Genomic DNA, 56656 nt, shown 5'->3' on the forward strand with positions numbered 1-56656 from the left:
TCTTCACCCCGCGCCGGATCGCCCAACTCGAGCCGCAGATAAGGGCGTTCTGCGAGAGGGTCCTGGAACCCGTGACGGGAGCCGAGCGGTTCGACCTCGTCGAGACCGTCGGCGCCGAGATGCCGATGCGCGTCATCGGCATGCTCCTCGGTATCCCGGAGGCCGACCAGCCGACGTTCCGCGACCGTACCGACGCCACGCTCGACACGACGGGCCGTGGCAGGCTCGACCCCGACGAGATGCTGAACACCGACGGGCTCCAGGGGTACATCGACTGGCGCAAGAAGCATCCGTCCGACGACCTGATGACCGAGCTGATGACCGCCGAGTTCGAGGACGAGACGGGCAAGCGCCGTACCCTCACCGACGAGGAGGTCCTCACCTACTGCTCGGTGGTCGCGGGCGCGGGCAACGAGACGACGGGGCGCCTGATCGGCTGGTTCGGCGCGGTCATGGCCCGCTTTCCCGAGGCTCGGCGCGAGTTGGTGGCCGACCCGTCGCTGATCCCGAACGCCATCGAGGAGATCCTGCGCTTCGAGCCGACGGGCCCGTTCACCGCCCGCTATGTCACCAAGGACGTGGAGTTCCACGGCAGTACGGTGCCCGCCGGCAGCGCCATGCTCTTCATCCAGGCCGCCGCCAACCGCGACCCGGAGAAGTTCCCCGACCCGGACCGCTTCGACATCCACCGGGTCACCCAGCACATGTCGTTCGGCGTCGGCGCGCACTACTGCCTCGGCGCCGCCCTCGCCCGCCTGGAGGGAAGGGTGGCGGCGGAGGAGATCCTGCGGCGCTTCCCCGCGTGGGACGTGGACTGGGACGGCGCCGAGCTGGCCCAGACCTCGACCGTACGGGGCTGGAAGACGCTGCCGCTCGTCGTCCAGGGGGCCTGACCGTGGGGGACAGCTGGAAGGTCACGGTCGACCCGCGGTCCTGCGTCCGTACGGGCCTGTGCGCGGCGTCCGCGCCGAAGGAGTTCCGGCTCGACGAGAACGGCCAGGGCCGGGCGACCGCCGACACCCTGCCCGCCTCGGAGGAAGTCCTCGAAGTCGCCGAGTCCTGCCCGATGGAGGCGATCACGGTGGTCGTCGCGGGCACGGACGAGGCGGTCTTTCCACCGGATTCCTGAAGCCGGGCCGAAGCCGGTGCTCGTCGCGAAGACGGAACGCGCGGCGCATTTTCTGCGCCGCGCGTTCCGTGTGCCACGTTCCGCTCACATCAGGCGGGCTTGGCGGCCCACGCCGTCTCCACCGCGTCCGCGAGTGCGTCGCCCTTCGCGAAGCCGTAATAGGCGGCGAACTGCAGCACGATCTCGTCCATCTCCACCTTGGTGACATCCCCGGAGTGGAGCGCCGCGGTGACGTGCGAGCGCAGCGGGGTGGGCGAGTCGTCGAGTGCGACACAGGCGACGGTGACGATGCGGCGGTCCCTGCGGGCGAGGCCGGGGCGCTGCCAGACGTGCCCGAACACGAAGCTCAGAATGCCGGCGTGCCGGTACGGCGAGGTCGCCGGCGGGGCGGGCACCAGGTTGACGTCGACGAACTCCTGCACGCCACGCTCCAGCCGCTTCTCCGCGTCCGTCGGGCCGAGGGTGTCGTTGGCCAACTCCGGCCAGGGTGGGGTCTCTTCACCACGTTCTCGATGGATGCGGTCCCACTGGCGGCCGATGGCACCTTCGAGGTGGGAGGCCTTGGGCCAGCCGCAGTAGACGGCGAAGTGGAGCACGAACTCCAGCATCTCCTCCAGGCTGATGTCCCCGCCGGCGAGCGCCGCGTGGACCTGCTCCTCGATCGGCTCGGGCGCGTCCGCCGCGGCCACGCACGTGAGAGTGACCCAGCGCCGGTCCCGCCTGCTGAGGCCGGGCCGCGACCACACCTGCTCGTTGAGGAAGTGCTGCGATGCGCGGCCGAAGGGCGTGTCCGCGTAGGTGTCCGCATAGCTGTCGGGGCTGTCGTTCACGATGTCCTCCTGGGGCTGGGGACGTAGGGTCGCGGCGCCATCACGCGCGGATGAAGACGTTCTTGGTCTGCAGGAACTCGTACAGCCCCTCCTTGCCGCCCTCCCGCCCGTGACCGCTGTGCTTGTAGCCGCCGAACGGGGCGCCCGGAGGTTGCCCTGAGGCGCCGTTGACGTGCACGGTTCCTGCCTGCAGCTGCGGTACTAGGCGCTGCACCCGGGTCACGTCCCGCGAGTACAGGACGGCGCCCAGGCCGTACGGGGTGGAGTTGGCCAGCTGAACCGCCTGATCCTCCGTGTCGAACGGGATGATCGACAGGACAGGCCCGAACACCTCGTGCCGGGCGACCTCGCTGTCCGGGTCCACGTCGGCGAGGACCGTCGGCTCGATGTAGAAGCCGTCGCGGTTCTGCGGCGGGAGCGTGTCCGCGGCGACGGCGTGACCGCCGAGGACGAGCCGGCTGCTGCCGGCCGCCTTGTCGATCACCGCGAGGATCCGGTCCCGGGCCGCCGCACCGACCACGGGCCCGAGCGCGGTGGCCTGTTCGAAGGGGTCTCCGACGGTGAAGCCCGCCGCAGCCTGCGCGGCGGATTCGACGACGCGTTCGTACACATCGCGGTGGACCAGCAGACGCGTGGTCAGGTTGCAGCCCTGCCCGGTGAGGTTGAAGCAGGAGCGGACCGTTTCGGCGACGGCCGCGTCGAGGTCCGCGTCGGGGAACACCACGCTCGCCGTCTTGCCGCCGAGTTCGAGCAGTACCGGCTTGAGGGTGTGCCGGGCGGAGTCGAGGATCTTCTGCGCGGTCGGTATGCCGCCGGTGAAGGAGATCATGTCGACGTCGGGGTGGCGTACGAGGTGCTCTCCGGCCTCGGGTCCGCCGGGCAGGATGTGCAGCACCCCGGGCGGCAGCCCTGCCTCAAGCGCGATCTCCGCGAACCGCGCCACGGTGAACGGCGCGAGGTCGGGCGACTTGACGACGACACAGTTCCCGGCGGCGAGTGCGGGCGCGATCTTCATGCCGACCGACATGATCGGCCCGTTCCAGGTCAGGATGGCCCCGACGACGCCGTACGGCTCCGGGACGGTGTAGTCCAGCCCCGGCGCCATGATCGGGCTCGGCGGGATCGTCGCGCCCTCGATCTTGTCCGCCCACCCGGCGTAGTACCCGAACCACCCGGCGCACAGGTGGGCGAGCGCCGACGACATCATGATCGGCGCGCCGAGTTCGAGGGTCATGAGACGGCCGAGCTCGGGGACGCGGGCGAGCATCAGCTCTTCGATGCGTTGCAGGATGCGCCGCCGTTTGTCCGGCGACAGGGCCCGCCACTCGGGGTGGGCGGCCTTGGCGGCGGCCACCGCGTCGTCGACCTCGGGCGGACCTGACAGCAGGACGGAGCCGTTGACGCGTGCGGTCGCCGGGTTGATGTGGTCGACCGCGCCGAGGGATGTCTTGTCGAGCCAGGTGCCGTCGACGAGGGGGCCGGTGACGCCGAGTTCGGCAGGTTCACCGGTGGAATCGGGGGAGGAGATGGAGGCAGTTGTGGCCATGTCGATGTGCCGCCTGTTCGCGTCGTCGTTCGCCTACGGGTGAGCGGATACGTGGTGAACCGGGCTGTCTGGGGCCGTCCGGAGCAGTCCGGAGTCGTCCGTGGACGTCCGGAGCAGTCCGGAGCAGTCCTGGGACGGAGTCAGAGTCGGGTGACCCAGCCGCCGTCGACGCTGATCGTCTGCCCGTTGATCCACTCACCGGCCGGTGAGGCGAGCAGCAGGAGGGTACCGAGGAGATCTTCGGCGGGCGCGGACTTCTTGCCCGGGATGGCCGAGGCGAGGGCGGCGCGGGCGGGGTGGTCGGCGGGCAGGCTCTTGAATCCCGGCTCGTTCTCCACGAGGCCGGGAGCGATGGCGTTGACGTTGATGCCCAGCGGCCCCAGTGAACGGGCAAGCCCCACCGTGACGTTGACGAGAGCGAGCTTGCTCACGCCGTAGATACCGCCGCCCATGAAGGCGCCGGCCGACACCTGGTTGATGATCCGACCACCCCCGCGTTCGACCATCGACGCCTTGACCGCGCTCGCGCACACGACGGCGCCGAACACGTTCACGCGCATGACGCGGTCGAACCAGTCGCCCGGCAGGTCGAGGAGGTCGACCTGCGGGATGTCGGCCATCAACGCGGCGTTGTTGACGAGGATGTCGATCCCGCCGAAGGCGTCGGTCACCTGCCGGGCCATGGCGGCGGCCGAGTCCCGATCGGTGATGTCGACCCGCACACCAAGCGCGTGCAGACCGTCGGCGGACAGGGACTTGGCGGCCCGCTCGGCGCCCTCCGCGTCGAGGTCGGCGAGGACGACGCGCGCGCCGGCCTCGGCCAGGGCGCGGCCGTAGATCTGCCCGATGGCCCCGGCGCCGCCCGTGACGACGGCGACCTTGCCGTCCAGACTCATCCGGTCGAGGGCACTGTTCGCGGTGCTGTTCCCTGTGCTCTTCACTGTGCGGCTCATGGCGTGTCCTTGATCAGTCGGGACAGGTAGCGGTCGACGTCGGCTCCGAGCTCACGCAGCTCGTCGGCGGCTTCCGGTGCGGTGAGGATGAGGAATCGGTTCTCGCTGACGCCGTCGGCGACGAGCTCACCGACCGACTCGGCGTCCACCACGGGGAATTTCGGCCCCTTGGGCGGCGCCGGCTCTCCGTAGAACGTGATCTGCTCGACGATGTTGGTGGCCACGCCCGCCGGGCACAGGCACGAGACCCCGATGCCGCGCGGCCGCAGATACAGCGCCAGCGATTCGGAGAGGCCGACGAGGGCGTGCTTCGTCGCCGTGTACGGAAGCCGGTCGAATCCGTAGGGCAACAGGCCTGCTGTGGAAGCGGTGTTGACGACGTGTCCCGAGCCCTGCTCCAGGAGCACGGGCAGGAACACCAGGTTGCTGCGGACCACGCTCAGCAGGTTCACGTCGACCACGCGCTGCCACGCTTCCAGCGGGATGTCCTCGACAGGGCCGACCGCCAGAATGCCGACGTTGTTCATCACCAGGTCGACGCGGCCGAACCGGTCGAGCGCCAGATCACGGGCGGCCAGCAGATCGTCGAGGCTCGTGACGTCGCACGCGGCGGCGGCGCTCCCGTCCCCGAGCTCGTCGGCCACCGCCTTCGCCCGCTCGCCGTCGAGGTCGGTGACCACGACCCGGGCGCCGCGCCGGGCGAAGGAGTGCGCGGCGGCGCGCCCGATACCACTGCCGGCCCCGGTGACCACGGCGACGGCGTTGTGCAGATCGATGCTCATCGAACGACCGCTCCTTTGAGGGGATGTGGCGGCGAGGGTCAGGGACATCCACAGACGAAGGTCAGGACATCTACAGATGGATCGGCACCGCGGGTGGTGCGCCCGACGGGGACCTCCCGAGCGCGTCGAGCGTCGCGGAGGACGCCGGGGCCCGGAGGAATCCGACGATCCCGTCGAGCAGATCCTCCAGGTGCACGGCGAACGGCAACACCAGCTCGTGGCGGGCCCGGCTCTGCTCCCGCTCGGCCCCCGCCTGCACGCTGAACACCATCGCGTGCGCCACCCGGTGGGCGCGCAGTGGCTCGGGCAGGTGCGAGAGCAGCTCGCCGACGCGTTCACGGAACACACGCGTCGGGGCGTTCAACTCCGGCGGGAGGCGCTCCAGGACGTCCCGGCGGCGCTGCTGGTGCAACTTCGCCACGAAGCTCAGGTAGTGACTGCCCTCCCGCTCGCCCTGTTCGAGCACCGGCGCGACATGACACTCCACCCAGGTCCGCAGATCGAGGGGGTTCCGCTCGGCGACGAGCACGCGACGCCGTTCGTTCAGATCCCGCAACCGGTACTCGAAGATCGCCTGCACGAGCTGTTGTTTCGAGCCGAAGTGGTACTGCACCGCTGTGTTGTTGCCGTTCCCGGCGGCCGCGCTGATCTGCCGCAGTGAGGCCCCGTCGAGGCCGCGCTCGGCGAACAGCCGCTCGGCGGCCAGGACGATCTGCTCTTTCATGGACGGCTGCACCACAACACCACACCCCTTGGAGAGGTCGATTGCGCGCTGGCGAGAATGCCACTTCCACCTGACGGGAATCGAAACACGGCGATGAGGTGAAGTCAACTGCCTTAAACGGCAAAGGTGTTGCCCGGCGTCGTCGACCGCCGGTGCGGCTACGCCACGAGCCTGGTGGCGCTGAAGGTCCCGGGCGGGGCGGTCTCCGTGGTGCCGTCCGGGAAGACGACGCGCGCGGTGCTGCCTGGCGGGACCTCGACCGAGATGGTGAACTCGTCGCCTCTTACCCGCCATTCGACGGCGATCGTCCCGTGCGGGCTCTCGTGTGTGCCGCGCGCCCAGGTCACGGAGGGGTGCGGGACCGGCGCCACCTCGAACGACTCCCACGCGACCGATCCCGGCGCTTGGCGCAGGCCCAGTGTGTGGGTGTGCAGGAAGCGGACGACGGCGCCCTTGCTGTAGTGGTTCAGCGAGTCGTGGGCCTCGCCGCGCTCGTCGATGCCCTCCCAGTCCTCCCAGATCGTCGTCGCGCCGCGGTCCAGCATGTACAGCCAGGACGGGGCGGTGCGCTGGTACAGGAGCTCGTGGGCGACGTCCGTGTGGCCGGTGTCGCACAGCACGGGGAGCAGGTCGCCGGTGGCGAGGAACCCGGTGCCGAGGTGCGTGTCGGCGGCCCGGATCAGTTCCACCAGGCGGTCGGCGGCCGCCGAGCGCAGCCTGTCCGGGACGAGGTCCAGGGCCAGTGCCCGTACGTAGCCGGCCTGGGTGTCACCCGTGGTGTGTCCGTCGTGCGTGAGGAACTCGGTGCGCCAGGCATCGCGGACACGCTCGGCCGTCTCCGCGTACCGGGCGGCGTCCTCGGCGCGGCCGAGGACGCGCGCGACGCGGGCGAGGGTCGACGTCGAGCGGTACAGGAATGCCGTGCCGACCTCGCCCTTGTCGGCCATGAACCAGGCGACCGGGTCCGCCTTGACCGGGTCGATGCGGGAGCCGTCGGCGCCCTTCACCTTCGGCTCGGTCCACTCGCCCCAATGGAACGAGCCGTCCCAGAGGTACCGTTCGTGCGGCAGAGGCCGCGCTGAGCGCTCGGTGCGGGACGGGTGGCGTGCGGTGTCGGCGGTCGCCAGGGCCCAGTCGACCCAGCGCACCATCGCCTCCCAGTTCTCCGCGAGCACCTCCCGGTCGCCGTACGCCTCGTACAGCTCCCAGGGGACGGCGACGATCGCGTCGCCCCAGCCCGCCGAGCCGGTCATCATGGCGAACTGGTCGTCGAGATGATGCTTGATGCGGCGGCCGTCGGGCGAGAAGTTGGCGATCCGGCCGTCGGGCAGCTGGTCGTCGCGGACGGAGCGCAGCCATTTGCGGCTGAAGCCGAGGACGTCGTAGAGGCGCGTCGCGGTGGGGGCGAAGACCTGGTAGTCGCCGGTCCAGGCGAGGCGTTCGCGGGTCGGGCAGTCGGTGGGGACGTCGACGGCGTTGCCGCGGAAGCTCCAGTCGGCCACCTCGTGCAGGCGGTTGAGGTCGTCGTCGCCGCACGCGAAGGTGCCGGTGCGGCGCAGGTCGGTGTGGACGACGCGCATGGCGATGCTCGCCGGGTCGAGCGGGACGCCGTTCTCGCGGCTGATGCGTGCGTACTGGAAGCCGTGGACCGTGTGGCGTGGTTCGAATGTCTCGTCGCCGCCCGCGGAGACGACCTCGTCGCGCTGGACGAAGGGGGCCAAGTCGTCGCCGGGCAGGAAGGAGTCGAGGTGGTCGGTCGACAGGTCGCCGTCGGTGCCGAGGTACTCGCCGTAGTCGACGACCGTGCGGGTGCCCGCTGGGCCGAGGTCGCCCAGGGTGATCCAGCCGGAGGCGTTCTGGCCGAAGTCGGCGATCCACAGGCCGTCGTCGAGCTGTGTGACGGAGCGCGGCGGGCGTGTCTCGACGGCGCGTATGGGCGGCGCGGGCGACCAGGTGACCGGGGGTGCCGCGACCTTGTCGACGAGGACCGGCCTTGCGGGGCCGGGGTGGGTCCCGAAGTCGGTCATCTGGCCGTCCATGAGGTCGGCCCGGGTGATCGCCGACGCGGCGCTTGTCCAGGTCTCGTCGGTCCGGACGATCTGGCGTACACCGTCCTCGTACAGGAGGTGCAGTTCGGCGCGCGCGCCGAGGACCGTCCCCCAGTCGGCGGGGCGGCGGAACGCGCCGACCTGACCCCGGTACCAGCCGTCCGAGAGCGTGATCTCAAGGCGGTTGCCGCCCGCGCGGATGGCCGGTGTGACGTCTGTGGCCTGGGCGTGGAGCGTGCGGTCGTAGGAGGTGGAGCCGGGGGAAAGTTCGGCGGTGCCGGCGCGTTCGCCGTTCACCGATGCCTCGTAGACGCCGAGTGCCGTCGCGTAGAGGCGTGCAGAACGCAGGCCGGGCCGCGCCTCGAATCCGGTGGACAGTGTGTGGGCCGGGCGTTGGCCGTAGCCGGGGTCGGTGGCGGGATCTGCCGGGGATATCCAGTGCGCGCGCCAGTCGTCGTCCAGGAGACCGACCTCGAAGGCGCTCCACTGCGACCACGTGGAGCGGTCCTCACGGTTCTCGCGGACCCGCCAGGTCACCTGTTGACCACTGCGCAACGAAGCCCACGGCCAGGGCAGGAACAGGTGTTGACCGAGCGAGGCCGTTGCTGTGGGCTGTGCCTCGCCGTCGACGAGGCACTCCAGGACGTAGTCCGTCGGGTGGTGGGCCTCCAGCGGCGGCTTCCAGGACAGGCGGGGCGCGGATCCCGACACGGTGAACTGGTCGCCGCCACTGTCGATGTGCAGGTCGTACGGTGCGTTGTTCATGGTCTTCCTTGTGGAAAGTGAGGTACTGAACTGCCTTTTCACCGCACCGACTTGACCTTCGTAAAGATGATCAGGCCGCCGGCGAGCGCGAACACCGCCCCGATCAGATACAGCAGTGTGTAGTTCTTCTCGCCGCCCGTGGCACCGACGGTGATGACGAGCGGCGCGATGAGCGGGGCGAGAGCGCTGGGAATCTTCTGCGCGAACGCGACGACCGCGAGGTAGCGTCCTGCCTGGGCGCGGTCCGGGAGGATCGCGAACACGATGGCCTGGTCCACGGCGGCGAACACGGCGATGGCGAGCTGCATCAGGACGGCACCGGCGACGAGTTGGGGCAGCGAATGGGCGAACGCCTCGGTGAAGGCCCCGGCGACGAAGATCGCGGCCCCGATGAGGGTGAACAGCTTGCGGCGGCCGAGCTTGTCGGAGAGGAAGCCGCCCGCGATGGCGCCGCCCGTGGCGGCGAGGACCCCGACGATGCCGATGGACGCCACGACACCCGCGACCTCCTTGATGGGGAGGTCGAGCCGCTGGGCGTAGAAGAAGGTGCCGAACGTGGTGTTGAAGTACAGGCCCATGAAGAAGATGAAGCGGCCGAGCCAGTTCCAGCCGAAGTCCGGGTAGGTGCGTGGATTGAACCCGTAGCTGGCGACCAGGCTCTTGACCGTCACCCCGCCGCTGGTGTGCACGAGCCCACGCGAGTCGCCCTCGGGCCTGAAGACCGGGAACAGGACCAGCAGGATCGTGCCGACGACACCCGGCACCAGGAACACCAACAGGGTGCTGGAGGCCACGGTGTACGCGATCCCGATGCCGACCACCGGCGCGATCTGGGTACTGACACCGGCCAGCGCCGAGACACGGCCGCGCTGCTCCTCGGGTATGCGGTCCGCCTGGACGTTCTGGACGGCCTGCCCGGCGGTGGACCAGCCGACCATTCCGACGACCCACGCGAGGCCCACCAGAAGGACACTCGGCGCGACGGCGATGCCGACGAGCGCGACGAGGCCGAGGGCCGCGCCGAGCAGCATGAACGGAGTCCTGCGGCCCAGGCGGGAGCGTGCGCGGTCGCTCCAGAGTCCGATCAGCGGGCTGAGGACCAGGTAGACGAACTGCGCGGACCCCGTGACGTAGCCGAGCCGTTCCTCGTGTCCGGGGGCGAGGTCGGAGATGCGCAGGGCCAGGGAGTACGACAGCGGGACCATCAGGGCGAGCGAGGCCCCGAAATTGCCGATCGCCATCCAGGCGATGTAGCCGGCGCCGACCTTCTGCAGTGGTGGTGCCTCGATCTCGGGAGCGGCGGTGCCGGCGGGCTCCGCTCCGTCACTCCGTGCCGGGTCGGCCGGCGGTGTGCCTGCCACGGTGGTGTCCCGCTCGTCTTGCGGCATGTGGACTCCTTCGTCACATGATGGCCGGGTGGCTCGGCGGTTGCGGGTGCTGCGGCCAACTGATGCTGGAACGATTCAACGGGGCGTGCGGCAGCGTCAGTTGGCCGTGTCCTGGCCGCCCGGCTTGTGCCCGTCCAGGCCGCGCCAGCGACGTCGGAGGGAGAAGGCGGCCGACTTCGGCTTGCGGTCGCGGGTGAACACGCCCTTCTTGTTGCCGTCCACGCGGTGGATACCGGCCGAGGTCTGGAAGTCGGCGAAGTTCCACACGTGTTCACCGACGAACTCGGGGATGCGGTCGAAGACCCGGTGGTACATGGCGAGGAAGTCGCTCTGGTACTCCTCGCTCCACGGGGCGTCCCAGACGGAGTGCACGCCGGGCTGGGTGTCGGCGCCGTACTCGGACATCATCACCGGCTTGCCGAAGCGCTCGGCCCAGCCCCGGAGGTCCTTCTCCAGGTACTGCTCGGCGGTCGCGAGGTCGCCGGTGAACAGGTACCAGCCGTAGTAGCGGTTGATGCTCAGCACGTCGAACAGGTCGCCGATCTTGTCGTTCTGCGGTGTCGCGAACATGACGGCGGCGTAGGTGAGGGGGCGGGTCGGGTCGAGTTTGCGGGTGAGTTCGACGAGCGGCTCGAAGTACTCGCGGGCGCCTTCCTCATTGGAGGCCGGTTCGTTGGCGAGGCACCACATCACCACGCTGGGATGGTTCTTGTCCCGCTCGATCAACTCCCGCAGATGCTGGGCGTGTACGTCGCGGGTGACGCCGCCGAAGTTCTCCGGCGCGAACGTCGGGGTCGGCGGGATGCCGGTGAGGCCGCCCTGGACACCCAGGTTGAGGCCGACGGCGGCGGTCTCGTCGATGACGACGATGCCGTGGCGGTCGGCGAAGTCGAGGACCTCCTCCGCGTACGGGTAGTGGGAGGTGCGGAAGGAGTTGGCGCCGGTCCATTCCATGAGCTGGAAGTCGTGGACGAGGTAGGCGTCGTCGTGACCCTTGCCGCGCACGGACGTGTCCTCGTGCTTGCCGAAGCCGGTGAAGTAGAACGGTTCGCCGTTGATGAGGAACTGTGTGCCACGGACCTCGACGGTGCGCACGCCGAACGGCTGGGTGCAGCTGTCCGTCGGCCGCCCGTCGTCGGCGACGAGCTCCACCACGAGGTCGTAGAGGTAGGCGGCGCCGGGCTGCCAGAGAGTGACGTCCTCGATGCGGAACGCGCCCTCGGGCCCGTGCGCCTCGGCCACGGTCACGCCTGTTTCGTCGACCGCGCGTACCTGGACGTCGGCCCTCTCGATTGCCTCGCCGGCGACCGAGACGCGGTACTCGACGATCCCGGCCGCGCCGTCCCGGCCGGTGGTGACCGTGACGTCCTCGACGAACGTCTTCGGTGTGCTGCACAGCCGGACCGGGCGTGCGATGCCGGCGTAGTTGTAGAAGTCGTGCAGGTACGACTGGCGTTCCCGGCCGTCCGGGCCGGTGGTGACGGTGCCCGGCGGGACCGTCTCGTTCGTCAGCCGGTTGTCGACGCCGACGGTGAGCCGGAACTCGGCGCCGGGGGCGACGATTCCGGTCAGGTCCGCCTCGAACGGGGTGTAGCCGCCGCTGTGTTCGGCGACGAGCCGGTCGTCCGCATAGACCCGAGCGGCGTGGGTGACGGACCCGAAACGCAGGACCACGCGCTCTCCGGCCCAGCCGCGCGGTATCCGTACATCGCGCTGGTACCAGACGATCCCGACGTGGTCCCGTATCTCCGGATCCACGAACAGGTCGTTGTAACTGGCGGGAACGGGGGCTTCGAGGCGCGAGTCGAGGCGGGTCGTCCACGGGGTGGCGCCGACGCGGGTGTCGAGGGCGAACCGCCAGAGCCCGTCGAGGCCGACGAGGTCGCGGGTGGGGCTGGTGCGGGGCGAAAGCATGGGTCTCCTACGCGTCGGTGGGGCGGAACGGGGCGCGTGGTGTCAGGCCGTTTCGCCGGCGTCGGCGAGGAGCGTGCTGCCGGTCATGAAGGCCGAGAGGTCGCTGGCGCAGAACAGCACCACGCGGGCGACGTCGTCGGGCACGCCGAGCCGGCCGAGGATGGTCGGCTGCATCACGGACATGAGGTGGGAGACCTCGGCGGGATCGCTGACCCCGGCAGCCGCCATGTTCCCCTCGGTCGGTACGAAGGTCGGCGCGACGCCCAGCACGCGAATGCCCATCGGGGCGAATTCCAGGGCGAGTTGGCGTGTTAGGCCGCGTGTCGCGTGCTTGGAGCCGACGTACGCCGCGAGTCCGGGCGCCGTCCCCCGGAAGCCGGCGGTGGAGACGACGTTGACGATGACGCCCCCGTGACCGGCATCGCTCATCCGGCGAGCGGCCTCCTTCGCGCCGAGGAAGACACCGCGCGCGTTCACGGCGAACACCTGGTCCCAGGTCTCGGCGGACATGTCGAGGGCGGGCACGCTGGGGAAGATCCCGGCGTTGTTGACCCAGATGTCGATCCCGCCCAGTTCCCGCACCGCGAGGTCGGCTGTCGCGGCCACGTCGTCGGGATCGGTGACATCCACGCGCACGCCCAGCGCCGCGCCCCTGCGACGGGCGTTGAGGTCCTCGGCAGCGGCGGTGGCACGTTCCTGGTCGAGGTCGGCGACGAGCACGTCCGCACCGGCTTCCACCAGGCGCTCGGCGACGGCCCGGCCGAGGCCCTGTCCTGCGCCGGTCACGACGGCGCGGCGCCCGGACAGCGAGATGAGTTCGGCCAGCGGGCGGGACGAGACATCGGGTACGGCTATGGGAGCGGATTCCTGCACGGGGTGTCCTTCCGGTGGCGATGCCGGTTCGGTGGTGTCGGCTCGGTGATGCCGGTTCGGTGATGCCGGCTCGGCTCGGGCGGTGCGGTCAGCCGCGTGCGCGGCGAGCGGTCTCGCCGAGCCAGGCCAGGCTCGGCTTCGGGCGGCGCTCGAAGGTCTCGCGGTCGACCTCGATCAGGCCGAACGTCGGTTCCCAGTGCCCCCACTCGTAGTTGTCGAGCAGGCTCCAGTGCAGGTAGCCGCGTACATCGGCGCCCTCAGCCATCGCCGCTCCAAGATGTTGGAGTGCCTCGCCGGTGTACGCGATGCGGCGGGTGTCGTCGTGGGTGGCGATGCCGTTCTCGGTGACCAGGATCGGCAGGCCGCCGGTGACCTCGACGGTGTGCCGGACGGCGATGGCGAGGGCGTCGGGCCGGTAGGCGGTGCCGACGAGGGTGTTGTCCGGGTGCTGCGGGTGGGGCTCGGTCCCGTCAGGGCCCACCCACTGGGCGGAGTAGGACTGCACGCCGACGAAGTCGTCTCCGCGCGAACCCTCCAGGTACAGGTCCTCCCAGATGTACTCCAGCTCGCGCTTCTTCTCCTGCGCGCCCGGTCGGGCGACGAAGGCGCGGTTGGCGACGGTCCAGCCGACCTTGGCGCCGGTGCGTTCGCGCAGCACTTCACGGGCGGCGTGGTGGGCTTCGACGAGCCGTTCGCCGATCTTCACGTCGGGCGCGGGGAGTGGAGGCCGTGGGCCCTCGTTGTCGACGGTGGGGCTCTGCCACTCGCCGGTCTCCTGCCGGCTCTGCATGGCCTGGGCCATGCCGACCATGATGGCGAGCATGTTCGGCTCGTTCATGGTGACGACCCATTCGACACCGTCGAGGATCGGGGCGACCGCCTCGACGTACGCCCGGAACCGGTCGATCGCGTTCTCGCCGAGCCAGCCGCCCTCCTGCGCGAACCAGAGCGGGCTGGTGAAGTGGTGCAGTGTCACCACCGGGGTCAGTCCGAGCTCGACGGCCGTCTCGATCATGCGGCGGTAGTGGGCGAGTTCGGCCCGCGAGACATGTCCGGGAACGGGCTCGATCCGGGCCCACTCGATGCCGAAGCGGTAGGCGTCGAGCCCGGCGTCGGCGAGCAGCCGCATGTCCTCGCGGTAGCGGTGATAGCTGTCGCAGGCGTCGCCGCTGCGCTCCATGCCGGGCACGCGTCCCTCGCTCGCCCAGAAGTCGTTGTTGAGGTTGTTGCCCTCGATCTGGTGCGGTGCGGTGGAGGCTCCCCAGAGGAACCCGGCAGGGAATCCGGGCATGCGTTGGGTCATCGTCGACTGCCTTCCGGGGGCGTGGAACCGCGCGACACCAACGGTTACCATGCGGTTGGTTTTCGTTCGGAACGTAGACCGAGATCGCGAACGCCGGGAAGACTGTCGACCGGGTTCGTCATCAGACCGTTACGTGAAGGCATGTGAGCAGAGGGATGAGGGAGCGCACCGTGAGCCAGGTGAAAGCGCGCGGGCCGTACGCCAAGACGGCGGCCCGCCGGGCGGAGATCGTACGGGCGGCGCGGGACAGCTTCGCCGAACACGGCTTCAGCCAGGCCTCCCTGCGGGGCATCGCGGAGCGGGCCGGCATCACGCATGCCGGACTCCTGCACCACTTCCACAACAAGGACGACCTGCTCGCGGCGGTCCTTGCCGAACGCGACACCGAGGAGTGGCAGTACGGTGTGTCGCACGTGGCAGGCATGGACGAGCTCGGCCCGTATCTCGGCGAACTCCTGCGCCGCCACCAGGAGTTGCCGGAGCTGATGCGCCTGTGGATCGAACTCGCAGCGGCCGCCTCGCGCCCGGACCATCCCGCGCATGACTACTTCGCACAGCGCTATGACTTGGTGCGCACGAACTTCGCCCATGGCATGCAGGAGAAGGCGGAGCGCGGTGATCTCCACAGCGGCCTCGCCCCCGAGCACGCGGCGACACTTCTCCAGGCCGTCCTCAACGGCCTTCAGCTGCAATGGCTGTTGGACCAGGACCTCGACATCGTCGGGCCGGCGCGCGCGTTCCTGGACCTGGTCTTCCAGGGGGAGGGGACCGGCGGGCCGGGAGGCGGCGGCAGTCGTCCTGCCGCCGACCGCGACAATGCCCCGGGCTGATCTCGTGCTGTCGAGGAGGATCGGCTCGGATCGTCTACGTCACTTGAGTGCGCCGGCCCCGATGCCCCGCACGATGTGCCGTTGAGCGAGCAGGTGGAACACGACGACCGGGACGATGGAGATCGCGGTCGCCGCGAGCATGATCTGCTGTTGAGGAGTGTCCACCGAGCTGAAGCTCGTCAGCCCTCGCTGGACCGGCATCAGCTTGTTGTCGTGGAAGACCACGAGGGCCATGAGGTATTCGCCCCGACGGGCCTTGACAGTCCGGGTGGGTCGCCTGGTGTTGCGGGCGAGCGGGCTGCTGCCCCGTCTTCCTTGGTACGCCTCGGTCCAGGACGCCTGGGAGGGAGTGCCGTCCCAGCCACGGCCGAAGGGCGGCACATCGGAGGAGCCGGTCTAGTGCGCGGCGGGACCCTGGCCGCGTCTCCGTGAACGCTCCGACGTCGTACGTGGAGTGCTGACGGCAGTAGCCGTGGATTCACGGGACATGGGCGGGAAGAAGGAAGAAGCGGCCTGGACGACTTCGGTTGGGAATCGTGCCGATCGCGGGCGCACGGCCGGATCGCGCCTCCGGCGTTCACTGCCGCCTGGGGGCCAGGTCCGGCCGGCACGCGTAGTCCTTCACCCGAGCGCGAGCATCGCCTCGGTGACCTCGCCGACCGCCGCGTCGGGGACGGCGGTGGCAGCCTCCTCGAGGACGAGCAGCCGTGCCCCGCGGATCTCGCGTGCGATCGCCTCGCCGTTGCCGACGGGGAAGAACGGGTCGCGGCGGCCGTGGACGACGAGCGTCGGCACCTCGATCCCGGGCAGGCGCTCGCGCCAGCGGGGTGTGCAGTCGAGTCTGGAGAAGACCATGCCCAACTGGTTGGCCATCTGGACCTGCGGGCCGGTGCCCGGCGTGCGGTCCCAGATACGCGCAGCGATCGCGTGTGCGGCCACGGGGTCGTTGCCGAGGATCTCCGCGCCGGCGGCGGCGAACTCCGCAACCGCCTCACGGTCGCCCCAATCGGGCATCTGACGCGTGAACAGCCGACTCATCGTCGCCTGGTCATGGTCGGGGAGGTCATCGTCGATCGGGCCAGGGGCAACCGCGCGGGTGCCTACCAGGGTGAGCGCCGAGAACGCGCCCGGATAGTCGAGCACGGCCACCTGGGCGACCATCCCGCCGACTCCGATCCCCGCGAGGTGCGCAGGCCCTCCGCCGAGCATGTCAACAAGGTCGGCCGCGTCGGCGGCGAGGTCGCGCAGGGTGTAGTCGGGCGCCTCCGGGTCCGTCGTCGTCGATTCCCCGCTGTCGCGCAGGTCGTAGCGCACCACCCGGTGCCCGCCGGCGGCGAGGCGCTCGCACAGTGCGTCGGGCCAGGAGAGCATCGTCGTACCACCCGCGAGCAGGACGAGTGGGGCGTCGTCGTCGCCGAACGACTCGATGCCCAAGACGATCTCATTGGCTTTTACGGTGGTCATCGGGTCTCCGGAAGATGTCGTAGGTCAGGCGCGTCGCGGGCGATGTCGAGGGCCTCGTCTCCGCTGCCCAGACCGTGGTCCGGGCAGCGGGCGGGCACGGCGCCGAAGCCGTCGAGCGGTACCGAGACGTCAGCGCGGGTTCGCGTCATGCCAGGGCAGACTCGATCCGCCGCCCAAATTCATCGTGCCCGACTTCTCAGGGCGACCCACTGGCGTCGTCTGCGGGGGCCGGCCCGCGGTTCGGGAGGCCGCCGCCGCCCAGCCGCGTCCGGGATGTTGAGCGGATCCCTCACGTACGGTCTGGTGAACGGGTTCCTCTCTTGTGCCCACTCGCAAGGACCGCCGCGTGCGGGAAGCGGGCAGAGCAGCTGTGTCGGGCACCGCCTGATTGAGGGCAACCGACACGGCTCTCGGGGTCTTTGCACTGCTGCTGTAGCCGCCGGTCGCCGCCAAAGGGGCCTGCCGCTGGGTTCAGCGTGTGCGATCCTCGACAACCTCTCCGCCGCCCGAGTACAGGCCGACTGACTCAGTTCAACTGGCGTCTATTTCGCTGAGGAGACCTCACTGACCACCCGTGCCGAAAGGCGCCGGTACCGGACCGGGCGCCACCTGTTCCCACGTGCCAGAAACTCTCTATGCTCCGAATGGGGATGCTTCACCATTCCACTGTCGTCCTTGGGGCGAGTATCGGCCCGGGACACCACTCCCGCGGTATCCCGGCCGTCAAGGAGGACACTTCCGCGCGAGTTCACGGGAACGGGCCGTCAACCTCGCGCAGACGGCCGTCGCTCGCTCGCCGACGAACCAGCCGGCGGCGGCCGTCTCAGCAACACCGCAGGGTCTGGGCCGTGTTGCGCATCCTGTTCACCCCGACTACCCCCGCATACGCCCCTCATCCCCGCGAACGCCGCTTGACTCCACCCCAGCGTTCCACCAGAACGGATGCATGGGGAACGATGACGTACCCGCGCCCGACGACCGACTCACCATCCACGACAGGGCCGCCGCCGACGGCCGGCACATACTGCTCCATCTCCATGGCGAACTCGACTACGCAACCGTCCCTGCCCTGTGCGACGCCGTCACCGACCTGATGGGCCACGGCCGATGGCGCCAACTCGTCCTGGATCTGTCCGCTGTCACCTGGTGCGACAACGCCAGCCTCTACAGCCTCCTCGGTATCCGCAGTGCACTCCAGCGCGCGGGCGGGAGTCTGACGCTTGCCGAGCCGAGCCCCGCCGTCCTGCGAGCCATCGAGCGCACCGGCCTCGACCCCCGTCTGCACGTCGAACAGCAAACCATCGAGTACCCGCCACCCGCACCAGCCGAGTGAGCCTCCGGGAAAGCAACAAGCCCCACGGTGCGTCACCAACTGCGGGGTATGACACGGCCATTCAGCAATGCACTGAACAGGCGCTTAGAGCCTGTGCCGAGCAGCCCTCACTCCGTGCCCTACCGGCCGGATTGGCTGGTATCCGCTTCGCCTCCACTGCTCTCAACTGAACGCGGCCGAACCGTCTGTCGCGTCGCAGAGGCAGCCACCTCCTGCACCACGGTGCGCTGTTCCCGATCGTCAGAGGCATCTCCACGGCGCAGCGTCGCCGCGCTCCGCTCCAGCCGCGCCTGACTGGCTTCCAGCACCCCGCGGGCCCGGTCGATGGCCTCATAGGAGCGCTGGCGCTCACCAACAGCCGACTCGCCCATGGCGCGGGCCCGTCCGTCGAGCCGGTTTTCCCACGCCGTGAGCCGGGCCTCGTGCTTTTCCGCAGCGGCTTCCCGTCCGTCGGCGATCCGCTCCCGCTCATCGGCGATCCGCTCACGCTCGTCGGCAAACCGTTCCCGCTCGTCGGAGACCCGCTCACGCTCATCGAAACCCGCACCCGACTTCATGTCGTCGTCGGTCACCTGGCGCACCTCCTGGGCCGGGTCGTGCCTGCCACTGTCCCGATGAGAGTTCCTCATGCCTCCAGTCTCCCCCCCCCCAGCCATACATTTGCGTCCAGAGCGCCGGCCTCCGGACGCCCTTTGACCCTGCCCCAGCGTTCCACCAGAACGGATCCATGGGCAACGACGACGTACCCGCCCCCGACGACCGATTCGCCATCCACGACACGGTCCCCGACGGCCAGCACATCTGGCTCCGACTGAATGGCGACCTGGGCCCCGCAGCCAGGTACGGCGCCGCAACCCGGGCCGGCTGAAAGAACCTCCCGGAACGCACTCGCCACACAGCGCGTCACCAACTGCGGGATGTGGCACAGCCGTTCATCTTGGGTTTTAGCCTCAGACGAAGAAGGCATTCATCCCGGGAACGTCGGAGAGATAGGTCTCGATACTCGCGATCTTCCCGTCGCGGAGCCGGCAGACCGTGGCCAGGTATTCGTCCAGCACGGCGTCCTCCCGGTGCGCGGTGTTGTGCAGGGAGAGCGCCATGTTCTCCCTGCTGACCAGGAGATGCAGCAGCTCGAAGTCAAGGCCGTATGAGGCGATCCGCTGAGCGCGCTCCACCACCGCGTCGGCGCCGTCGGCCGTGCCGGAGACGGCGTTGTCGCCGGGCAGGGTCCAGGTGGCGTCGTCGTGCAGCAGGTTCCGGATGCGGTCCCAGTCGCCCGAGACGAGGGCCTGATGGAAGCTGCGCCCGAGGGCGAGGTTGGTTTCGTCGGTGGACATGGCATCCCCTTCGCAGTACTAAAGCGGTGATCTCCGCTTTAGTGTGACCGTAGGTGCCCTGCCTGCTAAAGCGCAACTCTCTGCTTTAGGGTGGAGGTGTGAACGCAGACGCATCGACGAAGCGGCCCGGCGGCCGCAGCACCCGCGTCCGTGCCGCCGTGCACGGCGCCGCGGTCGCGCTGGTGGGCGAGGTCGGCGCCGACCAAGTGACCCTCCCTGCCGTGGCCCAGCGTGCAGGGGTCAACTCCAGCACCCTCTACCGGCGCTGGGGCACTCTCGCCGCGCTCCTGGCCGACGTCGCCAATCACCGTGGCGACACCGGCGCGCCGCCACTCGTCGGCAACCTGCCAACCGACCTGGCGAATCAGGCGGTCTGGACGCTGGCGGAGCTGTCCCGGCCCGGTGGCATCGCGTTCTTCCGCGCCGAGGTCGCGCCCGAGGTCGACGAGCGGCACGACGGGCTGCGTGAGTGCCTGCGCAGGGTCAGCGAGCGCTTCCGCCCCGTCCTCGACGCGGCACGGGAACGCGGCGACGTGCCCCCGCCGCCGTCCCTGGAGCAGGTTCTGGACCGGGTCATCGCGCCACTCTACTTCCGGGTGGTCTTCTCGATTCCCGGTACGGACGACGCGTACGTCCGCGAACTCGTCGCGGGGCTCGTCGGGGAATCCCCGTTCGAGCCCTGACCTTCGGCCGGTTCCTTGCTCCAGCGGAACGGATCCTGCAGACAACTCGAACCCCGAAGGCGAGGGTTACGGAACACCCGTGGGGCGTGCCGGATGACGCACTGCTGTGCCAGAACCCCCTCCCTCCGCCCAGCCCCGTGGGGAATCAGCGACGGCAACTCCGCGTGCGCCATGGGCTTGTGGCCGGCGAACCAGGGGTTCAAGTCCGCCGTCATCGACCACGGGCAGAAGGTGGGCATCGACGCGGAAGTCGTCGAGCGCAACCCGGCGACCAGCGGGTTCGCCCCGCAGCCCAAGAGGTGACGGTGGGTGGTGGAGCAGGTGAACGGGGTCATGATGCTGCACAGCAGGCTGGTACGGGACTACGAGCACCGGCCCGGCGGCCACAGGGCCCTGTCGGCCAGCCGCATCCCGGCAGCGTCACGTCGTTGCCTCGGCAGGCCCCGGCTGCCGCTCGGCCGCGAGCAGCCGGGCCCGGCGGGTGCGGGGGCCGAAGATCGCCAGGACGACGGCGCCGACCATCCACGTACCGGCGATGAAGTAGAAGACACTCTGGTAGCCGTGGCTGGTGTAGAGCGCCGCCACGATCAACGGGCCCGCCGCGTTCGACAGACGGCCGAGGCCGTAGGAGACGCTCGTGCCCAGCGAGCGGCCGCGGGTGTCGAAGAGTTCGGGGGAGTAGGCATAGGCCAGGGCCGTGTAACCGCGCTCGAAGAAGTTCACCAGGAAGCCGAACACGACGATGAACACAGGGCTGAACGTGAGCCCGTGCAGCAGGCCGCACACCGCGATGACGGCCCCGAACACCGTCAGCGACTACTTGCGCTCGAAACGGTCGGTGACCAGCGACGCCAGATACGAGCCGAGCGGGGCGCCCACCGTGGTGAGAGCCACGTAGAAGACGGAGCTCTCGATGCTGAAGCCCTCCTTGGCCAGCAGGGTCGGGGCCCAGCTCGAGTAGCCGAAGAAGCCGATGGTCTGCGTCACCCACAGGACCGTGAGCAGCAGCGTCGGGTACAGGTACCTCTTCTGCAGGAGCAGCTTCAACGGGGCCCTGGTCGTGGAGACTTCGGCCACCGGTGGCGCCGGTTCGGGGAGTGGGCCCTTCTCCGCGGCGACATGTGACTCGATCTCGCGCAGCACCCGGTCGGCGGCGGCAAGGTCACCCCGGCTCTCCAGCCAGCGCGGCGACTCCTTGAGATGCCGGGTGAACAGGACGAGCAGGATGCCCAGCGAGCCCCACAGGTACACGAGACGCCACGACCAGTCGCTGAGCGGGACGACCGCGCTGGAGGCGTGGGTCGCGAACGAGCACCCCTACGAAGTCCCTGAGTGGATCACCCTGCCAGTTGCTGGAGGGTCCGCCGCGTACGTCTCCTGGGTGGTCGAGGAGACTCACCCGCAGTAAGGCCGGGCACGAGCCCCACGCGCCTCCTGGCCGGCAGACCGCGAGGGCTCATGGCGCGAACGCCCGTAAGTGGTGGGTCAGGTCGCGCTCCCCGGCGGGGAGCGCGACAGCGATGCTCCGTGCTCGCTCACGTCCCATCGGATGGGGCTCTCGCTCTACTACTCTGCCTCGACCTTCACGTCTTCCGACTGCACAGCGTCGGCATAGGCGATGGCAAGTCCGGGCACCTCCTGCGCGATCCGCGCGCAGACCGCCCGGTGCCAGCTCGCCGGGTAGGCGGACTCGGGGTGGCCGGCGTGGTATTCGGCGTCGGTTCGGAATGTGACGATTCCCGGGTCCGGGATGTCCATCAGTTGCTCGACCGCCTTGCCGACGAACTCACCGGTCAGGCGCTGCAAGTCCTCCAGTTGCCGCCGGACGGTTTCCGGGATCGGGCGAGTGCCTTGCTCCCAGTGCCGGATGGTCTGGGTGGTCACGGCGAGGTTCTCCGCGAGCCATTCCGGGGGCAGGGCCAGGAATTCGCGGGCGACGCGGAACGCGGCCGGCGTCATGTGTTCGCCCTCCGGTATACCGGTCGGGTCGGGGCGGGTCTCCGTCATGAATGCTCCAGCCGTGCGAGAACCCCGGCCGAAGGCCAGGGCTGGGGGACAGGTGTCACGCTCGATGTCACGTCGCCATGTCCTCGACGTGCCCCGAGGGGTCTTCGCCTGATCCGATCGGACAAAAAGGTAGCTTCCTGGTCCGGGGCCCGGCAAGGATTGCTCGGTCCTCCCGTCCCGGGACCGCCCACGACTCTCGTCGAAGAGCATGCCGGCGCCCTCGCCGGTCGCCCCTTCGTCGAGCGCCGTGTGTTCTGGCCGTCGGCTGTAGGAAGACGTTCTGTGTTTCAGCTGTTCGGCGGCTTGGTGTCTCCGATGGGGCCCTGGCGGAGCCGGGACGCGCGATGTCCCGGGATGCCGAAGTGCACGCGTACGGTGCATTCGTGGGGCCGCGCCGTCGCACGGGTGTCGCTCGCGACGGCCGTGAGTGCGGGCAGTACGGCGGCGGGGGCCGTGTCCGCACGCAGGCGGACCCGCAGGAGGACGTCGAGGCGTCCGCGGCGGGCCCGCACCCGTGCACTGCAGCGGTCGATGCCCTCGGTCGTCCCCGCACGGACCGCGACGGCGTCCTCCAGGGCCCGGGTGCGCAGCGCGCTTCGCGGCACGGGCAGGGGCGTCGAGCGGCGTCGGCCGTCACCGATCTGTCGTACGCACCACGTGGCGAACAGGGCGGTAGCGGCGATGGAGGCGGTCATGGCCGTGGGAGTCCACCAGGCCTTCTCGCGCAGCGCGGTGAGGTGTGTGGGTGTCACCAGGGCATCGGGGGAGTGGGAGGCCCACCGTGTGCGGAGGAGGAGAACGGTCGTCGCGACGGCGATGAGGGCCGTGCCGGCGAGGGCCAGGGCGAGCCGGTTCACGATCGTGCGACTGCGCGCCATCAGTGGGGCGTTCCTTCCGTTTCATGTTCCGCGGTGGTGTCGTCAACGGCGTCCGGTTGCTTGGCGGTTGGCGGGCAGTGGATCCTGATGCGCAGCCGGGGAGCGTGGCGCAGGTGGCAGGCATCCAGCGTTGCGCGTGCCGCTGCTCGTACGGACTCGCGGGTCTCGGCCCGGTCGCCGAAGGCGAGGTCGGCGTGGACGCGGATCCGGCGGCGACGTACCCGCACGCGGACCCGCTCGATGCCGGGGACGAGTGATGCCGCGTCTCTGACCAGGAGTTCCACCGCGGAACGGTCGATCACCGCCCGCAGTCGGTGGGCCGGCGAGGTCAGGGTGAGCAGGTTGCGTCGGCCGGGGGTCAGTGCGAGGACGACCATCAGTACGCCGAGCGCGGCCAAGGCCCCGGCGCCGATGGTGACGGACGGGGCGGCCGGGCCGTGTCGTGACAGCCAGGAAAGTGTCTCGACGCGCCAGGTGGCCGGTGGGTGGTGGGCGACGTGCACCAGGATCAGGTCGAGCGCCAGGGCGCCGCAGGCCAGGGACGCCACCAGGGTCAGCGACGCCATCGGGACTCTGCGCTGCGACCACCAGCGTCGTGGTGAACGCTCGGCCGTCGCCGGTGTGTCCTTCGATGCCGATGCCGATGCCGATGCCGATGTCAGGTCGGGGCGGGCCGGGGCGAGTGACGTGACCTCCACTCGTACGGGGCTCACCTGAAGGCCCGTCAACTCGCGGGTGCGGCTGGTGACATGTTCCTGGAGGCGGCCCACCGTCTCCGACAGCGGCGACGGGTAGGGCAGTGTCACCCGTACCGCGACGTCCGCCCGCCGGCCTCGCACCGCCGCCGAACCCTTCGCGGCGGCCGCGGGCTGCGGCGCGAGTTCGTGAGCCGCCCGTGCGGCGATCGCCCGGACCGCTTTGTCGGACACGGTCGTCGTGCCGCGCCGCGCCGCCGTCGTCATCGGCGGCTCCGCTCGTACGCCTCGCGCAGATCCGTCAGGCGTCCTCCGGTGTCGAACCAGCGCCCCGCCGCCCACCCCAGTCCGCCCAGGGCGGCCACCAGCAGGAACGCCGCGAAACCTCCGAAGTACCCCGCGAAGGCCAGCGCCATCCCGACGACCGCCCCGACGGCCGCCCTGCTCACAGTCATCGTCCCTTCACCCGTCCCGCTCCGTTCGTCTTGGTCCTTGCCGTGTCCGCACGGGGGCCTACATCGCTCACTCCACCCGCGTGGAGGTGCTCGCCGGCTCGTTGTCGTCCTCGGGCAGGTGCACGTCGTTGATCGTGACGTTGACCTCGACCACCTCGAGGCCGGTGACGCGCTCGACGGCCGTGATCACGCTCTCGCGCACCTCACGCGCCACGTCCGCGATCGGCACCCCGTACTCCACGACGAGGTCCACGTCGATGGCGGTCTGCAGCTCGCCGACCTCCACCTTCACGCCGCGCCCGACGTTCGGCCGCCCGCCGGGCACCCGGTCGCGGACGGCGCCGATGGTGCGGGCCAGGCCGCCACCCATGTCGTACACGCCGTAGATCTCCCGGGCCGCCATCCCGGCCACCTTCACCACGACGACATCGGCGATGGAGGTCCGGCCGCGGTTCGCCGCGGGCTGGTCCGCCCCGCTGACACCGCCGGCCAACTCCGTCGTCCGGGGCGCCTGGGCGGTCACCGAAGCTGCGAGGCCCTTGTCGGACGAAGCGGTGCGAGCGGTCGGTGCGGGCTGCGTGCTGGTGCTCATGCGGATCCCTCTTCCTACGGGTCGATCGGTTGCCTTCACCCGGATAGACCCGGCGCCGCCGCACTTGTGACGCACGGATCCGGAATCTTTCGCAATCGCGGTCTTCCGGAATGTCGCGTCACAAACGCACCGCACGCGTGTCTAACTGGCAGGAACGAACGAGAGGAGCTGTCCAGTGGCGGGGGCTCGCAGGGATTTCGCACCGCCGGACAGGCGTACCGCATCGCAGGACGAGAGCTCCGCGCGCGAGGACGCCTTGCTGACGGTGCGCGCGGCGGAGGGCGACGAGGACGCCTTCGCCGCACTCGTCCAGCGCCACGCGCCGACGCTGATCCGGCTGGCCACCCGCCTGCTCGGCACGCGCACCGAGGCGGAGGACGCCGTGCAGGACGCCTTCATCAGCGCCTGGCGCCGGCTGCCCGAGTTCAACGGACAGTCGTCGTTCGGTACCTGGATGTACCGCATCGTCACCAACCGCTGCCTGAACATCCTGCGCGCCTGTAAACCGGTGGCACCCTTGGAGAGCGCGGGCGAGGTGCCCGCCCCGGAGCACGATGTCTCGCCCGCCCGGATCACCGAGGCCAGGGACGCCGTGCGGGACCTGCGCGACGCACTCGGCCAGTTGTCCGCCGAGCAGCGGGCCTGCTGGGTGTTGCGCGAACTGGACGGTCAGTCCTACGAATTCATCGCGGACGCGGTCGGCATAAGCCAGGGCGCCGTCCGTGCCCGCGTCTTCCGTGCACGACGCTGCTTGACTCAAGCATTGGGGGCCTGGCGATGACCGCCCACAACGACCCGCCCACCACGCCCGGCGGCGCCGACGACGAGCTGCTGCCCTGCGGACGCCTGCTGTCCGAGGTGTGGCAGACATGGGAGGACCAGGCCGACGACGAGCACGCGCGCACCTGCCCGTACTGCCGGCAGGCCGTGGCCGACCTGGACCAACTGGAAACCGTGGTCCGCGACCTGCGCGAGGAACCGGACCAGGACCTGGGCCGCCTCGACGCCTCGTCGCTGACCCGGCGCGTCATGGATGTCGTACGACTGGAGCTGCGGCCCGGTCGCCCGCTGCCACTCGGGGAACCCGACGAGGACCTGTGGATCATGGAGGCGGTCGCGGCCCGCGCGCTGCGCACCGCGGCCGAGACCGTGCCCGGGGTCAGGGCGGGGTCCTGCCGACTGAAGCCGTCGCCGCGCGACGACGAGGAGGCCGACGGGGTCGAGATCCACCTCGATGTGCACGCGCCGCTCGACGCCGCGTTGCAGGCCCTCGCCGACGACGTGCGGGCCCGCGTGCAGGAGGCGGCGCAGCAGCGGATCGGCATGGAGACCGCGGCCGTGCACATCCACGTCACGGACGTCACCGAACCCCCCGCCGACGCCGAAGACGGCACGTACGAAGGACAGGAAGGCCGTACGCGATGACCCAGCGCCCCGCCCTCGACAGCCTCACGGAGGACATCGCCCGGGCCGTCGCCGAGCTGCCCGGCGTGGCCTTCCTCAAGCCGGACCTGGCGGGGCGGCTGCGCTCCACCCTCGCCCGCGCCAGGGCCGGCCGGCCGCCGGCCTCGTCGGCGGTGCGGCTGACCCGGCCGAACGGCGGCGCCGACACCTGGCACGTGGAGGTGCATGTCGTCGCGCGCGAGCGGGAGCGGACGGTCGACGTGGCCCGCGCCGCCCGACACACCGCCGCGGAACTCCTCGCCGCAGCGCTGCCGGGTGACGCCTCACGGGCACGCGTCACGGTGACAGTGTCGGGCCTCGTCTGAATGCGGCCCGGTGCCATCGCACGGCCGAGCACACCGTCGACCTGATGACGTTCGTGTACTGGCGCGGGCAGATAGCCCGTGACTTCGCCGTCGCCCTCGCCGAGCGGGCCCGGGCCGGGCTGCGGGTGCGGCTGCTGCTCGACGGCTTCGGAGCCAAGGAGATCGAGAAGGATCTCTTGGCCGACATGGACGCTGCGGGGGTGCAGGTCGCCTGGTTCTGCAAACCGATGTGGCTGTCGCCGCTCAAGCAGGACCACCGCTGCCACCGCAAGGCGCTGATCGTCGACGAGTCCACGGCGTTCACCGGCGGCGTCGGCGTCGCCGAGGAGTGGTGCGGCGACGCCCGCAGTCCGCGCGAGTGGCGCGACACCCACATCAAGCTGCGGGGCCCCGCCGTGGACGGCATCGACGCCGCGTTCGCCCAGAACTGGGCGGAGTGTCACGACGAGCTCTACGACGAGCGGGACCGGTTCACCGAACACCCCCAGCCCGGCGGCTCCATCGTGCGGGTGGTGCGGGGCTCCACCAACTTCAACCGGCGCTCCATGGAACACGACGAAGAGGTCATGCTCGCCGTCCTCGACGCGGAGTTCACCGCCGGTCTCGACCGGGACTTCGACGCCGACCTCGGGCACAGCACCAGGATGACCGAGGCCCGCTGGAAGCGCCGCGCCGCCCTGCAACGCGTGCGCGAGGCGGCGGTGTTGCCGATCCGCCGCTTCCTGTGAGCGGGCTTCGGCGCCGACGGGGTCTCGCGGCAGGAGCGACCACCTGCCGGCGCGGCCGTGTTCATCGCAGAGCCGCACCCTTTTCGATGAGTGATGCAAGTCATGCAACTGCCTGGCGTCAGTGGCGTCATACGACGCCCTGAGAGGTGTCTCAGGTACGGGGTCACTTCTGGATCCTGCAAGCCCGGAAAATCATCGGAGTCACGCCATGCACGTCGTCCTGGAGCTGTCCGCCCGTGCGTTCCTCGTCATCACGGATGACCAGCTTCCCGTCCACGTAGGCCTTCGCTACTCCTCGGCCGAGCCTTTCGCGGTACACCTCGAGTTCCCGCCGCACATCACCCTCGACGGCACATCCGCGACGTGGACGTTCGCCCGTGTCCTGCTGGAGGAGGGGCTCAAGCACCCGGCCGGAATCGGCGAGGTACGCGTCGCGCCCCGCGGCCGCAAGGACACCTCCGTCGAACTGCACTCCGAACTCGGCGTGGCCATGCTCCACTTCGACACCCAGGACCTGCGCCACTTTCTGAGCCGCACCTACATGGTGGTCGAACCCGGCACGGAAACCATGGCGCCCGAGCTGGACTTCGACCTCGCGGCCATTTACGGGGGACAGGCGTGACCCCCGACCCTGCGAAGCCACAGGGCACCTCCGACGCCGACAGGCGGTCCGAAGGCGTATAGGCGAGAGCGAGTCGGGCTCAGGGCTGGGACTCCGAGGACACGGCGCGGTGAGGACTTCGGCCCGTAGCCGACATGTTTGCGGTACGTGCCGGAAACAGGGCCTTCCTAATTTCTGTCGGACGACAGGAACCATGCGGAGACCCGCCTCGCGACAGGGGATCGCCATGCCCGTGACCACCGACACGACACCGCCGGCGCCGCTCTCGAACGGCGCTGTGGACGACGGCTCGCTCGCCGACTTCGGCTACCCCCAGCAGCTCCGGCGGCAGATGGGGCGGTACGCCTCCTTCGCCGCCGGGTTCTCCTTCATCTCCGTGCTGACCACGGTCTTCCAGTTCTTCTCCCTCGGCTACTCCTTCGGCGGGCCGCTGTTCTTCTGGACGTGGCCGGCCGTGCTCGCGGGGCAGCTGCTCGTCGCGGCCTGCTTCGCCGAACTCGCCGCCCGCTACCCGATCTCCGGCGCCATCTACCAGTGGTCGACCCGGCTGAGCAGTCCGGCCTTCGGCTGGTTCACGGGCTGGATCATGGTGATCGGCCAGGTGGTCGTGGTCACCGCCGCGGCGCTCGCGCTCCAGGTCGTCCTGCCCGCGATCTGGTCCGGATTCCAGCTCATCGGTGGTGATCCCGCGCCCACCACCGCGACCGGGGCAGCCAATGCCGCCCTGCTCGCCTTCGTCCTGCTGGCTCTGACCACGGTCGTGAACGTCCTGGACAACCGCGTCATGTCGGCCGTCAACCGGGTCGGTGTCACCGCCGAGATCGTCGGCGCGCTCCTCATCGTCGTGCTGCTGTTCACCCACGTCGAACGCGGTGCGGGCGTCACGCTGGAGACAGGGGGCCAGGGCGGCCCGGTGGCCGCGCTGCTGGTCGGCTCGTTCACCGCGGCGTACGTCCTCATCGGCTTCGACAGCGCGGGCGAGATGAGCGAGGAGACCCGCAACCCGCGCCGTACCGCCCCGCGCACCATCCTCGGCGCCCTCGCCTCGGCGGGTGTGCTCGGTGGCCTGCTGCTGCTCGGGGGCCTGCTCGCCGCCCCGAGCCTCTCCGACGGCCGCCTCGCGAGCGAGGGGCTGAGCTACGTGCTCACCAGCAGCCTCGGCGCCGGTGTCGGCAAGGCGCTCCTGGCGGACGTGGCCGTGGCCATCGCCGTGGCCACACTCGCCATCCAGACCGCCGGGACCAGGATGCTGTTCTCCATGGCACGCGACGGTGTACTGCCCTTCTCCGCACGGCTCGCGAAGGTCTCGCCGCGCACGGGCATGCCCTTCGCCCCGGCTCTGGTGGTCGGCACGCTGGCCGCGGCTCTCGCGCTGCTCAACCTCGCTTCCCCGGAGGCCTTCCTGGCCATCGGCACCACGTGCATCGCGATGCTGTATCTCGCGTACGCGATGGTGACCGGGCCGATGCTCATCCAGCGGTTGCGGGGCCGGTGGGCGCCGTCGGCCGGCGACGGCCGCGACGAGCTCGGCAAGCCCCTGTTCTCCCTCGGCCGTTGGGGGCTCCCCGTCAACGTGCTCGCTGTCGGCTACGGGCTGTTCATGGTGGTCAACCTCGCCTGGCCGCGCGCCGGGGTGTACGACCCGGAGGGCGGCCACTGGTACTTCCAGTGGTTCACCGTGCTGTTCCTCGGCGCCACGGTCGCGGCGGGTGCGGCGTACCGGTGGTACCGCCGGCGCGGGGACGCCGCGACGGGTGGGGGCCGGCCGGTCCCGGCCGAGGTCGAGGCCGTACGGGCCTGAGGTCACGCCCCCTTCGCCGCGCGCCTCTTTCAAGGGGCGGTCAGGAGGCGGAGGGGCCGGAAGGCATCGCCGCGAGGAGCCGTCGGGCCTCGCGGCGCAGGCGTGTCAGGGAGCGCTGCGGGACGCCCGTGACGCGCAGCGCCGCGTCGGCGGTCGCCTCCGCCTGGGTCTGCGGATCGCGGTGGGGGGCGGAACGCCGGATGAGGATCACGCTTTCGCTGAGACCGAAGACCAGGTCCGTACGGAGCTCCAGGTCCTCCGCGCCGAGCGCCGAGCCGGGTTCCGTGCCCGCCAGCAACTCCCCATAGGCCGCCTTGAGTTCGGCTCGGACCTGATGGAAGCCGGCGAAGCGCTCCGTCTGTACCTCGGGCAGGAGGTAGAGCGCACCGAGGTTGTGCGGGCCCCGGCACAGCAGCATGACGTCGCAGTGGCACAGCGCCCACAACCGCGCCTCCGCGTCCGCCTCGGCACGCGCCACCAGCTCCCGCGCGACGTCCAGCGAGGGGCGGACGGTCCCTTCCAGCAGTGCGGCGAGGATCGCTTCCTTGCCGTCGAAGTAGTGGTACAGGGAGGCCTGGCGCAGACCGGCCTGCTCGGCCACCGCGCGGGTTGAGGTCGCGGTGTAGCCGCGCGTGATGAACAACTCGGCCGCGGCGCCCAGGACTTCGTCGCGCGGGGCAAGGCCGCTGGCGGGGCGCTCCTGGGCGCGCGGCCGGCCGACTCTTCTGCTGGGTGGCGGACTCACACCGCGATCTTCGCACAGGCACGGAAGGAGGCTCGGGGGCCACGGCTCAGGTGAGTTGGCGGTAACTGAGCCGAAACGCACGGGCAATGGCCGCGACTCGGCTCTCTCCTAATTTCTGTCGAGTGACAGAAAGTCAGTCCCGAGCCGGAGGTTGAGCCGTGTCGACAGTGTCAGCGGCAGCGTCAAAGACCGCGTCCGCCCATGGCGCCCGCGACCACGCACGCGCCCAGCAGGGCGCGAAGGCCGACGCCATGCCCGTACTGCCCGCGAGCAGTTGGCCGGCGCCCGTCGAGGGTGTCGCCGCCGAGGACATGGTGTGGGCCGAGACCGTGGCGGGCGGCAACTACACCCACAAGACCCTCGCCCGTGGCACCGAGCTGCGGCTGACCGACCCGACCGGTGACGCGTGCGCGCACGTCGTCCTCCACAGCGCCGACCGGCCCTGGGAGCGGCTGAACGTGGCCGACACCGTCAAGGTGCTCTGGAACGCCTACCTCGGCGCGGGACACCTTCTCCTGTCCGACCAGGGGCGGGTCCTCGCCTCGATCACCCAGGACACCTCCGGCCGGCACGACGCCCTCACCGGCACCTCCACGCTCGCGCGCAACACCGAGCGGTACGGCGACGGAAGCCCGCAGTCCGCCTCCCCGGCCGGCCGCGAGCTGCTCAAACTCGCCGCGCTCAAGAACGGACTCGCCCCACGGGACGTCCCGCCGTCCGTCTCGTTCTTCCAGGGCGTGCGGATCGCCGGGGACGGCAGCACCGAGTTCACCGGCTCCGCGGGCGCCGGCGTCTCCGTCACGCTGCGCGCCGAGCAGCCCCTGACCGTCCTCGTCGCCAACGTCCCGCACCCGCTGGACCCGCGCCCCGCGTACACCTGCGGACACCTGGAGGTCCTGGCGTACCGGGCCGCGCCGACCGCCCCCGGCGACGCGCTGTGGGACGCCACACCGGAGGGCCGGCGCGCCTTCCTCAACACCGCCGAACTCCTCACCGCCAGGGGGATCGCATGAGCGTGACCGCCACCGCCACCGCCACCGCCACCGCCACCGCAACCACCGGCACGGGCCGCGTCGTCTGCGACGAGACCGTGCCCGCCCGCGCCGCCTGGTCCCGCACCGTCCGCAAGGGGCAGCTGCTGACCATCACCGACCTGCACGGCAACCAGGCCGCTGACTTCCTCCTCTACGACGCGCACGACACCTCCGTGCGCTACAGCGCCCCCGACACCATCCAGGCCCAGGGCAACATCTTCCTGAGCACCGGCTCGGTGTTGCTGTCCAACGAGCACACCCCGCTGATGACCGTCGTCGAGGACACCTGCGGGCGGCACGACACCGTCGGCGGTGCCTGTTCCAAGGAGTCCAACACCCTCCGCTACGGCCACCACACCTGGTCGCAGCACGCCTGCGTGGAGAACTTCCTCGCCGAGGGTGCCAAGCACGGCCTCGGCAAACGCGACCTGGTCTCCAACATCAACTGGTACATGAACGTGCCGGTCGAGCAGGACGGCACCCTCGGCATCGTCGACGGCATCTCGGCCCCGGGCCTGAAGGTCGTACTGCGGGCAGAGACCGACGTCATCGCGCTGCTGTCCAACTGCCCGCAGATCAACAACCCCTGCAACGGATTCGACCCGACCGCCGTGCAGTTGACCATCACCGAGCCGGACGAGGACTGAGCACCATGACGTTCGACACCCTGCTGGTTGCCAACCGCGGCGAGATCGCGGCCCGCATCATCCGTACCGCCCGCCGGCTCGGACTGCGCACCGTCGCGGTGTTCTCCGACCCGGACCGCGGCGCCGAACACGTCCGGCTGGCCGATCAGGCTGTCCGGCTCGGCCCCGCGCCCGCCAAGGAGTCCTACCTCGACGCCGACCTGGTCCTGAAGGCCGCAAAGGACACCGGCGCCGGCGCCATCCACCCCGGCTACGGATTCCTGTCCGAGGACGCCGAGTTCGCCCGCCGCTGCGCCGAGGCGGGCCTGGTCTTCGTCGGACCCACCCCCGAACAGCTGGAACTGTTCGGCGCCAAGCACACCGCGCGCGCCGCCGCCGAGGCGGCCGGGGTGCCGCTCGCCCCCGGCACCGGCCTCCTGCCGGACCTGGACGCAGCCCTCGCGGCGGCCGAGGAGATCGGCTACCCGGCGATGCTCAAGGCGACCGGCGGCGGTGGCGGCATCGGCATGCAGGCCTGCCACGACGCCGCCGAACTCGCCGACGCGTGGGAGCGGGTGCAGCGCGTCGCCGCCGCATCCTTCTCGACCTCCGGCGTCTTCCTGGAACGGCTCGTGGAGCGGGCCCGCCACGTCGAGGTGCAGGTCTTCGGCGACGGGCAGGGCAGGGTCGTCACCTTCGGAGACCGCGACTGCTCACTCCAGCGCCGCAACCAGAAGGTCGTGGAGGAGGCCCCGGCGCCCGGCCTGCCCGGCGCCGTACGCGAACAACTGGCCACCAGCGCACGGGAATTGTGTGCATCGGTGGGCTACCGCTCCGCCGGCACGGTCGAGTTCGTGTACGACGCCGCCCGCCAGGAGGCGTACTTCCTTGAGGTCAACACCCGTCTCCAGGTGGAACATCCGGTCACCGAGGAGATCTACGGCGTCGACCTCGTCGAGTGGATGCTGCGCCTCGCACAGGGCGACACCGCGGTCGTCACCGAGCCACCGGCGGCCAGTGGCCATGCCGTCGAGGCGCGCGTCTACGCCGAGGACCCCTCCCGCGACCACCGCCCGAGCGCGGGCCTGCTGACCCGTGTCGCCTTCCCCGAGGGCGTACGCGTGGACACCTGGGTGGAGACCGGCACGGAGGTCACCACCTCCTACGACCCGATGCTCGCGAAGGTCATCGCGTACGGCGCCGACCGCGCCCAGGCGCTGGACAGGCTTGACGCCGCGCTCGCCGCGACCCGCGTCGACGGCATCGAGACCAACCTCGGCCTGGTACGCGCCGCGCTCAAGGCCGAGGACGTGCTCGCCGCGGTCCACTCCACCGCCTCGCTCGCCTCGCTCACCGACCCGACACCGCGCGTCGAGGTCGTCGCACCGGGCACCCTGACCACCGTGCAGGACTGGCCCGGACGCACCGGCCACTGGCAGGTCGGCGTGCCCCCGAGCGGTCCGATGGACGACCTGTCCTTCCGGCTCGGCAACACCGCGCTCGGCAACGACGAGGGCGAGCCCGGCCTCGAATGCACCCTTCAGGGCCCCTCCCTCCGCTTCACCCACCCGACCACGATCTGCGTCACCGGCGCGCCCGCACAGGTGACGGTCGACGGCACCCTCGTACCGCAGTGGGAGCCGATCACCGTCGAGGCCGGAGGGACCCTCGCCGTCGCGGCGCCCGACGAGCAAGGCCTGCGCACGTACGTGCTGTTCGCCGGTGGCCTGGACGTACCGGAGTTCCTGGGCAGCGCGGCCACCTTCACGCTCGGCCGGTTCGGCGGCCACGGTGGCCGCGCCCTGCGCGCGGGCGATGTCCTGCACGGCGGCGAACAGCGCATGCAAACCGCCGTCGTCCCCCTCGACGAGCGCCCGCGCTTCGGCGGTGAATGGCAAGTCGGTGTGGTCGAAGGCCCGCACGCGGCGCCCGAGTTCTTCACCGGGGACGACATCCGCGACTTCTACGCCGCCGACTGGAAGGTGCACTTCAACTCGGCGCGCACCGGCGTCCGCCTGGTCGGACCCAAGCCCCGCTGGGCGCGCACCGACGGCGGCGAGGCGGGCCTGCACCCGTCCAACATCCACGACACGCCGTACTCGGTCGGCGCCGTCGACTACACCGGCGACATGCCCGTCCTCCTCGGCCCCGACGGTCCCTCCCTCGGCGGCTTCGTCTGCCCGGCGACGATCGTCACCGGACAGCGCTGGAAGCTCGGCCAGTTCAGGCCCGGCGACACCGTCCGCTTCATCCCTGTCACCACCCAGGCCGCCGGCGAACTGCGACGGAACCCGGCCGCGGCCCCGCGCGCCGACCGCGAGGTCATCGTCGACGGAGGCATCCTCGCCCGCCTGGAGGAGACCGCAGCCCGCCCCTCGGTCACCTACCGGCGCAGCGGCGACGACAACCTCCTCATCGAGTACGGGCCGATGCAGCTCGACCTGGCCCTGCGCATGCGCATCCACGCCCTCGCGGGGGCGCTGGCCGCGCGGGAGCTGAGCGGCATCGTCGACCTGACACCGGGCATCCGCTCGCTCCAGATCCAGACGAACCCCGACACGCTGCCACAGGACGAGCTCCTCGAGATCGTGCTGCGCATCGAGGGCGAACTCCCGGCCACCGACCAGCTGGTGGTGCCCAGCCGGACCGTGCACCTGCCGCTCTCCTGGGACGACCCGGCGACCCGCGAGGCCATCGCCCGCTACATGGCGGGCGTGCGCGACGACGCCCCTTGGTGCCCGTGGAACATCGAGTTCATCCGCCGCGCCAATGGCCTGGAGACGGTCGAAGAGGTGTACCGGACCGTCTTCGACGCCGAGTACCTGGTCATGGGCCTGGGGGACGTGTACCTGGGCGCGCCGGTCGCCACCCCGCTCGACCCGCGGCACCGCCTTGTCACCACCAAGTACAACCCGGCCCGTACCTGGACCGCGGAGAACTCCGTCGGCATCGGCGGCGCCTACCTGTGCATCTACGGCATGGAGGGCCCCGGCGGATACCAGTTCGTCGGCCGCACCACACAGGTGTGGTCTCCGTGGCAGCAGCGCGGCGCCTTCGAACCCGGCAAGCCCTGGCTGCTGCGCTTCTTCGACCGCATCAAGTGGTACCCGGTCGAGGCGGACGAACTCCTGGAGCTCCGCGCGGACATCGCCTCCGGCCGGTTCGTTCCGAAGACCGAGGAAGGCACCTTCGCGCTCGCCGAGTACCAGGGGTTCCTCACCGAGAACGCGGAGTCGATCGCCGTGTTCCGGGACCGCCAGGGTGCCGCGTTCCGCGCCGAGCGCGACGCCTGGGAGGCGGCGGGGGAGTTCGCCCGCGCCGACGCGGCGGCCGAGATCACCCCGCCGGCCGGCGACATCGAGGTCCCCGAGGGCGGCCATCTGATCGAGTCCGAGTTCGCGGCCTCCGTCTGGCAGGTCAACGTCGAGGTCGGCGACCGTGTCTCGGCCGGACAGCAACTCCTCGCTCTCGAAGCGATGAAGATGGAGTCCCGGGTCCCGGCCCCCGCCGACGGCATCGTCGCGGAGATCCTCACCAAACCGGGCAGCCAGGTCGAGGCGGGCACCGCGCTCGTCGTCCTCGCGCCCGTCGAGACCGCGGAGGTGGCGGCGTGATCAGCGCAGTGGAGCGGGTACGGGCCGCGTACGCCCGCATCGAGCAGACGGACCGGCCCGAGGTGTGGATCGGCCTGCGCCCGCGGGCCGACGCGGAGGCGGACGCCGCCGCGGTCGACGCGAGGGCCGCCGCCGGTGAGCGGCTCCCGCTGGCCGGCACGGTGTTCTCGGTCAAGGGCAACATCGACGTGGCCGGGCTGCCGACGACGGCCGGCTGCCTCTCGTACGCGTACGAGCCGGAGGCCGACGCCCCGGTGGTGGCGCGGCTCAAAGCGGCGGGCGCCGTGGTCCTCGGCACCACGAACCTCGACCAGTTCGCGACCGGCCTGGTCGGCACGCGCAGCCCGCACGGCGCGGTCCGTAACGCCGTCGACCCGGAGTACGTGTCGGGCGGCTCGTCGTCCGGTTCCGCGGTCTCGGTCGCGCTGGGCATCGCCGACTTCGCCCTCGGCACGGACACGGCGGGCTCCGGCCGGGTCCCGGCGGCCTTCAACGGCATCGTCGGCCTCAAGCCGACCATCGGCCTCGTCCCGGCCGACGGCGTCGTCCCGGCCTGCGCGTCGCTCGACTGCGTGACGGTGTTCACCCGCACGCTCCCGGAGGCCGAGCGGGCACTGTCCTTCATGACGGCGCCGCCGGGGCGAGAACTCCCGGCGCTCGAACAGCGCCGCCCGGGCCCGTGGCGGATCGCCGTCCCCGAACTCGAACAGCTCGGCGACCTTGACAAGGGCTGGGCCGAGGCGTTCGAAGCGGCCGCGGCCCGGCTCGCCGAGGCGGGCGCCGAACTCCTGCCCGTCGACCTGACGCCGTTCACCGAGGCGGCGGCGATGCTCTACGAGGGCGCGTTCGTCGCCGAGCGCTACACCGCCGTCGGCGCGTTCATCGACGCGCACGCGGGCTCGCAGGACCTCGACCCGACGGTGGCCGGGATCATCACCCGCGCCAGGGACATCCCGGCCCACCGGCTCTACGCCGACCAGGAGAGGCTGGCGTCGCTGCGCGCCCGCGCCCTGGCCGCGCTGGGCGACGCGGACGCGCTGCTCCTCCCGACGACGCCGGGCCACCCGACCATCGCCGAGGTCACGGCCGACCCCGTCGGCGCCAACGCACGCCTCGGCCGGTTCACCAACTCGACGAACCTGTTCGACCTGGCGGCGGTCGCAGTCCCGGCGGGCGAGGTGAACGGGCTGCCGTTCGGCGTCATGCTCATCGGCCCCGCGTTCACGGACGAGCGGCTCGCCCGCATCGCCGGACTGCTCACCGCGCCGCCGCTGCTGCTCGCAGTCGTCGGCGCCCACCTGTCCGGGCAGCCGCTGAACGGTCAACTCCTCGCCCTCGGCGGCCGGTTGACGCTTACGACCACCACCGCCCCCGCCTACCGGCTGTACGCGCTGAACACGCCACAGCCGAAACCGGGCCTGGTCCGGGTCGGCGACGAGGGCGCCGCGATCGAGGCCGAGGTGTGGCAGCTGCCAGCCGAAGGCCTCGGCGTGTTCCTCGCGGCACTGCCCCGCCCGATGACGCTCGGCAGCGTGGAACTCGCGGACGGCACCTTCGTGACCGGCTTCCTCTGCGAGCCCGAGGCCCTCACCGGCGCCCGCGAGATCACCACCTTCGGCGGCTGGCGCGCATACCTGGCCAGTCTCGACGCCGACGAGGGCCCACGCTGACTCCCGTCAGAGGCGCCCGGATGGCGCACAACAGCGCGGTGGTTGCGGGCTCCGGCCCATAGCGTCGGGGTATGTCGCCTCCGTCCTTCGACGCCCCTGGGGAACGTGCCGCGCCCCTCCCCGGCCCGGCCACGGGCAGGTCCAGTGCGGCAGGCACGCCGGAACTCCGGAGCACCGGAGCAGGGCGCAACCCACACGGAGGAGAGTGCGATGTCCCAGACGTCCGAGCGTGAGTCGGCAGTGGGGTCGGGCAGCGAGGCGCCGTCGTCGCCCCTGGTGCGCCAGGTCAACGACGGCAACTGGCTGCCCCGCGAGGAAGCGGAGTCGCTGCGCTCGGAGTTGTTCTACCAGCGGGCCGTGCACGCGTACATGACGATGCTCCCCGCCCTCAACGTCATCGGCATGCGGGACGGTTCGGAGGCGGAGTTCGGCAAGGGCTACCACGTGTTGCCCGTCTGGAAGGACCGGATGGACAGCCGGACCTGGGTCCCGACGCCGAACGCGGACGTCATCTACGCGATGAGCTACCTGGACCTGAAGGAGACCGGACCGCTGGTCGTCAACGCGCCGGCGAACGTCATCGGCATGTTCACCGACTTCTTCCAGCGGACGATCACCGACGTCGGCGCGGTAGGGCCCGACCGCGGCCGCGGCGGCCTGTTCCTGCTGCTGCCGCCGCATTACACCGGCCACGTGCCGGACGGGTACTTCACCTTCGAGTCGTCGACGTACAACGTCTTCCTGTTCTTCCGCACCGTCATGGGGCGGGGAGACAGCGGGCCGGACCCGTCCGTCGCGGCCGAGCTCGCGGAGCAGACGCGCATCTACCCGCTGTGGGCCACGTCCAAGGACGTTCCCCCGATGGAGTTCCCCAACGCGAGCGGTGTCCGCGTCTCGATGATGTACCCCACGGACTTCTCGTACTGGACCAAGCTCAAGGAGTTCGTCGACTACGAGCCCGTGGCAGCCATCACGCCCGAGCTGCGCGGCGTCCTGGCCGCTCTCGGGATCATCAAGGACCGCTCCTTCGCCCCCGCCGACTGGCAGCGCGCCGCCCTCGACCGGGCCGTCGTGGACGCGCCGAAGATGATCCTCGCCTCCGTCCAGCTGGGCCGCGCCGACGAGCGCAACTACTACTACACCGACCGTCAGTGGGAGGAGCCGTGGGTGGGCGGCACCGCCGAGTGGATGCAGGAGACCTACCTGGACATCGAGGCCAGGTCCCGGTTCTTCCAGTACGCGTACTCGTCGGCGCCCGCGATGAACATCCACAGCACCGGCGCGGGGTCGAAGTACCCGTACGCGATCCGGGACGCGGACGGCGACTTCCTCGACGGCTCCCGCACCTACCGGCTGCGTCTGCCGCCGTCCCCGCCCGCCCGGCTGTTCTGGGCCGTGACCGCCTACAACATCACCGACGGCACGATGCCGGAGACGGAGCAGCTGCTGCCCTCCACCAACAGCTACTACGACATCCCGGAGAACGAGGACGGCTCGATCGACGTGTGGTTCGGGCCCCGCAGGCCCGAGGGCGCCGCGGAGTCCGCGTTCATCCAGACGATCCCCGGGCGGAACTTCGTCGTGTGCCTGCGGCTGTACGGCACCGAGTCCGCGTTCTACGACCAGACCTGGCGGCCGGACGACCTCGTGCGCGCGGACTGACCCGCGAGCAGCACCTGGAACAGCAAGGGGCGTCCGAAGAACCGCCGTTCTTCGGACGCCCCTCGCTGTTCGGCTCAGGCTCAGAACAGCGAAGCCGCCAGGCCGCCGTCGAGCAGCAGCGGCGTGCCGTTGCAGAACGAGGACCGCTCGTCGGCGAGGAACAGGACGGCCTCGGCGACCTCGTCCTCCGTGCCCAGGCGGCCCTGCTTCTGGTCCATGAGGGCACCGAATCCCCCGGCCGGCACACCGAGCATGCTCTCGAAGTTCTCGACCTCGTCGAGCACCATGTGCGTGCCGACGAAGCCCGGAAGGACCGCGTTGACGCGGACGTTGTGCGGGCGCAGCTCGGTGGCCGCCGTTTTCGTCAGGTTGACCACGGCCGCCTTGGACGCCGCGTAGTGGCCGATGAGCGGGGTGCCGGCGGTGGCCGTGACCGAGCCGAGCGTCACGATGCTGCCGCCGCCCGCCGCGATGATCGCGGGGGCCGCGTAGCGGATCGCCAGGAAGGTGCCGTCCAGGTTGACGGACATGACATTGCGCCAGGCCGCCAGGTCCATGGACGTCAGCGGGCTCGCCTTCGCCACACCGGCGTTGGGGACCATGATGTGCAGGGCGCCGGTGGCGGCGACGGTCTGCTCGACGAGCGACTTGACCTGCTCCTCGTCGCGGACGTCACAGGGGATGCCGTGGGCGCCGGGGATCTTCGCCGCGGCCTCCTTGGTGGCCGCCGCGTCGAGGTCGGAGACGACGACCGTGGCGCCGGCCTCGGCGAGCTTGCTCGCGATGGCGAAACCGATGCCGCGGGCGGATCCGGTGACGACGGCCGTCTTGCCGGTCAGGGTCTGGGGCTGGGGCTGGGACATGGGGGCTCCATCTCAGTGGGGGCTACGGATCGCTGGTGACTGGTGACTGGTGACTGGTGACTGGTGACTGGTGACTGGTGACTGGTGACTGGGTGGCAGGTGTCAGTGCCGCTCGATCGCCGGAGGCGGCCACTCGCCGGTGTGCAGGGCGGCGTCGGTGGGCTGGTAGGCGCGCAGGATCAGTTGGAACGGTCCGGCCGGGCAGGCCAGCCAGTTGGCCTTGCGGTCCGGGTCGGGTTCCTCGTGCTGGATGAGGATCTCGACGGAGCCGTCGTCGCCGCGCACGAGTGCCGGGTCCAGGCTGCTGACGGTGACGCGCCCGGAGGGGTGGTCGGGCAGTCGCCGGTCGGGCAGCGAGTAGATCGTGACCGACCAGTACGCGGCGACCGGCGGCAGCGCGTCCGCCTCGAAGCGCACGGTGTAGCCGTGGTCGCCGTCGAGCATCCGGCCGGCCGAGTCCATGAGGGCGGGCAGCGCCGCGTACTCGGCCTCGGTGTTGGCGTACAGGCCGCGGTGGGCGACGCCCGCACGCTGCAGGTGGTCGTGTCCGTAACTGCCGGTCTGCGCGCCGGTCTGGGAGAGGATCCAGCCGTTGCGGAGCACGGTGCGGGCGGTCATCGAGCGGGCCTGGACCAGCTTCCAGCCGTCGGCGACGGCGCGGGTCAGGCCCTCGCGGGTGGCGGAGTCGAGGCCGTCCGGGTCGAAGTCGCGGCCGGGACCGACGCCGATGCGGGCGAACAGGTGCAGCAGGCCCGCCTCGTCGGCGTGCCGGGTACCGGCTTCGGTCAGGGCCCGGTTGAGTACCGTGAAGAAGCCGAGCGAGGCGGAGAGTTCGTCCTGCGCGGCCGGGACCGCGCGGCGCGGGTCGTCGGCCGGTACGGTCCCGGACTCCGTGGTCGACCCGGCGCCGTGGACGGACAGCGGGGTGAGCGTGAACTGCCGCTGCACCGTGCGCGTGTGCTCCAGCTCCTCCGGCGACTCGAACAGGGTGCGCAGCAGGATGAAACCGGTGCGGGTCGGGACGTGGACCCGGGTGACGCCCTCGGGAAGGTCGCCGGTCCACTCCGGGCCGGTCAGCGCGTAGTCGCCGGGGCCCGAACCGACCGAGCGGTTCGAGATGTTGGCGCAGGTGTCGGTGTACGCGTCGAGGATCTGGGCGGCCCAGTAGCGCATGTCGCCGGTGTCCGGGACGTGCAGGATCAGCGGCTCGTCCGTCAGGTCGACGAACGTCTCGGAGTAGAGCAGGTCCGCGTTGGGCGTGACGAACAGCTCGAAGCTGTGATCGGCCGGGTCCGTCTCGTGGCGGAACGTGTTCAGCCGGCCGTGCTGCGCGCACGCCGGGTCCAAATACCGTGAGCGGACCCGGTAGTTCTCCACCAGTGGCCATCCGTACACGTACGCCTGGACTCCGATGGTGTACGCGTCGAGGACCCGGGACTCGTACAGCGTGTCGCTGAGCGGGGAGTCGTCGCGCTCGACGCGGTCGGCGCGGATGAGGGAGGACGGCGGGGTGGCGATGAAGCCGTCGGGCGCGTCGTTGCGCATGGGTGTTCAGCCCTTCTTCACGGGGGTGCTGTTCGTCGGGTGCGTGTCCAGCCAACTCAGCGCCTGCTCTGCCGCGTTGGCGCCTCCCATGCCGTGCACTCCGGCGCCGGGCGGGGTGGCGGCCGAGCACAGGTAGAGGCCGGGGGCCCCGAGCGAGTAGGGGTTCAGGCCGGCCCGGGGGCGCAGGACGAGCTGGCGGAGGGTGTTGGCGCCGGAGCAGATGTCGCCGCCGACGTAGTTCGGGTTGTAGGCGGCCATCTGCTGGGCCGTCCTCGTGTGGGTGGCGAGGATGCGGTCGCGAAAGCCGGGGGCGAAGCGTTCGATCTGGGCGGTGACCGCCTCGGTGGCGTCGCCGGTGTACCCGTGCGGGACGTGTGCGTACGCGTACAGGGGGTTGGCCTCGGCCGTGGAGCGGCTCGGGTCGGCGAGGTACTGCTGGCCGACCAGGACGAACGGCCGCTCCGGCATCTCACCGCGCGCGGTGGCGGCTTCGGCCGAGGCGATCTCGGCGGCGCTGCCGCCCAGGTGGAGGCTGCCGGCGCGGCGGCAGACCTCGTTGGTCCACGGCACGTCGCCGTCGATGGCGAAGTCGACCTTGTGGACGGCGGGGCCGAACCGGTAGCTGCCCAGCGCCTTGCGCACCCGCGCGGGCAGCCGGTCGCCGGCGATGCGGGCGGCGGCGTCGGGCGCCGTGTTCATCATGACGATGTCCGGTGCGGCGCCGGTGAGCTCGCGCAGCTGGTCGAGGCCGGTGACGGTGACGCCGGTTTCGACGCGGCCGCCGAGGCTCTCCAGGAGCCGGGTCATCGCCAGGGTGATGGACTGCGTGCCGCCGGCCGCGACCGGCCAGCCCACCGCGTGCCCCGCGGTCATCATCAGCGCTCCGATGGCGCTGCTGAGCGGGGTGTCGAGCCGTCCGAAGGCGTGCGCGGCGTTGCCCATGTAGAGGGCGCGGGCCGGCTCGTCCTTGAAGCGGCGCACCGCCCAGGTCGCCGGAAGGCCGGCGGTGAGCCCGAACCGGGCCATCGCCAGCGGATGCCGCGGCACCCCCACCACCGGCTGGAACACGTCTTCCACGAGCCGGTCGAAGCGGGCGGCGAGCGGCCCGAACAGGCGCCGCCAGGACGGCCCGTCGGCGCCGAGACTGCGCACGGTGCGGTCCATGTCGCGGTCGAGGACCCCGGCGCGCCCGTCGTCCAACGGGTGCGCCAGGTCCACCTCGGGCCACAGCCACCGCAGCCCGTGCCGTTCCAGGCCGAGCGAGGCGAGGAACGGTGAGGCCACGCCCGTCGGGTGGATGCCCGCGCAGTCGTCGTGCAGGACACCCGGCAGCGTCAGTTCCGAGGTGCGGGTGCCGCCGCCGACCCGGTCGCTGCCTTCCAGGACGGTGACGTCGACCCCTGCCTGGGCGAGCCGGATCGCGGCGGCCAGGCCGTTCGGGCCGCTGCCGACGACGACTGCGGTGGCGGACATGGGATCAGGCCTCCACGGGCGCGGGCTGCGCGGTGTGCTCGTTGTGCTCGGGGTGGGTCCAGGTGACGTTCAGCGGGATCGGGCCGTTCGGCAGCCACGGCTGCTCCTCGACGGCGTCCGCGACCTTCCACGTACCGCGCTCGATGACACCGAGGGCGGCGTCGATGACCCGGTAGGCCTGGGTGTCCTTGTGGATGGGCTGCGACTCGCAGTAGACGACGACCAGTTCACCCGGTGCGAAGTTCAGCCGCTTCTGCACGGCCTCGATGAGGCGCTCGTCGTGCAGGTGGCCGTCGCCGAAGTTCCAGCCGGTGAGCGAGTTGCAGATGAACTCGGCCTCGCGGACGGTGCGTTGGTCGATGTCGGGCAGGCGCTCGATCAGCAGCGAGTACAGGCCGCGGCCCTGGCTGTGCATGCCGCGCCACGCGATGGTCTTCTGGAGCAGCATCTCGGAGTCGCCGGGGGAGTACCCCAGGAGCCCGAAGCCCATGGTCTGGAGCTGCTCGACGTGGTTCTTCGCCGCGCCCTTGATCTCGTTGAGACGCTCTTCGCATCCGGGCTTGAACGCCCAGGTGGCGGAGGCCCAGTTGCCCGCGTACTGGCGCAGCGACGGGAGGAACGAGACCAGGTCGGGGCGGAAGTTGCCGAGCACGGGGAAGAAGGCGAGCGCGATGACGACCACCGGCAGTATCCAGCCCTGCGAGAAGTCGAGGACCGAGTAGCCGTCCTGGGCCGGGTGGCCGACGAACAGGAAGACCGCGGTGAAGCCGAACAGGATGTTCCACTCCAGCGGCACGGCGAGCGGGAACGTCGTGACGATGAACACGTGGAAGATCACCATCGCGGCGGCCGCGAGGAGGGTGATGGTGCGGTTCGGGGAGAACAAGAGGATCAGCGGGATCGCCAACTCGACCAGCGTGCCCATGATGTGACCCATGAACCAGCCCAGGCCGGACGGGCGCAGGTCCTCGGTGCCGCCCTTGTAGTGGGCGCGGCGCAGCCACTTGGAGAACGGCACCGGCATGTTGGAGACCATGGGCGGCACGACCATCGAGAAGTGCTTGCCGAACTTCGAGGTTCCGGCGCCGATCCAGACGATGACGATGAGCAGCTTCAGCGCGATGAGCATGTCGTGCACGTCGAAGACGGTCATGAACACGATCGCGGGCAGGTACTGCTCGCTGCGCGCCCCGAGGAAGATCAACCGGTCGCGCAGTCCGCAGACGACGAGCAGCACGGCGATGGCGGCGAGGACGTCCTTGCGGACCATCCCGTCGGAGTTCCCGGCCATGACCAGGGACGCGACCAGCGAGCCGATCAGTGCCACGTACAGCACGACGTCGATGACCTTGCGGGTGTCACCGGCGGTGCCGGGGACCTTGCCGGGCCACGGGGGCAGCCGGATCGTTCCGGGACGCAGCCAGTGCAGGGCGCCGCCCATCATCGGGTCGAAGTGGCCGGCCAGCGGGCCCCAGGAACCGGCCAGGCCGATCACCTCGAGCAGGACCGTCCACAGGAGCAGCTTCTCGTAGACGACGGGCTGGTCCCACCACTGCCCGATGTCGCTGAGCGAGCCCACGCCGTCGGTCGTCGCCGAGACGACGAGCAGGCCGCCGAACGCGTAGAGCACGACCAGTTTGAGGATGTACAGGCAGTGCACCATCCAGGGGCTGCCGAAGCCGTGCTCCACCCAGTGCTTGGACAGGACGCGGATCCGGTCCAGGAACGGTCGGGCGGCGAACGTCTGCGGATCTTCCTGCGGGAGATCCGGCTTCATGAATCCCATGGCGGGGTGTCGCCTCCTCGGGCGTGGGGGTGTCAGGGGTGTGGGGAGTCGGGGTGTGGGGGAGTCAGGGGCGCTGGGCGGGCACCGCGCGCCGCGCGGCAGCACGCAGCACCGGTTTGTCGATCTTTCCTACGGGGTTCCGGGGCAGGGCGTCCATGACGTGGACGGCCATCGGGATCTTCACCTTGGTGAGCAACTCGGCGCAGTGCGACCGGAGTTGGTCCGATGTTGGCTCGGCACCGGGGGCGGCCGTGACGTAGGCGACGGGCACTTCGCCGTACGTCTCGTGCGGCTCCCCGACGACGGCGGCCTCCAGGACCTGCGGGTGGGTGTGCAGCGCGGCCTCGATCTCCTTGGGGTACAGGTTCTCGCCGCCGCGGATGATCATGTCCTTGATGCGGTCGACGATGCTGAGGTGACCGTCCTCGTCGAGCACGCCGACGTCGCCGGTGTGCAACCAGCCGCCGGCCAGGGTGCGTTCGGTCTCTTCGGGCCGGTTCAGGTACCCGCGCATCACGGTCGGGCCCTGGATGACGATCTCGCCGCGTTCACCGGCCGGCACCAGCTCCCCGCCGGGACCCATGATCGCGATGCGCTGGCCCGGCATGGCGACACCCACGGTGCCGGGCTTGCGCGGGCCGTCCAGCGGGGTGGTCGCGGAGGCGCAGGTGCCCTCGGTCAGCCCGTACCCCTCGATGACATCGACACCGAACCGGTCCCGTACGGCGGCAAGGAGCTGTTCGGAGGCGGGCGCCGCGCCGCAGATCGCGAGGCGCAGCGACGATGTGTCGTACGCGACCTCCTTCGGCAGTGACACGAGGTGTGTGTAGATCGTGGGGACGGCGGAGAAGTACGTGGGCCGCAACTCGGCGACCGCCTTCAGGAACGGCTCGGGCTGGAAGCGGGCCAGCACCGAGAGCCGGGCGCCGACGCTCAGCGGGGCGAGGAAGCTGACGCAGATCGCGTTGACGTGGAACAGCGGCAGCACAAGGAGACAGTGGTCGTCGCCGGTCAGGCGCACCGTGGTGACCATGGACGCGGCCATCGCGTCGATGTTGGCGTGGCTGAGCATCACCCCCTTGGGGCGCCCTGTGGATCCGCTGGTGTAGACGAGCAGGGCGAGGGCGTCGACGTCGGCGGGAACCGGAGGCAGTTCGGCGCCCTCCGGCGTGCGCCGCAGCTCGTCCACCGCGATGGCGCGCCGGCCGCCGTCCGGCGCGTCCGGTCCTGAGTTGATGACGAGGACGGCGCCCGAGTCGGCGATCTGGTAGTCGGCCTCGTTCGCGGTGAACACCGGGTTCACCGGGGTGGCCACGGCCCCCAGACGCCAGGCGGCGACCAGGCTGATCAGCAGCTCCACCCGGTTGGGCAGCATGACCGCCACGACCGAGGCGGCCCGCACACCGCACTCGGCGAAGTGCTCCGCCACCGCCGTCACGCGCTCCTCGAACTGCGCGTACGTCAGCTGCTCGTGCTCGTCGCTCACGCACGGCCGGTCGTCGTACGACCGCGGCCGCAGCCACGGAAGGTACTCGCGTGACATGGGTGACTCCTGGTCTGTCGTGTCGTGGTCTGTCGTGTCGTGGTCTGTCGTCTCGGGGAGGCGCATACCGGCCGGCGCGCTGCGCAGCAGTCGGTGCATGTGGCAGACGGTAGAAGTCCGGGGGGCCCGCGTACTTGTGCTCGCGCACCAAAACATCGCAACGGCTTCGTGACGCGAGAGCCAATGCTTCGCAGGTCAGCGGTCTGTCATGCTGCCGTGCGGGCACACCGTTCGTATGCGGTCGACAAGCCGCGCATTCCGGATGTGTCGCAGATGAACCGCCCTGTCCGCCACCGCACCGTCCGGGACACAGATGAAGTCGCACACCACGTCCCCAGAGGAGATCGAGCGGCGGGCCGAAGCCGTCGTCGTCTCGGTCGCCACCGAAATGAGCGGCCAGCTCGACGAGTTGGTCGGCGCCTTGCAGACCGTGCTGTCGGACGAGATCACGGAATTGCGCGGGGACCCGGCGCTGCGCGAGATGCTCGCCGCGAGCAACGCCGCCAACCTGGAGGCGTTCACCGACGTCGCCCGGTACGGCATCGACACGAGCGGGCTGACGGCCCCGGCCGCCGCCGAGGAGTACGCGCGCTGGCTGGCCCGGCGCTCCATCGCCTCCAGCGCCCTCATCCGCGCCTACCGCATCGGACAGCAGCTCGTCCTGCGCTGGTTCCTGACGCGGACAGCGGAGCGCGAACCCGACGCACGGGTGGCGTACGCGGCCGGGCGGCTCGCCATGGAGGTGGCGTTCTCCTACGTCGACACCGTCTCGGAGCGGGTCGTCGCCGTCTACGAGACCGAGCGGGAACGCTGGCTGACCAACCGCAGCACCGAGCGCGCCGCCGCCCTGAGGTCCCTGGTCAGCGGTGACGTCACGAACCCGGCAGCCGCCGAGCGCTCCCTCGGCTACCGGCTGAGCCGGACACATCTGGGCGTGGTCGCCTGGACCGACGAACGCCGCCAGGCCGAGGGCGATCTGCACCGCTTCGAGACCCTGCTCACCTCGCTCGCCACGCTCGTCGACGCACAGCATGCGCCGCTGTTCGTGCCCCAGGACCGCTCGGTGGCCTGGGCCTGGATCCCGCTCCGCGCCGGCGCCTGCGCCCCGGCCGCGGAACAGCTCGCCGAGCTCACGGCCCGCGCAGGATCCGACATCCGGCTCGCGCTCGGTACCCCGGCGACGGGCGCGGCCGGTTTCCGGGCCACGCACACCGAGGCCCTGCGCGCGCAGACCGTGGCGATGATCGCCGGAGACCGCGCCGACGCCGTCACCTCTTTCGGCGACGCCGACGTCCGCACCGCGGCGCTGCTCGCCGCCGACCTGGAGGCCACCCGGCACCTGGTGGCGGACTCGCTCGGGGCGCTCGGCGAGGACAGCGCGTCGACGTCCCGGCTGCGCGAGACACTGCTCGCGTTCCTCAGCGAGAACGGCAGCTATGTCGCCACGGCCCGCCGCATCCACCTGCACAAGAACACGGTCAAGTACCGCGTGGACAAGGCGGTCCAGGCCCGCGGCCGGCCGCTCGACGAGGACCGGCTCGAACTGGAGCTGGCCCTCATCGCCGGCCGCAGGCTCGGCGGGGCGGTGCTGCGCACCGCGCCCGCCCGCGCCGCCTCCCGGTAGCGCTGCTCAGAACAGGCTTCGGGGTGCGCCGCTCAGAACAGGCTGCCGGTGAGCCCGCCGTCGATCGCGTAGTGCGCGCCGGTGATGAACCGGGCGTCGTCGGAGCCGAGGAACGCGATCAGCGCCGCGATCTCCTCGGGCTTGCCCTCCCGGCCCTGCTTCGCCGCGATCAGGTGGTCGAACGGCACGGGGGAGACCGCGTTGATGGGCTCCACCAGGCGGCGGGCCATGTCCGTGGAGACGATGCCGGGGCACACCGCGTTGACGGTGATGTCGGCTCCGCGCAGCTCCGCGGCGGCGGTCTCGGTGAACCGCAGGATGGCGCCCTTGGAGGCACAGTACGCGGCGAGCGTCGGGCCGCCGCCCATGCCGGCGATGGAGCCGAGGTTGACGATGGCGGCCTTGTCGGAGGCGGCGAGCGCGGGCACGACGGCCTTGGTGACACGGAAGGTGCCGCCGGCGTTCACGTCGAGGACGGTCATGAAGTCCTCGTCGGTCAGCTCCGTGATCGGCTTGGCGATCTCGATGCCGGCGTTGTTGACGACCAGGTCCAGGCCGCCGAGGGCCTCGACGGCGGCGTCGACCGCGGTCTGCACCTCGTCGCTGGAGCGCACGTCGCAGCGCAGGCCGACGGTGTCGTTGCCCAGCTCCTTGGCGGTGGCCTCGGCCCCGGCCAGGTCGAGGTCGGCGATGACGACGCGGGCGCCCGACGCGATGAGCTTCTCGGCGATGGCGCGGCCGATGCCCTTCGCGCCGCCGGTGACGAACGCGCGGCGGCCGGTGAGGTCGGTCATGGGGGGGATCCTCCTGGAACGCAAGGGTTGCTGGGCTGACGGGACGCGGCCTTGAACGGCCGCGCTGGTGGAGGCGGTGGCGGTGTCGCCCGCCGGGCGGGTGTGTCCGGTGAGGGGCGGGCTGTCTGTTGAGCGGGCCGCCCGGGGCAGGCGGGCTGCCTACGGATCGGGCCGGCCGCCCAGTAACGGCCGCCGGGCTTAAGCACGGGGTCCTGACCGCCTCGGGCTTCAGGCTAGGAACGCGGCGCCCGGCTCCGCTTGGCACGCGACCACGACTGATCACCGGCCTTTCGTTCCCCCGCACCAATCCCGTGGGCCGGGGCGGCGACCTACCGTGCACCTGGCGGTCCCGCTTTCTCGTTGGCGGGGACGTCCGCCGACGTCCGTCCGGTCGCAAGACCTGTCTCCCGGAGCCCGCCCATGAACTCCGTCATCACCCAGACCCTGTTGCCCGTCGCGCTGGCCGTCGTCATGGCCGGGCTCGGCCTGTCCCTGACCGTCACCGACTTCCGGCGCGTCGCCAGGCACCCGAAGGTCGTCACGGTGGCCCTGCTGCTGCAACTGGTGGCGCTGCCCGCCGTCTGCTTCGGCATCACCTACGCCCTGGACCTCTCGCCGGTCCTCGGCACCGGCATGATGCTGCTCGCCGCGTCGCCCGGCGGCACCGTCGCCAACGTCTTCAGCCACCTCTTCCACGGCGATGTGGCTCTCAACGTCACACTCACCGCGGTCAATTCGGTCCTCGCGGTGGTCACGGTGCCACTCGTGGTGAACTTCAGCCTCTGGTACTTCGCCCCGGACCTCGGCGCCGACGGCGTCACGCTGCAGTTCGGCAAGGTCCTCGAAGTGTTCGCCATCGTCCTGATCCCGGTCGCCCTCGGCATGTTGCTGCGCCGTGCGAAGCCCGTGCTCGCCGAACGCCTCGACCGCCCCGTACGACTCGTGTCGACCGTCGTCCTGGCCCTGGTCGTCCTGGGCGCCGTGTTCAGCGAACGCGCCCACCTGGGCGGCTACTTCGCCTCCGTCGGCCTCGCCTCGCTGCTGTTCTGCCTGGTCAGCCTGAGCGTGGGTTTCTGGGTCCCGCGGGCGGTCGGGGTACGGCACCGGCAGGCGGTGGCGGCCGCCTTCGAGATCGGCGCGCACAACGCGACCCTGGCGATGACGCTGGCCATGACCACACTGGGCAGCGTGCGCCTCGCGATCCCGGCCGCCGTCTACGCCATGATCATGATTCCGGTGACGGCGCTGTTCGGCTGGGTGCTGACGACCCGCAGGGGCGCCCTCGCCGCGCCCCCGGCACCGGCGGAAAACCCCAACTGAACCCGCCCGACCGAAGAACAGGTGTCCAAGCGCACGCCCTACCAGCACTTCCATGGCAAGGACGAACTCGTCGCCGAGTACCTGCGCCGGTTCGGTCCCTCCGTTCTGTCCGGCGTGTTCGACCGCACCGACCTCACGCCCCGCGAACGGCTCCTCGCCGCCTTCGACGTCGCCCCCGCCACCCCGCGTCCCAGTACGCGCGCGACTACAAGAAGGCGGTCGCCGCGCGGCTCGCCGACACCGCCCGCGAGGCCGGCGCCGACGACCCTGAACAGCTCGGCGAGCAGCTCGCGCTGCTCATCGACGGCGCCGCGGCCCGCGCCCGGTTCCTCGACGCCGACGCCTTCCCCGCCGCCGCCATCGCCGCCGTCCTCATCGACAACGCTGCCCCCGCCACGTCCGGCCACGGCCCGCCACGGCCGGCGTTGCTCCCGGCCGGCGGCCCGTGCGGAGGTGGCCGCTAGGCGGTGAGGCCCGGAGGCTGACCGGTCGTCCATACGGCCTCCACGTCCTGCCGCTTGAACCGCCAGCCGTCAGGAGTGCGCAGCAGGTCGGCGTCGAAGATGCCGCCCACAGTGAACAGCGGGTCGGCCCACTGCGTCTCCGGTCGGTGGACGTGCGTCATGTGCGCGTGCCAGACCGCCGTGGCCCGGTCGCCGTCCAGCGTTACTACCAGGTCGCTTGCCAGATGCAGGGTGCGGGCGAACCGTTCGACCGCCGTCCGGGTGTGCCGGGCGACCTCTTCCCGCGTGGTGATCCGTCCCACCGGCGTGTCGGCCGAGGCGTCCTCGGTGAAGAAGCCGGCGGCCCAGCCGTCCGGGAACTGGCGCTCGTCCAGGAAGTGGAAGAAGCGGCTGACCAGGTCGGAGATCTCGAAGTGAGCCGTGTGCGATGTCATGTCGCAAGGGTCATGCGTCAAGTGTGGTTGAGGTCAAGGAGGTTGAGGGGCGAAGGTGTGTGCGCCGGCGGACGACCCGGTGGAGACGACGCCCAGCGTGCCCAGGACGCCCAGCACCCCTCCAGACCCGCCTCAAGGAGCTGATACCCACGGCGCGGACCACGTCGGCGTCGGCGTCGGTGGCAGCCATCACGTAATCGGTCACGGGTCCCGCCCCCATCCAAGCCGCAGAGCGGTGTGCAGGTCATCTGCACACCGCCGGCCGGGTGCGACCGACCACCCGGAGGTCGACGGGGTCCGACCGGGGGCAACGCGGGGCGCATGAGCGGGAGTTGGCGAAGAGCCGGGTGGGCCCGCCCCGCCTGCTCCCTGCCAGGGCCGGACCCGTGTCACGTCGTCAGCGCCGCAGCGTCAGCAGACCCGGACGGTAGGGCAGGAGGCCGTAGTCGCCGCCGGAGTTGGGGCTGCGTCCCTGGTAGAGCAACTGCAGATTGCAGGGGTCGACGGTCATGGTCTGATCCGCGCTGGTGCGGAGCAGTTCGCCATGGCTGATGTCGTTGGTCCAGGTGGCGCCGCTGTTCGCCTTGCCGGCGAAGGGGTTGCTCTCGGTCGCCGCCTGGGGTGTCCACGAACCGTTCAGGCTGGTGGCGGTGAACGAGCGGAAGTAGCGGCCCTGTGAGCCGATCGCCTCGACCATCATGAGGTAGCGGTTCTGGCCTTGGAGCTTGTAGACCTGCGGGGCTTCGAACAGGTTGTTCGTCGTATCGCTCATGACCACGGTCGAGTTCGCGCCGAAGCTGCCCGGGAAGTTCCCGATCGGCATGCCGGCCCGGTAGATCTTGCCGTTGTCACCGGCGAAGAACAGGTACATGTTCGTCCCGTCTCCGATGAGCGTCTGGTCGATGGGGCCCGTTCCGGAGCCGGAGATGCTTCCGGAGAACAGTGTCCGCGGGGATGACCAGCCGTTCGGGTTGGTGGGGTCGCTCGACGTCCGGTAGGAGAAGGCGGTCCCGCCCCACTGGTAGGTGAGCACCCAGATGTTCTTCGGCGCGAAGTAGAAGAGTGTGGGCGCGACCGTGGCGGAAGACATCGTGTTCTGGCGGGCCGAAGCCATCTCCGACCAGTTGGTGAACAGGTCGAAGTTCATCGAACCCCAACTCGTGCCCGTGTCGTGTGTCGTCGCATAGACGAGCTGCTTGCCGTTGTGGGGGACGACGGTGAAGTCCTTGAGCGAGGCCCAGCCCGGCTTGGGCTGCGCCAGCGCGCCCGTGGAGGACCAGCGGTACGTCGACGGGAGATCACAGGCGTCGGGAGCGTTGCCCTCCGTCGCCGCGCCGGCGGGATGGGCGCCGAGGAAGGTGGCCACGAGCAAGAAGGGCGCAAGGACGGTGAGTAAGCGTCTCAGGCGGAACGGGGACGCATGGCGGAACGGGGACGCATGGCGGAACCACATCAGAGGGACTCCTTGAGGGGGCGGAGCGGTTCCGAAAACGTTTCGGAAAGTTCCCGGAATCATTGACGCCACAAGCTAGGAATGTGAGGACCTCCGGTCAAGGAGTGAAGCCGATCTGTCTAAAAACGGCGCCTACGCCCTGGGGCTCGACAAGGTGTCTCGCCGACCGGCAAACGCGCTGCACAACGTCTCGAATCGGCCTTACGGCGTCCGTCGGCAGTGACGTCAGGGGTTCGTCGCTGACTCACTGGGATTCCGGAAAGTTTCGGGCGAGGAACGGAAACTACTTCTACGAGAAGGCTTGACGGGCCCTCGTCAAGCCTCAATCATCCCGTCTGGGAAACCGGCCAACGTTCAAGATCTCGAACCATGCCGGCCGGGTTCCGGCTCGCCTTCCGTGATCTCTACCTTGGAGGCACCGTCATGGGCTCGTACGCCCTTTCCAGACCCGATACCCGCCGGAAGACCCGAAGTCTGCTGTTGGCGCTGGTCGTCGGCGTCTTGGTCGCCGCCGGCGCGCTGACCGCCGCACCGAGAGCACACGCCGCCGAAAGCACGCTCGGTGCCGCGGCGGCGCAGAGCGGCCGCTACTTCGGTACCGCCATCGCCTCGGGCAAGCTGGGCGACTCGGCGTACACGTCGATCGCGGCCCGTGAGTTCAACATGGTGACGCCCGAGAACGAGATGAAGATCGACGCCACCGAACCGCAGCGGGGCCAGTTCAACTTCACCGCCGGCGACCGCGTCTACAACTGGGCGGTACAGAACGGCAAGAAGGTCCGCGGACACACCCTGGCCTGGCATTCCCAGCAGCCGGGCTGGATGCAGAGCCTCAGCGGCAGCACCCTGCGCCAGGCGATGATCGACCACATCAACGGCGTAATGAGCCACTACAAGGGCAAGATCGCCCAGTGGGACGTCGTGAACGAGGCCTTCGCCGACGGAAGTTCGGGCGCCCGGCGCGACTCCAACCTGCAGCGCACCGGCAACGACTGGATCGAGGCCGCCTTCCGCGCCGCGCGCGCCGCCGACCCGGCCGCCAAGCTCTGCTACAACGACTACAACGTCGAGAACTGGACCTGGGCCAAGACCCAGGCCATGTACGCCATGGTCAAGGACTTCAAGCAGCGCGGCGTACCCATCGACTGCGTCGGCTTCCAGTCGCACTTCAACAGCGGCAGCCCCTACAACAGCAACTTCCGCACCACGTTGCAGAACTTCGCCGCGCTCGGCGTCGACGTGGCCATCACCGAACTCGACATCCAGGGTGCCTCGGCCACGACCTACGCCAACGTGACCAACGACTGCCTGGCCGTCGCGCGCTGCCTCGGCATCACCGCCTGGGGTGTGCGCGACACTGACTCCTGGCGTTCGGGGGACACACCACTGCTCTTCAACGGTGACGGCAGCAAGAAGCCCGCCTACACCGGGGTCCTCAACGCACTCAACGGCGGTTCCACCACGCCCCCTTCGGGATCCGGACAGATCAAGGGCGTCGCGTCGGGGCGCTGTGTGGACATGCCCAGCACCACCGACGGCACGCAGCTCCAACTCTGGGACTGCAGCAACGGCACCAACCAGCAGTGGACGTACACCGACGCCGGTGAGATCAAGGGCTCCGGCAACAAGTGCCTGGACGCCGGCGGCTCAGGCAACGGCGCCAAAGTCCAGATCTACAGCTGCTGGGGCGCCGACAACCAGAAATGGCGTCTCAACTCCGACGGCTCCATCGTCGGCGTCCAGTCCGGCCTCTGCCTCGACGCCGTCTCGGCAGGCACCGCCAACGGCACCCTGATCCAGCTCTACACCTGCTCGAACGGCAGCAACCAGCGCTGGACCCGCACCTGAGGGCACCCGCCCCCGACGACAGAACCAATCGCCGATGGTCCCGGGGCGCCGCCATGACGGTGGCGGCCCGGGCAACGCAGGCCGAGGGGAGCCGAGCACCCACCAAGCTCTGTCCGACCCTGCACGCAGCCCCTGATGTCGTAGACCGTCCCCTCGGGCAGGTTCATGTTGCGGCGCGTGCGGTCGCCCGGCATCAGGCCGCCACCCGTCGCGAACCCGCCGAAACGGAGTTAAATCTTCCTCCCCAATTCCCCCTCCGGACTATCGGGGGACCCTCACTCACAGCTGTGTACGCTGCTCCCGCAGACCGGTGAAGTGCCGTGAAACGGGGGCTACTTCGCGACGACAGGGAACTTTCCACACGTGGGAGGCACCATGTACAGACGCGTCACGATTCCACTCAGCGCCGTGTTATTCCTGCTCGGGACCGCAGCACCGTCCGCCATCGCCGACGGCGGCGGCTCACCTCCCGGGCAAACGCTCTACCGCGACACCGAAGTCAAGATCTCTTATCGGAAGCTCAACGCCGGCGACCCGCAACAGAGCAAGGTGCCGGCGGCGATCCGCGAGAAGACCCCCGAGGGCTCCTATCTCGCACAGTTCCAGGTCGAGAACATCTCCCAGCACGAGATCAACGACTGGTCCCTGACCTTCGAGCTCCCCGACCGGATCACCGCCACCGACGCGGTACGACTGGACTCCGGGCAGGGCGACCGTGCCACCTTCCAGAGCACCTCGGCGAACAGGGTGATCGAGCCGGGCGAGACCTCCACGCTCTGGTACAGCGCTCGGCCCGATGGCAGCGCGCACACCCCGACCTGGGCGAACTTCGCCAAGGACGGCGCGAGCCCGACCAAGGACACCGACGGCGACGGCCTCACGGACGACATCGAGCAGCGCGCCAAGCTCGACCCGAAGGCCAAGGACACCGACGGCGACGGCCTTACCGACTTCGTCGAACTCGGTAACCGCAGCGACGCGCTCCAGCGCGACACCGACGGGGATGGTGTCTCCGACGGCCAGGAGGATCCCGACGGGGACAGCATCACCAACCTGCGTGAGTTGCAGCTCAAGACTGCCGCAGGCAACGCGGACACCGACGCGGACGGTCTGGCGGACGGCAAGGAGCTCGCCCGGCACACCAACCCGGTCAAGGCCGACACCGACGGCGACGGTGTGGAGGACGGCCAGGAGGGCCGTATCGGCTCCGACCCGCGCACCGCCGAGTCCGCCTTCGACGTGAAGCGCACAGCGGACGGCGGCGTCACCGAGGCCTCCGCCGCCGTCAAGGACCTGCGTCCCGATCAGGTGCAGGCCTTCGACATCACCGAACTCCCGGCCGACCAGAAGCAGTTCCCGAAGTCCACGCCGGGCTATCTGGGCAACGGCTACCAGCTCTCGGCCGACAAGACATCAGGCCGGGCGAAGGTCTCCTTCGCGATCGACCCGGAGCGGACCGGCCGCGGTGTCGAGCCGGCCGTCTACCGCTACGACGAGAAGTCCCAGCGGCTGGTCAAGGTGGCGGCCCAGCGGCTCGACGGACACACCATCACGGCCACGGCCGACGACCCGGCCAAGTACATCGTGCTCGACAGCCGGGCCTTCGACAAGGCGATCGAGCGGAGCTCCCGCACCGATGCCGCCGATGCCACCCAGGACTCCCAGGACACCCAGGGCGCCCGGCAGTCGAAGGACTCCGACAGCGACGGGATCAGCGACCACGACGAGCGGCAGATCCGGGACGGAAAGCTCCTGACGGGCAACGGGCTGCCCGTCGGAAAGCTGGACCCGGACAACGCGGACTCGGACGGCGACTCGGTCGTGGACGGCAAGGAGATCCAGGTCGTCACCGGAAAGCTGAACGGGTCGGCGAACCAGATGAACCAGACGAGCCAGGCGGACCAGGTGGATCAGGTCTACGCGAAGCTCACCTCGAACCCCCTGAAGCGGGACACGGACGGCGACGGGAAGCGCGACGACGCCGACAAGCAGCCCATGGTGGCCGTGCCGACGGACATGCTGATCCACCAGTCCGCGAACCGGGAGGGGCACCGCAAGGAGCCCGATCCGAACGACGTCAAGGTGCCGCTGAACCCGCTGGTGGCGGACGACCTGACGTTCAACGACTACAGCTACGGCGAACTGACGGATCTCAGCTGGCAGTTCTACGTCGCCTCGTTCACCCCGGAGTCCTGGATGTGGGGCGAGTTCAACAGCATCATGAACGTCGGGAAGGAGGGGGCGGACTACGACCACCAGCAGGCAGTCGTCGATCTGTACAACGGGTTCCGCTACGGCCGCGGCGGCCAGAGCGCGGGCACCGTCACGGTGGACGACAACTTCGACCCGGCCCGCTTCCAGACGGTCGGCTCCGGCACCGCCCTGTCCCGGGCGGTCGCGTCATCACCACAAGAGCAGCAGTACATCGAGAAGGCCGAGGGGATCATCACCCGGATCCTCCAGGACAACCGGGGTGACACGGCGCCGCTCACGGTCGCGGACAAGCTCGACCAGAACCTGCTGTACCAGGAGTTCAACCGCACGGGCCTGAAGTACCCGGTGTACGACTTCTCCGCCACCAACGACAATCAGCGGGCGCTGTCCATCGCCATCCACCAGTTCCACGGGCACACCATCGAGCTGAAGGACTACACGGTCAGCGGGAACACGTTCTCCGGGACACTGCGCTTCCACTCCTACGACCACTTC

General features: G+C 70.3%; 50 protein-coding genes and 4 pseudogenes (2 of these 54 running past the window's edge). 23 read left to right on the plus strand and 31 right to left on the minus strand.

The window, feature by feature from the left end:
- Positions 1-893, plus strand: the 3' portion of a protein-coding gene (locus ACIRHA_RS04905) for a cytochrome P450 (protein ID WP_403839874.1). It extends 298 nt beyond the left edge of the window; the window shows 893 of its 1191 coding nt (coding positions 299-1191); its start codon lies off the left edge, out of view; its stop codon occupies positions 891-893.
- Positions 894-895: 2 nt separating this feature from the next.
- Positions 896-1129, plus strand: a complete 234-nt coding sequence (locus ACIRHA_RS04910) for a ferredoxin (protein ID WP_403839876.1) — start codon at positions 896-898, stop codon at positions 1127-1129.
- 89 nt (positions 1130-1218) lie between these two features.
- On the opposite strand, the gene ACIRHA_RS04915 is transcribed toward ACIRHA_RS04910, so the two are convergent.
- From ACIRHA_RS04915 to ACIRHA_RS04960, 10 genes are all read right to left on the minus strand, one after another.
- Positions 1219-1959: a carboxymuconolactone decarboxylase family protein gene (locus ACIRHA_RS04915; RefSeq protein WP_403839878.1), complete on the minus strand. Its 741-nt coding sequence runs from the start codon at positions 1957-1959 to the stop codon at positions 1219-1221.
- Positions 1960-1999: 40 nt separating this feature from the next.
- The gene (locus ACIRHA_RS04920; protein WP_403839880.1) at positions 2000-3505 is read right to left on the minus strand and encodes an aldehyde dehydrogenase family protein; all 1506 of its coding nucleotides are present in this window, start codon (positions 3503-3505) and stop codon (positions 2000-2002) included.
- A gap of 140 nt (positions 3506-3645) precedes the next feature.
- Entirely contained in the window at positions 3646-4458 is an 813-nt protein-coding gene (locus ACIRHA_RS04925) for an SDR family oxidoreductase (RefSeq protein ID WP_403839882.1), read from the minus strand.
- On the minus strand, positions 4455-5240 hold the full coding sequence (locus ACIRHA_RS04930) for an SDR family oxidoreductase (protein ID WP_403839884.1): 786 nt from the start codon (positions 5238-5240) through the stop codon (positions 4455-4457). Before ACIRHA_RS04930 ends, ACIRHA_RS04925 begins: the two co-directional genes overlap by 4 nt.
- 70 nt (positions 5241-5310) lie before the next feature.
- The gene (locus ACIRHA_RS04935; RefSeq protein ID WP_403839886.1) at positions 5311-5964 is read right to left on the minus strand and encodes a TetR/AcrR family transcriptional regulator; all 654 of its coding nucleotides are present in this window, start codon (positions 5962-5964) and stop codon (positions 5311-5313) included.
- 158 nt (positions 5965-6122) lie between these two features.
- Positions 6123-8777, minus strand: a complete 2655-nt coding sequence (locus tag ACIRHA_RS04940) for a family 78 glycoside hydrolase catalytic domain (protein WP_403839888.1) — start codon at positions 8775-8777, stop codon at positions 6123-6125.
- A gap of 38 nt (positions 8778-8815) precedes the next feature.
- A complete protein-coding gene (locus ACIRHA_RS04945; protein ID WP_403839890.1) occupies positions 8816-10165 on the minus strand; it encodes an MFS transporter in 1350 nt (449 codons plus the stop codon).
- A 96-nt stretch (positions 10166-10261) separates the two neighbouring features.
- Positions 10262-12079, minus strand: a complete 1818-nt coding sequence (gene uidA, locus ACIRHA_RS04950; protein WP_403839893.1) for a beta-glucuronidase — start codon at positions 12077-12079, stop codon at positions 10262-10264.
- Between the two features lie 42 nt (positions 12080-12121).
- Positions 12122-12952, minus strand: a complete 831-nt coding sequence (locus tag ACIRHA_RS04955) for an SDR family NAD(P)-dependent oxidoreductase (RefSeq protein ID WP_403839896.1) — start codon at positions 12950-12952, stop codon at positions 12122-12124.
- An 88-nt stretch (positions 12953-13040) separates the two neighbouring features.
- A complete protein-coding gene (locus ACIRHA_RS04960) occupies positions 13041-14243 on the minus strand; it encodes a glycoside hydrolase family 1 protein (RefSeq protein ID WP_403839898.1) in 1203 nt (400 codons plus the stop codon).
- A gap of 182 nt (positions 14244-14425) precedes the next feature.
- Between ACIRHA_RS04960 and ACIRHA_RS04965 the strand changes: the two genes are divergently transcribed.
- On the plus strand, positions 14426-15085 hold the full coding sequence (locus ACIRHA_RS04965; RefSeq protein WP_403839900.1) for a TetR/AcrR family transcriptional regulator: 660 nt from the start codon (positions 14426-14428) through the stop codon (positions 15083-15085).
- Positions 15086-15124: 39 nt separating this feature from the next.
- Here ACIRHA_RS04965 and ACIRHA_RS04970 read toward each other — a convergent pair whose 3' ends face one another.
- From ACIRHA_RS04970 to ACIRHA_RS04980, 3 genes are all read right to left on the minus strand, one after another.
- A complete protein-coding gene (locus ACIRHA_RS04970; protein WP_403839901.1) occupies positions 15125-15319 on the minus strand; it encodes a hypothetical protein in 195 nt (64 codons plus the stop codon).
- A 387-nt stretch (positions 15320-15706) separates the two neighbouring features.
- Complete coding sequence (locus tag ACIRHA_RS04975) at positions 15707-16549, minus strand: alpha/beta fold hydrolase (protein ID WP_403839904.1); 843 nt, start codon at positions 16547-16549, stop codon at positions 15707-15709.
- A complete protein-coding gene (locus ACIRHA_RS04980; protein ID WP_403839906.1) occupies positions 16546-16698 on the minus strand; it encodes a hypothetical protein in 153 nt (50 codons plus the stop codon). The genes ACIRHA_RS04975 and ACIRHA_RS04980 overlap by 4 nt, the downstream gene beginning before the upstream one ends.
- 797 nt (positions 16699-17495) lie before the next feature.
- On the opposite strand from ACIRHA_RS04980, the gene ACIRHA_RS04985 reads away from it, so the two are divergent.
- Entirely contained in the window at positions 17496-17882 is a 387-nt protein-coding gene (locus ACIRHA_RS04985; RefSeq protein WP_403839908.1) for an STAS domain-containing protein, read from the plus strand.
- Positions 17883-18001: 119 nt separating this feature from the next.
- Here the strand turns inward: ACIRHA_RS04985 and ACIRHA_RS04990 are convergent, their stop codons facing one another.
- Positions 18002-18454, minus strand: a complete 453-nt coding sequence (locus tag ACIRHA_RS04990; protein WP_403839910.1) for a hypothetical protein — start codon at positions 18452-18454, stop codon at positions 18002-18004.
- Between the two features lie 155 nt (positions 18455-18609).
- On the opposite strand from ACIRHA_RS04990, the gene ACIRHA_RS04995 reads away from it, so the two are divergent.
- The gene (locus ACIRHA_RS04995) at positions 18610-18750 is read left to right on the plus strand and encodes a hypothetical protein (RefSeq protein WP_403839912.1); all 141 of its coding nucleotides are present in this window, start codon (positions 18610-18612) and stop codon (positions 18748-18750) included.
- A gap of 82 nt (positions 18751-18832) precedes the next feature.
- On the opposite strand, the gene ACIRHA_RS05000 is transcribed toward ACIRHA_RS04995, so the two are convergent.
- Complete coding sequence (locus tag ACIRHA_RS05000; RefSeq protein ID WP_403839914.1) at positions 18833-19219, minus strand: nuclear transport factor 2 family protein; 387 nt, start codon at positions 19217-19219, stop codon at positions 18833-18835.
- A 98-nt stretch (positions 19220-19317) separates the two neighbouring features.
- Between ACIRHA_RS05000 and ACIRHA_RS05005 the strand changes: the two genes are divergently transcribed.
- The gene (locus ACIRHA_RS05005) at positions 19318-19902 is read left to right on the plus strand and encodes a TetR/AcrR family transcriptional regulator (RefSeq protein WP_403839917.1); all 585 of its coding nucleotides are present in this window, start codon (positions 19318-19320) and stop codon (positions 19900-19902) included.
- 171 nt (positions 19903-20073) lie between these two features.
- Entirely contained in the window at positions 20074-20205 is a 132-nt protein-coding gene (locus ACIRHA_RS05010; protein ID WP_403839918.1) for a hypothetical protein, read from the plus strand.
- A 117-nt stretch (positions 20206-20322) separates the two neighbouring features.
- Here the strand turns inward: ACIRHA_RS05010 and ACIRHA_RS05015 are convergent.
- Positions 20323-21195 (minus strand): annotated as a pseudogene (locus ACIRHA_RS05015) (MFS transporter); the annotation flags it as partial.
- On the opposite strand from ACIRHA_RS05015, the pseudogene cutA reads away from it, so the two are divergent.
- Positions 21188-21310: pseudogene (cutA, locus tag ACIRHA_RS05020) on the plus strand (divalent cation tolerance protein CutA); the annotation flags it as partial. The pseudogenes ACIRHA_RS05015 and cutA overlap by 8 nt on opposite strands.
- A 158-nt stretch (positions 21311-21468) precedes the next feature.
- Here cutA and ACIRHA_RS05025 read toward each other — a convergent pair.
- The 5 genes from ACIRHA_RS05025 to ACIRHA_RS05045 form a co-directional block, all read right to left on the minus strand.
- Positions 21469-21909 carry a helix-turn-helix domain-containing protein gene (locus ACIRHA_RS05025; RefSeq protein ID WP_403839920.1) on the minus strand — a complete coding sequence of 147 codons (441 nt, stop codon included), beginning with the start codon at positions 21907-21909 and terminating at the stop codon, positions 21469-21471.
- A gap of 287 nt (positions 21910-22196) precedes the next feature.
- A complete protein-coding gene (locus ACIRHA_RS05030; RefSeq protein ID WP_403839923.1) occupies positions 22197-22787 on the minus strand; it encodes a hypothetical protein in 591 nt (196 codons plus the stop codon).
- A complete protein-coding gene (locus ACIRHA_RS05035) occupies positions 22787-23749 on the minus strand; it encodes a DUF6286 domain-containing protein (protein ID WP_403839925.1) in 963 nt (320 codons plus the stop codon). Before ACIRHA_RS05035 ends, ACIRHA_RS05030 begins: the two co-directional genes overlap by 1 nt.
- Complete coding sequence (locus tag ACIRHA_RS05040) at positions 23746-23937, minus strand: hypothetical protein (RefSeq protein ID WP_403839928.1); 192 nt, start codon at positions 23935-23937, stop codon at positions 23746-23748. Before ACIRHA_RS05040 ends, ACIRHA_RS05035 begins: the two co-directional genes overlap by 4 nt.
- 67 nt (positions 23938-24004) lie before the next feature.
- A complete protein-coding gene (locus tag ACIRHA_RS05045) occupies positions 24005-24529 on the minus strand; it encodes an Asp23/Gls24 family envelope stress response protein (RefSeq protein ID WP_403839931.1) in 525 nt (174 codons plus the stop codon).
- Between the two features lie 175 nt (positions 24530-24704).
- On the opposite strand from ACIRHA_RS05045, the gene ACIRHA_RS05050 reads away from it, so the two are divergent.
- The 6 genes and pseudogenes from ACIRHA_RS05050 (at position 24705) to ACIRHA_RS05075 (ending at position 29449) form a co-directional block, all read left to right on the plus strand.
- Complete coding sequence (locus tag ACIRHA_RS05050) at positions 24705-25310, plus strand: RNA polymerase sigma factor (RefSeq protein WP_403839934.1); 606 nt, start codon at positions 24705-24707, stop codon at positions 25308-25310.
- Entirely contained in the window at positions 25307-25954 is a 648-nt protein-coding gene (locus ACIRHA_RS05055; protein ID WP_403839936.1) for an Asp23/Gls24 family envelope stress response protein, read from the plus strand. Before ACIRHA_RS05050 ends, ACIRHA_RS05055 begins: the two co-directional genes overlap by 4 nt.
- Positions 25951-26298 carry a hypothetical protein gene (locus ACIRHA_RS05060; RefSeq protein WP_403839939.1) on the plus strand — a complete coding sequence of 116 codons (348 nt, stop codon included), beginning with the start codon at positions 25951-25953 and terminating at the stop codon, positions 26296-26298. The genes ACIRHA_RS05055 and ACIRHA_RS05060 overlap by 4 nt, the downstream gene beginning before the upstream one ends.
- Positions 26256-27026: pseudogene (locus ACIRHA_RS05065) on the plus strand (phospholipase D-like domain-containing protein); the annotation flags it as partial. The gene ACIRHA_RS05060 and the pseudogene ACIRHA_RS05065, both read left to right, overlap by 43 nt.
- A 208-nt stretch (positions 27027-27234) precedes the next feature.
- Positions 27235-27648 (plus strand): SsgA family sporulation/cell division regulator, encoded by a 414-nt coding sequence (locus ACIRHA_RS05070; RefSeq protein ID WP_403839942.1) that lies wholly within the window; start codon positions 27235-27237, stop codon positions 27646-27648.
- A gap of 226 nt (positions 27649-27874) precedes the next feature.
- Entirely contained in the window at positions 27875-29449 is a 1575-nt protein-coding gene (locus tag ACIRHA_RS05075) for an amino acid permease (protein ID WP_403839944.1), read from the plus strand.
- A 40-nt stretch (positions 29450-29489) separates the two neighbouring features.
- Here the strand turns inward: ACIRHA_RS05075 and ACIRHA_RS05080 are convergent, their stop codons facing one another.
- A complete protein-coding gene (locus ACIRHA_RS05080; RefSeq protein ID WP_403839947.1) occupies positions 29490-30194 on the minus strand; it encodes a TetR/AcrR family transcriptional regulator in 705 nt (234 codons plus the stop codon).
- Between the two features lie 158 nt (positions 30195-30352).
- Here ACIRHA_RS05080 and ACIRHA_RS05085 point away from each other — a divergent pair, with 158 nt between their 5' ends.
- The 5 genes from ACIRHA_RS05085 (at position 30353) to ACIRHA_RS05105 (ending at position 38800) form a co-directional block, all read left to right on the plus strand.
- Positions 30353-31207, plus strand: a complete 855-nt coding sequence (locus tag ACIRHA_RS05085) for an urea amidolyase associated protein UAAP1 (protein ID WP_403839950.1) — start codon at positions 30353-30355, stop codon at positions 31205-31207.
- A complete protein-coding gene (locus tag ACIRHA_RS05090) occupies positions 31204-31875 on the plus strand; it encodes an urea amidolyase associated protein UAAP2 (RefSeq protein WP_403839952.1) in 672 nt (223 codons plus the stop codon). Before ACIRHA_RS05085 ends, ACIRHA_RS05090 begins: the two co-directional genes overlap by 4 nt.
- A gap of 5 nt (positions 31876-31880) precedes the next feature.
- The gene (gene uca, locus ACIRHA_RS05095; protein WP_403839954.1) at positions 31881-35468 is read left to right on the plus strand and encodes an urea carboxylase; all 3588 of its coding nucleotides are present in this window, start codon (positions 31881-31883) and stop codon (positions 35466-35468) included.
- Entirely contained in the window at positions 35465-37138 is a 1674-nt protein-coding gene (gene atzF / locus ACIRHA_RS05100) for an allophanate hydrolase (RefSeq protein ID WP_403839957.1), read from the plus strand. The genes uca and atzF overlap by 4 nt, the downstream gene beginning before the upstream one ends.
- Before the next feature lie 210 nt (positions 37139-37348).
- Positions 37349-38800, plus strand: coding sequence for a DUF1254 domain-containing protein (locus tag ACIRHA_RS05105; protein WP_403839960.1), 1452 nt, complete (start codon positions 37349-37351; stop codon positions 38798-38800).
- Between the two features lie 80 nt (positions 38801-38880).
- On the opposite strand, the gene ACIRHA_RS05110 is transcribed toward ACIRHA_RS05105, so the two are convergent.
- The 5 genes from ACIRHA_RS05110 to ACIRHA_RS05130 all read right to left on the minus strand — a co-directional run bounded on the left by ACIRHA_RS05110 (position 38881) and on the right by ACIRHA_RS05130 (position 46010).
- Positions 38881-39663: an SDR family NAD(P)-dependent oxidoreductase gene (locus tag ACIRHA_RS05110; protein ID WP_403839962.1), complete on the minus strand. Its 783-nt coding sequence runs from the start codon at positions 39661-39663 to the stop codon at positions 38881-38883.
- Between the two features lie 102 nt (positions 39664-39765).
- Positions 39766-41208, minus strand: a complete 1443-nt coding sequence (locus tag ACIRHA_RS05115) for a DUF1254 domain-containing protein (protein WP_403839965.1) — start codon at positions 41206-41208, stop codon at positions 39766-39768.
- A gap of 6 nt (positions 41209-41214) precedes the next feature.
- Positions 41215-42681, minus strand: a complete 1467-nt coding sequence (locus tag ACIRHA_RS05120) for a phytoene desaturase family protein (RefSeq protein ID WP_403839968.1) — start codon at positions 42679-42681, stop codon at positions 41215-41217.
- A gap of 4 nt (positions 42682-42685) precedes the next feature.
- Positions 42686-44467, minus strand: a complete 1782-nt coding sequence (locus tag ACIRHA_RS05125; RefSeq protein WP_403839971.1) for a DUF3556 domain-containing protein — start codon at positions 44465-44467, stop codon at positions 42686-42688.
- Between the two features lie 64 nt (positions 44468-44531).
- Positions 44532-46010, minus strand: a complete 1479-nt coding sequence (locus ACIRHA_RS05130; RefSeq protein ID WP_403839973.1) for a class I adenylate-forming enzyme family protein — start codon at positions 46008-46010, stop codon at positions 44532-44534.
- A 313-nt stretch (positions 46011-46323) separates the two neighbouring features.
- Here ACIRHA_RS05130 and ACIRHA_RS05135 point away from each other — a divergent pair, with 313 nt between their 5' ends.
- Positions 46324-47634: a PucR family transcriptional regulator gene (locus ACIRHA_RS05135; RefSeq protein ID WP_403839976.1), complete on the plus strand. Its 1311-nt coding sequence runs from the start codon at positions 46324-46326 to the stop codon at positions 47632-47634.
- 32 nt (positions 47635-47666) lie between these two features.
- Here ACIRHA_RS05135 and ACIRHA_RS05140 read toward each other — a convergent pair whose 3' ends face one another.
- A complete protein-coding gene (locus ACIRHA_RS05140) occupies positions 47667-48428 on the minus strand; it encodes an SDR family NAD(P)-dependent oxidoreductase (protein ID WP_403839979.1) in 762 nt (253 codons plus the stop codon).
- A 420-nt stretch (positions 48429-48848) separates the two neighbouring features.
- Here ACIRHA_RS05140 and ACIRHA_RS05145 point away from each other — a divergent pair, with 420 nt between their 5' ends.
- Positions 48849-49748: a bile acid:sodium symporter family protein gene (locus ACIRHA_RS05145; protein WP_403839981.1), complete on the plus strand. Its 900-nt coding sequence runs from the start codon at positions 48849-48851 to the stop codon at positions 49746-49748.
- 38 nt (positions 49749-49786) lie between these two features.
- Here the strand turns inward: ACIRHA_RS05145 and ACIRHA_RS05150 are convergent, their stop codons facing one another.
- The 3 genes and pseudogenes from ACIRHA_RS05150 to ACIRHA_RS05160 all read right to left on the minus strand — a co-directional run.
- Positions 49787-50155 (minus strand): hypothetical protein, encoded by a 369-nt coding sequence (locus ACIRHA_RS05150; protein ID WP_403839984.1) that lies wholly within the window; start codon positions 50153-50155, stop codon positions 49787-49789.
- Positions 50156-50208: 53 nt separating this feature from the next.
- Entirely contained in the window at positions 50209-50646 is a 438-nt protein-coding gene (locus ACIRHA_RS05155; protein WP_403839986.1) for a nuclear transport factor 2 family protein, read from the minus strand.
- A gap of 397 nt (positions 50647-51043) precedes the next feature.
- Positions 51044-51958 (minus strand): annotated as a pseudogene (locus ACIRHA_RS05160) (non-reducing end alpha-L-arabinofuranosidase family hydrolase); the annotation flags it as partial.
- 564 nt (positions 51959-52522) lie between these two features.
- Between ACIRHA_RS05160 and ACIRHA_RS05165 the strand changes: the two are divergent.
- The gene (locus ACIRHA_RS05165) at positions 52523-53947 is read left to right on the plus strand and encodes an endo-1,4-beta-xylanase (RefSeq protein ID WP_403842108.1); all 1425 of its coding nucleotides are present in this window, start codon (positions 52523-52525) and stop codon (positions 53945-53947) included.
- 375 nt (positions 53948-54322) lie between these two features.
- Positions 54323-56656 carry the 5' portion of a DUF3289 family protein gene (locus ACIRHA_RS05170; RefSeq protein ID WP_403839989.1) on the plus strand. Its footprint extends 141 nt past the window's final position, so 2334 of the gene's 2475 nt are visible here — the first part of the coding sequence; it begins with the start codon at positions 54323-54325; its stop codon lies beyond the right edge, outside the window.

Origin of the sequence: Streptomyces sp. NPDC102360 (assembly GCF_044766085.1) — a bacterium.
GTDB lineage: Bacteria > Actinomycetota > Actinomycetes > Streptomycetales > Streptomycetaceae > Streptomyces.

Coding starts and splice junctions, on each gene's coding strand:
- ACIRHA_RS04920 (WP_403839880.1), bottom strand. CDS start 3,505: ATGGCCACAACTGCCTCCATCTCCTCCCCCGATTCCACCGGTGAACCT.
- ACIRHA_RS04925 (WP_403839882.1), bottom strand. CDS start 4,458: ATGAGCCGCACAGTGAAGAGCACAGGGAACAGCACCGCGAACAGTGCC.
- ACIRHA_RS04930 (WP_403839884.1), bottom strand. CDS start 5,240: ATGAGCATCGATCTGCACAACGCCGTCGCCGTGGTCACCGGGGCCGGC.
- ACIRHA_RS04935 (WP_403839886.1), bottom strand. CDS start 5,964: ATGAAAGAGCAGATCGTCCTGGCCGCCGAGCGGCTGTTCGCCGAGCGC.
- ACIRHA_RS04940 (WP_403839888.1), bottom strand. CDS start 8,777: ATGAACAACGCACCGTACGACCTGCACATCGACAGTGGCGGCGACCAG.
- ACIRHA_RS04945 (WP_403839890.1), bottom strand. CDS start 10,165: ATGCCGCAAGACGAGCGGGACACCACCGTGGCAGGCACACCGCCGGCC.
- uidA (WP_403839893.1), bottom strand. CDS start 12,079: ATGCTTTCGCCCCGCACCAGCCCCACCCGCGACCTCGTCGGCCTCGAC.
- ACIRHA_RS04960 (WP_403839898.1), bottom strand. CDS start 14,243: ATGCCCGGATTCCCTGCCGGGTTCCTCTGGGGAGCCTCCACCGCACCG.
- ACIRHA_RS04970 (WP_403839901.1), bottom strand. CDS start 15,319: ATGGCCCTCGTGGTCTTCCACGACAACAAGCTGATGCCGGTCCAGCGA.
- ACIRHA_RS04975 (WP_403839904.1), bottom strand. CDS start 16,549: ATGACCACCGTAAAAGCCAATGAGATCGTCTTGGGCATCGAGTCGTTC.
- ACIRHA_RS04980 (WP_403839906.1), bottom strand. CDS start 16,698: ATGACGCGAACCCGCGCTGACGTCTCGGTACCGCTCGACGGCTTCGGC.
- ACIRHA_RS04985 (WP_403839908.1), top strand. CDS start 17,496: ATGGGGAACGATGACGTACCCGCGCCCGACGACCGACTCACCATCCAC.
- ACIRHA_RS04995 (WP_403839912.1), top strand. CDS start 18,610: ATGGGCAACGACGACGTACCCGCCCCCGACGACCGATTCGCCATCCAC.
- ACIRHA_RS05000 (WP_403839914.1), bottom strand. CDS start 19,219: ATGTCCACCGACGAAACCAACCTCGCCCTCGGGCGCAGCTTCCATCAG.
- ACIRHA_RS05010 (WP_403839918.1), top strand. CDS start 20,074: ATGGGCTTGTGGCCGGCGAACCAGGGGTTCAAGTCCGCCGTCATCGAC.
- ACIRHA_RS05025 (WP_403839920.1), bottom strand. CDS start 21,909: ATGACGGAGACCCGCCCCGACCCGACCGGTATACCGGAGGGCGAACAC.
- ACIRHA_RS05030 (WP_403839923.1), bottom strand. CDS start 22,787: ATGGCGCGCAGTCGCACGATCGTGAACCGGCTCGCCCTGGCCCTCGCC.
- ACIRHA_RS05035 (WP_403839925.1), bottom strand. CDS start 23,749: ATGACGACGGCGGCGCGGCGCGGCACGACGACCGTGTCCGACAAAGCG.
- ACIRHA_RS05040 (WP_403839928.1), bottom strand. CDS start 23,937: ATGACTGTGAGCAGGGCGGCCGTCGGGGCGGTCGTCGGGATGGCGCTG.
- ACIRHA_RS05045 (WP_403839931.1), bottom strand. CDS start 24,529: ATGAGCACCAGCACGCAGCCCGCACCGACCGCTCGCACCGCTTCGTCC.
- ACIRHA_RS05055 (WP_403839936.1), top strand. CDS start 25,307: ATGACCGCCCACAACGACCCGCCCACCACGCCCGGCGGCGCCGACGAC.
- ACIRHA_RS05060 (WP_403839939.1), top strand. CDS start 25,951: ATGACCCAGCGCCCCGCCCTCGACAGCCTCACGGAGGACATCGCCCGG.
- ACIRHA_RS05070 (WP_403839942.1), top strand. CDS start 27,235: ATGCACGTCGTCCTGGAGCTGTCCGCCCGTGCGTTCCTCGTCATCACG.
- ACIRHA_RS05075 (WP_403839944.1), top strand. CDS start 27,875: ATGCCCGTGACCACCGACACGACACCGCCGGCGCCGCTCTCGAACGGC.
- ACIRHA_RS05090 (WP_403839952.1), top strand. CDS start 31,204: ATGAGCGTGACCGCCACCGCCACCGCCACCGCCACCGCCACCGCAACC.
- uca (WP_403839954.1), top strand. CDS start 31,881: ATGACGTTCGACACCCTGCTGGTTGCCAACCGCGGCGAGATCGCGGCC.
- ACIRHA_RS05105 (WP_403839960.1), top strand. CDS start 37,349: ATGTCCCAGACGTCCGAGCGTGAGTCGGCAGTGGGGTCGGGCAGCGAG.
- ACIRHA_RS05110 (WP_403839962.1), bottom strand. CDS start 39,663: ATGTCCCAGCCCCAGCCCCAGACCCTGACCGGCAAGACGGCCGTCGTC.
- ACIRHA_RS05115 (WP_403839965.1), bottom strand. CDS start 41,208: ATGCGCAACGACGCGCCCGACGGCTTCATCGCCACCCCGCCGTCCTCC.
- ACIRHA_RS05120 (WP_403839968.1), bottom strand. CDS start 42,681: ATGTCCGCCACCGCAGTCGTCGTCGGCAGCGGCCCGAACGGCCTGGCC.
- ACIRHA_RS05125 (WP_403839971.1), bottom strand. CDS start 44,467: ATGGGATTCATGAAGCCGGATCTCCCGCAGGAAGATCCGCAGACGTTC.
- ACIRHA_RS05130 (WP_403839973.1), bottom strand. CDS start 46,010: ATGTCACGCGAGTACCTTCCGTGGCTGCGGCCGCGGTCGTACGACGAC.
- ACIRHA_RS05135 (WP_403839976.1), top strand. CDS start 46,324: ATGAAGTCGCACACCACGTCCCCAGAGGAGATCGAGCGGCGGGCCGAA.
- ACIRHA_RS05140 (WP_403839979.1), bottom strand. CDS start 48,428: ATGACCGACCTCACCGGCCGCCGCGCGTTCGTCACCGGCGGCGCGAAG.
- ACIRHA_RS05145 (WP_403839981.1), top strand. CDS start 48,849: ATGAACTCCGTCATCACCCAGACCCTGTTGCCCGTCGCGCTGGCCGTC.
- ACIRHA_RS05155 (WP_403839986.1), bottom strand. CDS start 50,646: ATGACATCGCACACGGCTCACTTCGAGATCTCCGACCTGGTCAGCCGC.
- ACIRHA_RS05165 (WP_403842108.1), top strand. CDS start 52,523: ATGGGCTCGTACGCCCTTTCCAGACCCGATACCCGCCGGAAGACCCGA.